The sequence below is a fragment of the Acinetobacter colistiniresistens genome (assembly GCF_000413935.1).
Taxonomy (GTDB): domain Bacteria; phylum Pseudomonadota; class Gammaproteobacteria; order Pseudomonadales; family Moraxellaceae; genus Acinetobacter; species Acinetobacter colistiniresistens.
Map to the genome: position 1 here is coordinate 177104 of NZ_KE340376.1, position 57671 is coordinate 234774.

The following is a 57671-nucleotide window of genomic DNA, read 5'->3' on the forward strand; positions in this document are numbered from 1 at the left end:
CTCAAGAACTTCGGTTTCAACCCGCTCAGACGCTGACTCAACGTCAACAGACTGTTCATCGACCAGCGTTTCGGTTTTGACAGACTCAGGCTGCTCCAGCAAAGTCTCGACTTGGCTCGACTCAACTCTTTCAAACTCTGGTGCTGTTTCAAACCCAGACTCAACAGAAGCAACATCCGATCGATCAGCGTGTTGCAATAATTGCACCACATGGGTCGATGGATAATCGGTGTGCTGATCACGAATGGTTTGAATACGATCCGCAATATCATCCTGTACCAAACGAATGATGGCAACCAGTTGTGGTGTCGCCTGAATCTGTTGGTTGATCAGCTTTTCATAAATGGTTTCTAATTCATGCGCAATCAAACCAATATGACGCGCTTGAATCATATTTGAACCCCCTTTTAAGGTGTGCAAATAACGCATCAGGTTTTTGAGGGCATTAATATCTTGATGATCCGTCGTCCACGTATTCAGATCCGCATCAATCCCGACCAGCAACTCATCTGCTTCTTCAAGAAAAATCTCTATCAGGTCAGGATCAAAGTCACGGTTGGCCTGATCAGACGGTAACTGCTGCTTATCCAGCGCGAGTTGCGCTGCAAATGCAGTAACATCAATCGTCGTCGTTATCGATTCAACCTTATGCGGCGTCGCAGTAATCGTAACTTCCGCATCCCCGCCTTCCATTTCGGCAGTTTTTAATTGCTCAGGCGCTGTTATTGCTACAGTTTCACGTTCAAGCTGCTCAGCAACAACTGTTGTTTTCGATAACTGCTCAAGCACGGCTAAAGTATGCGTTGCAGGGTAATCAACTTGCTGATCACGAATGGTTTGGATACGATCGGCAATCTCATCCTGTACTGAGCGAATCACAGTAATCAATTGTGGTGTTGCCTGAATCTGCTGGTGAATTAACTTTTCATAGAGGGTTTCTAATTCATGCGCAATCAAGCCAATATGACGCGCCTGAATCATATTTGCTCCCCCTTTTAGGGTATGCAAATAACGCATCAGATTCTTTAAAGCATTGATATTTTGATGATCGGTAGCCCAAGTGTTCAGGTCAGTATCAATTCCTCCAAGTAGCTCATCCGCTTCTTCAAGGAAAATCTCCACGAGATCAGGGTCAAAGTCACGGTTTGCTTCACTGGACTGAAGCTGTTGTTTATCGAGCGCAAATTGACTGACAAAATCCGCTGTTTCAATAACTGGACGGACTTTAGCATGAGCTTCAGGCGCGACTTCGTCTTCATCTGCCTGTATGCCCTCTACCACCGATATGTCATCCAAAGATTCAACATTCTGTTGTGTAAAGGAGCTCAACTCATTTAAAACACGTTCATGCACTTTGGTTAAAGTGACACGCTGTCCCGCCGCCAAAGTATCAAACAGTTGAATAAACTGTTGATGAACTTGGTGGTACAACTCAAAGGCATAATCCAAATGCAGTAAACTTGGCTTGAAAATCAGATCTTGATAGCTCGAACGCAACAGACTGGTATATTGATACATCCCAATGGTTGCATGATGATGCGTATGCTGTAGCAAAGTCTCGGTTTGTTGACTCAGCACTTGAAGATATTGAGGGAATTCCTGACGGGCACGACTCTCAAAATCAAACTCAACATCTAAAAGATCATTGATATTGAGTTCAAGCAACTCAGATACCAAGCCTTGTGGTCTTATTGCAGCGCCATTCTTTTCTTCAAGCTGGAAATCGTAACTGTCCCATGCAACATTAAAAGTCTGATAGATTTCGTCCAGCTTCTGCTGTGAAGCCTGTTGTTTTAATGTGTGCAAATAATCCCGTACGAACTGCGCATAATGCGTCAGCAAAGCCGTTTCATCCGAACTAGAATCCAGCTCTTCTTGTAATAAGGTTTTAAATAGATTCTCAACTTTTGAGCTCGCCTCAAAAACGTGGTTAACATGCGCCATGGCAGAACTGCCACGTAAAGTATGTAATGCACGAATCAAGGTATTATAATGATCGTTACTTGGGCGATCATTCTGCAAAAACAGGTCGATGGTGGCCAGATGTTCTTCGGCTTCTTCTTGGAAAATGGCCAAGGTTTCTTTAGCCAGTGCCTCATCTTCAAACGGTGCCGCCCATTCAAGTTCAGATACAGGCTCAAGCTGCTGCTGTTCGTGATCAGAGGCCGCTGTCTCTTCCGCCTGCTCAAGTCCAGTCATTTGCTCTTCACTGGTTAAATCAGTCGCAAGATGAAGTAATTCCGCTAAGGCTGGTTCAGGACTTTGCTGTTGTTGTAATTGCTGTCCCAACACGACCAAGGGTCTAAAGTCGATTAAATGCTGTTGAACCGCTTTAAAATCATGACAAAGTTTAAAACGATAAATATTGAACACGGTTTGTACATAACGTTGAATATCTGCATTCAAGCTAATCGTGCCTGCGATAACACGATTCAGCGTATCTTCAACTGTCCATGCCAACTCACCTGAGGATTTAGCTCCCACCATTCTTCCAGAACCTTTTAAGGTGTGGAAATGGCGGCGAATATCGCTCAGCACATTCTGCTGATGTGGTTGTTCCGCCCACTGAACGAGTAATGGTTCTAACTCAACAAAGATTTCATCTAATTCTTCAATAAAAATCTCAAGAATCTCTGCATCTTGTTCAAGATAACTGTCTTCAGGAAGCGTCATCGTTTCAACTAACGTTTTTAATATTTGTTTCATAGCTGCTTCTTTCGTTTTTATCCACCAATGTGGGTAAAAATTACGTCTATCTATCACACAAGATGTAGTTCCACTGCGCCATCACCTTGTTGAGATATCCAACCTCTTTAAAAATGGAAAGGCAGACACCCCCATCTGCCTTCCCAATTCGGTTTAGTCTGGTAACTTAAAGTCAGTTACAGACTCACGTAATGATTCAGCCATGTTTGCCAACTCAGATACTGAGCGCGCTGTATCAAACGTTGCTGTTGTGGTTTGTGAAGTAATTTCCTGCACGACATTCATCGTCGTGGCAATATGACTGGCAGAGGCAGACTGAAGTTTTGCTGCATCGGAAATGCTTGCAATTAGTTTTGCCAAGTCACCCGATACGGTTTGAATCTCATCCAGTGCAATCCCCGCATCTTTCGCCAAGTTCGCACCACGTACAACTTCCGATGTGGTTTGTTCCATCGAAATTACCGCTTCGTTGGTATCCGTCTGAATGGTTTTTACCAGGCTTTCAATCTGCTTGGTTGCTGAAGCAGAACGTTCTGCAAGACGTTGTACCTCATCGGCTACGACCGCGAAACCACGCCCCGCTTCACCCGCCATCGACGCCTGAATCGCAGCGTTTAATGCCAAGATGTTGGTTTGGTCGGCAATATCGTTAATCAGCGAGACAATGTTACCAATCTCTTGTGAAGATTCACCCAAACGCTTAATACGTTTTGACGTTTCTTGAATCTGTTCACGAATGTGATCCATACCTTCGATCGAACGGTTTACCACTTGCGCACCATTGGTTGCAATTTGTACCGAACGTTGTGCTACGTCAGCAGATTCAGAGGCGTTGGCAGATACTTGGTCAATTGACAGTGCCATTTCGTTCATTGCGGCGGATGCGCCTGCAATTTCTTGCGCCTGATGCTCAGATGCCTCTGCCAACTGGTTGGTAATGTTCTGAGTATCTTGGGTATAACGTGCAACTTCTTGCGATGTATCGGTAATTCGGGAAACAAGGTCTCGTAACTGATCAATCGCAAAGTTAATCGAGTCGGCAATCGCCCCCGTAAAATCTTCTGATACCGTTGCATATGAACGCAAGTCACCATCTGCCAAGTCTGCAATTTCATCAAGTAAACGCAAAATCGCATTTTGGTTACGGTCATATTCATCTTGTAAGCGTGTTACGCGCTCTTTATCGGTATTACTACGTAACATCAAGAGCTGTAATACAAAGAAAACCAGTGCCGCTAACGATAGAATTAAAACAATACCTGCAACCACATTAGCCCAACCACCTTCAGATTTATTTGATAAATCATTAAGTGAAGTGAGTAGCGCATCTGACTGAGAGAAAATTTGTGAAGATGCTTGGCGTACACGCATGATCTGGTTGGCGTTTTGAAGTACCGTTGCTGCTGCAGATTTCAATACAGCATCATAATCAGACTTAATACTATCGACAGACTCACGTAAAGCGGCTGAACTGATCCGGTCTACACCCAGTTCAGAACTACCATTCAGCTGGGCATTTAGATACACACCAAAGGTATCAATGTCGGCACCAAAGTCATTCGCCGAAACGTTTGAGTTATCTGTCCCGACCAGTACCGAGTTGATCGAACGTAAAATACGCTCGGCAATGAACACCTGGTTCTTGGTGATGATTACCTGACTACTCGGCATGTTCTCACGTACCATCTGATCGACCATCAAGTTATATTCAGCCTGAATCTCAGGAATGGTTTCACTGATCGAGATGTTGGTATCGTAAAGCTGGTTAATAACTTTTTGCTGCGATGCAATCAGGTCAATGTTTTTAGAGACATTGTCCCAAAGCCCACTGACCTTCTTGTATTCATCAGAACCTTTACCATACACGCTTTCAACAGTGCTCAGGTTTTCAGCAAATTGCTTTTCAGACTCAACCAACTTCTTCATTGCTTCTGGTGTACCAGATGCAGTAGCTTCCGTTGCTTGACGTGAAATGGTTTGTGATAACAAACGCAACTCACCCAAGCTACGGGTGAGTTGATTCGAACGAGGAACACTTACGAATAAGTAAATGAGGAGAATAACTGCAAGGGCCAAAGCAATTAAAGCGCGATAGATAATCGGTTTTGATTTCTCAGTTTCACCGAATAAGCGCGAAAACTGGTCAAGTTGCGTTCGAATATTATCTAAGAACGCACCGCCTTTTTTCAGCCCGGCACTATCGCCATTGCCGTTCTTTTTTTTAAGTTTAAAGCCCATATCAGCTTCTCCCCTGAATACGCGTTTATGTTCCGTAGCGTAGAATTAGTTTATAAATTTTATTGATGCATTCATATATTGAGGATTGCTTAACAACCGACTTAATAAAAACACATGCCATTGTTGATTATGTTGATGGAAATGACCTTGGCAATAATCTTTCAGCTTATTATCTAGGTCATTATTTTGAGAGAAAAAACTCTTCTTGTTAAAGTGTTGAATCCCCAAAACCTGATCGACGACCAACCCCACATAATGGTCTTGATGGCTAATACAAATCACTTTTTGCGTTGGTGAAAACTGACTCCGTTGCCCTGAAATAAAATGTGTTAAATCAGAAACTGAAAGCAGACGTCCACGAATATTGGCCAAACCTCTTACCCACGCCTGAGTATTTGGTACTGGTGTATATTTCGGAGGATAAATCACCTCCGAAATTTCCCCTAAAGGCGCAACAAAATATTGCCCTAACATCTCAAATGCGATACCAGACCAACGACTGACTTCATTTTGAGTTGAAGTGTATTGTTTATTGCCTCGCTTGGATAAACGAAGCAATTCGATAAATCCATTTGCTGCCATACCCTATCCCGTATTGAGTAATGAGAAGGCTCAACTTGAGCAAAAAATTAACTTAATAATTGTTTAATGACATCAATAAGTTGCTGTTCATCAATAGGCTTAGTCAAATAATCGCAAGCCCCTTGACGTTTACCCCATACACGGTCTGTGGCCTGATCTTTGGTACTGACGATCACAACAGGAATATGTTGCGTGTCTTTACCTTTACTGATTTGACGGGTTGCCTGAAAGCCATTCATCCCTGGCATTACCACATCCATCAGCACCAAATCTGGCAATTCAGCTTGAGCCATCGTGACTCCATCAGCACCATTGGTCGCTTCAATAACGTCATAACCGTGCTTTGTCAAAATCTCTCTAAAGCGAAATGTTTCTGTAGGTGAATCATCTACAATAAGTATGCGAGCCATTTTTTCCTCAATCTTAACTTTTATTATGCACTTACGTGGTTGCGAATCGCGTTTAACAACTCATCTTTACTAAATGGCTTGGTTAAATATTCATCCGACCCCACAACACGCCCTTTTGCCTGGTCAAACAAACCGTCTTTGCTTGATAGCATAATCACTGGAATATTTTGATAACTTAGGGAATTTTTAATCAATGCACAGGTTTGATAACCGTCTAAACGAGGCATCATAATGTCAACAAAAACGATATCAGGATTGGCTTCTGCAATTTTTGACAATGCTTCAAAGCCATCAACAGCGGTAATGACTTCACAACCTTCACGTTGCAATAACGTTTCAGCTGTACGACGAATCGTTTTTGAATCGTCAATCACCATCACCTTTAAATTTTGAAATTTATCTTCCATTTATTGTCCCGCCCCAATTACTCAATACAAATTATGGTTGGTTTAATTTGTTTTATACAGATTAGTTGATATTTTTAACATATCTTTACTTGCATTATCAATGAAGTTTTTTGAACCAACCTATCAGTTTCTCTAAACAATCGTAAACAGTTCACACTTTTGATTAAATTCCTAATTTTTTTGCTGAATAACTATTTTTAAATGTATAAATTAGCACTAATATACAACTGATTATTATTTAAAAATAAGTGATTTAATTAACTTTTTTTCGGGGAATGTAATGACTGGTTCGTTAAAGTGCGATTTTCGCACGGGTCACTTTACAACGATTACTCGTACTTACATTTGTTCGTTTTTTCTATTGCTTTTTGTCGGCCATTCTAATGTATTTGCAGCAGAACCCGCCAAAGCGGTCTGGTATCGCTACTATGACAAAAACGGCGTTGCCAATGTCAGCACTTCCGTGTCCCCCAACCACATTCGATATGGTTATGAAGCATTAGATCGCAATATGCAGGTGATCAAGCGGAATAGCCCCTATAACGCAGCGGCAGATGCCCAGCAATCCGCGCAACGGGAATCGGTGGCACGTCGTCGGGAACAGGACCTCAGACTGAAACGCGCCTATGGCAGTCCACAAATTGCGGCAACAAAACGCGATCAGATCTTGGCCAACCTGAAAAAGCAGCTGAACTACCAGCAAGAACAATTACAGCAATTGCAAAAGGATAAAATCGCTTTTAAACGTCAGGAAATGGAATACCACCGCAAAGGTGAAGTACTGCCAACACAGCTCAAAAGCAATCTGGAAAATAATGCACAAAATATTGAGAACATCAAAAAAACCGTGGAAAGCTTACGTAATGCCTATCACAAGACCGAAGTGGAATATAGCGATATTATCCAGCGTTTAAATGCACTCGGTCCGACTTGATCAATACGCCCTTTTACAATCTCGACATTAAATTTTAAACAATTCCAATATTTAAATACCCAGCCATACTTTATACTGCGCCAAATTGAATGATTCATGTCATAATGCCCATTGCTCAAAACTGAGCATATTATTTTGCTCGTTGTTGTAGCACCTTTTAAATAACACTTAACTTTAGGACAGTTTCCATGCGCGCAAGCCGCTTTTTATTTGCAACGTTAAGAGAAACCCCAAATGATGCTGAGGTCATTTCTCATCAGCTCATGTTACGTGCGGGGATGATTCGTAAACTCGCTTCTGGCTTATACTCTTGGTTGCCCATGGGAACGCGTGTTTTAAAGAAAGTAGATGCGATTGTACGTGAAGAAATGAATCGCTCTGGCGCATTGGAAGTGTTCATGCCGGTGACCCAGCCAGCAGCGCTTTGGGAAGAGTCTGGCCGTTTTGAACAATATGGCCCAGAACTTTTACGCTTTAAAGATCGTCATGACAATCCATTCGTGCTTGGACCAACCCACGAAGAAGTCATTACTGATTTGGCACGTAATGAACTGAAAAGCTATAAACAATTGCCATTGAATTTCTATCAAATTCAAACCAAATTCCGTGATGAAATTCGTCCACGTTTCGGTGTAATGCGTTCTCGCGAATTCATCATGAAAGATGCTTATTCTTTCCACATCGATCAAGCATCATTACAAGAAACCTATGATGTGATGTATGACACCTATAGCCGTATCTTCACCCGTCTGGGTCTGGATTTCCGTCCAGTACAAGCAGATACAGGTTCAATTGGTGGTTCTGCATCACACGAGTTTCATGTCCTTGCTGCCAGCGGTGAAGATGATATCGCCTTCTCTACTGAATCTGACTATGCAGCCAATGTTGAAATGGCTGAAGCGCTTTTGGTCGGTGAACGTGCTGCCGCAACTCAAGCCTACAGTTTGGTTGACACCCCAAATCAAAAAACCATTGCTGATGTCTGCCAGTTCTTAAATGCCGATGCAAAACAATCAGTCAAAGCATTATTGGTACAAGGTCCAACAGATGAAAAAGGCAATACACCTGTAGTTGCCCTGTTCTTACGTGGTGACCACGAACTCAATGATATTAAAGCTGAAAAGCATCCATTGATTGCCGCTCCTTTAACATTTGCAACTGAAGCACAATTGCAACAGCATGGCTTGACCGCAGGCTTCTGCGGCCCACAAGGCTTAGTTGAAAAAGGGCTCACCGTGATTGTAGACCGTGCTGCATCGGTATTGTCTGACTTCGTTGCCGGTGCAAATGAAGTCGACAAGCACGCAACTGGGGTAAACTGGGATCGTGATGCGACATTTACCGAAGTCTTTGACCTACGTAATGTGGTTGAAGGCGATCCATCTCCAGATGGTAAAGGCACAATTCAAATTAAACGCGGGATTGAAGTTGGTCATATTTTCCAGCTGGGTACCAAATACTCAGAAGCATTAAACTGTAAAGTGCTGGGTGAAGATAGCAAACCACTCACCGTGACCATGGGTTGCTATGGGATCGGCGTGACTCGTGTGATCGCATCCGCTATTGAGCAGAACTTTGATGATAAAGGGATTATCTGGCCTCAAGCCATTGCACCTTTTGAAGTTGCGATTGTGCCAATGAATGCCCATAAATCACCACGCACCCTCGAAGCTGCTGAAGCACTGTATGCAGAATTACAAGCACAGGGTTATGATGTCCTACTGGATGACCGTAACGAACGTCCGGGCGTAAAATTCTCTGATCTTGAATTGATGGGGATTCCACACCGTATCGTGATTGGTGAAAAAGGTCTCGATGCAGGTACCTTCGAATACAAAGGCCGTCGTGACGCTGAAGCAAGCAACCTCAATAAAGAAGAATTATTGGCGAAATTGATCCGCTAATCTGAATTCCAGAGATAAAAAAGCCGTTTCATTGAAACGGCTTTTTTATTGATTAAACAGTTAAATCTTTAATGGTTTCAGATGGGCCATTGGTTTTCACCGATTCAATTCCCTTATCACGCGACTGCTCACTGGAATACAGCTGACTGGTTCCAATCACCTGATGATTGGCTGCTTTCAAATTAAAATATGGTTTTTCATTCTTCGAGGTTAAGCGATCATATCGACCATCATCAGGACTATTTTTCTGTACTGATGCGATCCCATTCAATGCTGCTGCTTTGGTTTTATATAATTCACTATTTAAAATTGGCTCACCATTTCCTGCCTTGAGTACAAAACGATATTGCCCATCACTTGCTTTACTGACTTCGAACCACCCTGACATAAGAACCTCTATTTATTGGAGTTAATCATTGTTTGTTATCTCCACCAATATAGTTCAGCTATCTCACTTTAAAAAGATTGTTTTTTGTTCAATTTTGGTAATTAACCAAATACACCAAACTGTAAAATGAAGCCGAAGCCAGCTCCCCTTACTGCTGTTCTTTTAAATGTCGGCGTAGTATTTTTCCAATATTTGATTTAGGTAGCTCATGCACAAACTCAATATATTTTGGACATTTATAGGCAGTCAGATTGGCTCTTATATGGCTTAGAATTTCATCTTCCGTTAAAGATGGATCTTTACTGACAATAAAGATTTTCGGAACTTCACCTGATTTTTCATCTTTTATCCCAATCGCAGCCACCTCGAGCACTTTATAATATTGGGCCACAACCTCTTCAATTTCCCTTGGATAAACATTAAACCCAGAAACAACGATCATATCTTTCTTTCTATCAATCAGTTCAATATATCCCCGCTCATCCATTATGCCAATGTCACCTGAACGGAACAGTTGATCCCGAGTCATGACCTGTGCTGTTTCTTCTATTTTCTGCCAATAACCCTGCATCACTTGCGGGCCACGTATGGCCACTTCGCCAGGTTGGCCATAAGGCAGTTGATTGCCATGCTCATCAATAATCACCACATCAGTTAAAGGGACAGGGATACCCACCTTGCCACTAAAAGTAGTTTGCCCTTTCGGATTAAAAGTAGCTAATGGCCCTGTCTCAGAAAGACCATAGACCTCGCAAATAATATTGCCCGTTAACTGCTGCCATAAATCTGCTGTTGCCTGTAACGTCGGCATTCCACCACTCACAGCCAGTTTGAAGTCAGAAAAATCTATTTCCTTAAAATCAGGTTGATTGGCGAGGGTATTAAATATCGTGTTGACACCAGGAAATACATTTGGAGAGTAACGGCGCCAAGTGTCTAGAATGTAATTGATCTCGCGCGGATTCAATATGAGCACCACAGTCTGGCCTGAATAAAGGCTATATAAGATACTGAAAGAAAAAGCAAATATATGATAAAACGGCAGAAGGCATAAAATTCGACTACTGCCACCTTGAGACGATAACAATAAATTTGAAGAAAAAGCGGCATCCATCTGTAAGGTATTAATAAATAAATTGCCATGCGTTAGGATCGTGCCTTTTGAAAGGCCCGTCGTGCCACCTGTATATTGCAGTAAGGCAATATCATGCAGCTGGAGTTCTGGTCGTTGATAGTGCGTAGAACTCAACTCATTCATGATGCTTTTAAATTGGTATACCTTACCGATGAGTTCATGTTGAATCACTTTGTTTTCTTGCAGGTGTGGATATTTAAATACTGTTTCCTCCGTCAATAAATCCGAAATCGAGGTCTGGATAATCGTCTTGACCTTGGTTTGTGCTTCAATGTGCTGAAAAGTTGGAATCGCATCATCAATAATAATCAAGACCTCTGCGCCAGAATCATTGAGCTGATACTGAAGTTCACGGGTGGTATAATGAGGATTCACATTAACTGCAATATAACCCGCACGAAGAATGGCACAGGCAATGACTGGATATTGCAGTAAATTCGGGAGCATGATTGCAATACGGGTTTGCTGAGCTAAATTTAACTGTTGTAAATAACTGGCAAATCGAAGACTAAGCTGATCAAGTTCAGTAAAAGAAAGGATTTGATCATAAAAAATAAAAGCAGCAGCATTCCTGTATTGCTGAAAAGATTGCTCCAGCATCTCAAGTAAAGATTCATGCTGGGCAGGCAATTGTAATTGATGGGCAATATTATACTTCTGGTATTCATTATTCCAAGGGCGGTCAATTTTCATTTATTAGATCTATTTATTGGGTGAAATTTCAAGTATAAATTTTTCTACTGAAAAAAGTTGCTGGTTATGTAAAAAACTGTGAATCGCAGCATGCATCACAAAAATATAATTATTATTAATAACAAATCAATATCTTATATTTTAATCAAGATCACACCTTATTATTTCCCGACCTATTAACAGCTATTTTCTTGATCATAACAGCCCGATACTTTTAATTAAAATGATCAATTAAATAGCAGATGAGGAAAATAATTGCACCTCCAAACGAAATCTAAAAAGGAGCATCTACATACTCCTTTTTAGATCAGATGATTAAACTTTTTTCACGAATTCGGACTTAAGTTTCATCGCACCAACACCATCAATTTTACAATCAATGTTATGACCATCACTTGCATCAGGAACCAAGCGAATGCTTTTGACCTTTGTTCCAACCTTCACCACAGAAGATGAACCTTTAATTTTTAGATCTTTCACGACCGTTACACTATCACCGTCTGCCAAGACATTTCCGTTGGCATCTTTAATAATGTCCTGTACTTCTGAAGCAACAGCCTCCCCTTCCTTCCATTCATGTGAACATTCAGGACAAATCAATAAATCGCCATCTTGGTAAGTATATTCTGATTGGCATTGTGGGCAATTTGGAAAAGACATAAAAAAAACTCAAAAGGCTATTATGATGGATAGACGCTATTTTTTCAAAATTTCAGCCTTGAATCTCTTTCCCAAGTAGATAATTCTTCAGTACCAAAGCATGATTCAAGGCAGGGTCTTTGGCCGCATAAATCAGCGTTAAAGGTTGCTGTTTGGCCATCTCTCTCAGTTCTTGAACATGTGGATTATCACTTAACTCTTGATAATAGCCCTGCTGAAAACTCAGCCAATGCTCGGCCTGATGACAAAATGCCTGTCGCAATTCGGTTGAGGGCGCAATTTCCTTGAGCCATAAATCCAAATGTGCTCGTTCTTTGGAAATTCCTCGCGGCCATAAACGATCTACCAAGACACGTTTGCCATCGGAAATAGCGACAGGATCATAAATACGTTTAATCTGGATTTGCACACGCGCTCCCTTTCACTCACTTCTATTTAACTTTCCATCGCGATATCAATCACCTGCCCTTTTGCATCAAAGCTTACACAAATCACATAATTGGTGATTTCATCAGGCAAGGTAAAATCAAGCATGTCATGTGGTTCTAAGCCATCCTCCTCCCATTGATGATCTAAGACCAAGAACTCCAGCACCTGCAACGATGTTGGCGTTGATGTCCCAAAATGTTTTTGCCAATATGCAGGTTCAACCTCCTCAAGATGGTGTTGAATAAACAACTCCACACTGTCTTCGGCCTGTTGGTTTTCTAAAGCCTCCCGCATTGCGATACGTGCAAGCTGTTCACGGTGCTCAACCATCGCTTGTTCTGACATAGCATCCCCCGATGTCATTATCATCCACTGTACTTTTAAGCTCTTTCTGTTCTATTGCTGATCTGGTATCTCAGCCTGTACCAATAAGCCAAGCAAATACAATGATTCTTGCCAACCTAAATAACACGCTTCAACTGGAATCACATCGGGTATGCCTTCTTGGGTAATATGGATTTCCGTACCAACCAACACTTGTTTAAGTTGAACCGTGACTTGGATATCGCCAGGCAGGTTCGGGTCATCAAAACGATCGGTATAGCGCAAGCGTTCATTGGGAACCAGTTCGACATAGGTTCCACCAAAAGCATGCGAACGTCCCGTTGAAAAATTGGTAAATGACATTTTATAGCTCCCCCCCTCTTGCGGATCAAGATGATGGACTTTTGCAGTGAATCCATGCGGTGGTAACCATTTGACCAAGGCATCAGGATCTAAAAAGGCTTTAAAAACCCGAGCAGGTGGCGCATTCAACACGCGATGTAATTTTACTGTACCCGTCATTATTCTTCTCCAATCTTACTCTTCTTCTAATGGATCGATTTATCATAGCGATTTGTTGTACAAATGCTATGCCTTCAATCGCTCATTTGAGCACGATTATCGAGAATCTAAAGCTGCTTTTTTGTGAAAAATGGCGCAAAATAACAATCCATATTTTAGTGATCAGAACGCAGATTTAGGATTGATCTATGAGCCAGCTTGCTTTTACTGCTTTTAGCTTAAATGGTGTAGATGCACAGAAATTTTTACAAGGTCAGGTGACCATCCATGTCGAACGGATACCTGAAAATGAAAATCGCTATACCGCTATTTGTGATTTAAAAGGACGCATTCATTTTGGGTTATGGATTAAAAGACTAAGTTCCGAAAGCTTTGAACTCATTACGACCCAAGACCAAGCTGAGGAATTTGCTAAGCATATTAAAAAGTTTGGTGCTTTTTCTAAAATGAAATTAGAACCAATCGGTATGGTTTACCCAACAGTAAACGGCATTCAAACTGAGTTTTCTTCAGCAGAACGCGATATCAATATTTGGCAAGTTCAGGCAATTCAGTCCGGGCAAGCTTGGATCAGTCAAACGACAGAACACTTATTCCAACCACAAGAATTACGATTGCACCAACGCGATGGCGTACATTTTGATAAGGGCTGTTATCTTGGCCAAGAAATCGTGGCACGTCTTTGGTTTAAAGCCAAACCAAAACACTGGTTGCATTTAATTCAAGCCAAAGGTGATCTACCTGCCCCGGCAACTCAGCTCAGCAAAGATGTTGAAGTGGTGAATAGTATTGCGTTTGAACAAGGCTATTTAGCACTTGTGATTGCCAAACCCGCCGCTTTAACAGAACTCGGTGTAACTGTTTTAGAGCTGCCTGAAGCACTGAATGGTGATGTCGCTCGACCACAGTAATACTGTATTCTGCTCTTGATATCTCTATCAAAAAACCTCTGTTTCTAGAGGTTTTTTGATATGCAGCCTTATTTAAAATAAAGTTTTATCGCTGTTCTTGTCGAAAGTTTAAATCAACGTTATTGTTCCTATATTCTCAACACAATCGATTCCACATGAAAATAACGATCAAAACATGGTTATCCGCTATCACGCTTAGCCTTTTTGGCTTACAAACATTACATGCCGATAGCAAAGCACTCGAACAAAATTTCAAGAAAAACTAACCTGATATTCCAGTAACGTCTGTATCTGCCTCACCCTTACCAGGTATTTATGAAGTCTATGCGGCTGGCAAAATTATCTATACCGATGAAACAGCCAAATACCTGTTTTTCGGCAACCTTCTCGATGTCAAAAACAAGAAGAATCTAACAGAAGATCGTTTGTCTGAGTTAACAAAAATTGATGTTAAACAACTGCCACTTGATCAAGCAATCAAATATGTCAAAGGCAAGGGAGAGCGTATTCTTTATGTCTTTAGCGATCCTGACTGTCCTTATTGCCAAAAACTTGAACAACATATGACCTCAGTAGATAATGTCACCGTGTATTTATTCTTGTTTCCATTGAAGAGATTACATCCTCAGGCAGAAGCCGTTGCCAATAAAATCTGGTGCGCTAAGAATCAATATGAGGCTTGGGAGGATTATATGCTACACCGCAAGGCTCCCAAAAATACCACACAATGTGAAACACCAATCCAGAAGAACTTGGTATTGGGTCAAAAATTGCAAATTGATGGTACCCCAACTTTATTCTTACAAAATGGCACCAGACTCTCTGGTAGCCCACAAAACGCAGAACAAATTGAACAGCTTTTACAAGAAGCCAGCAGCAAAAAATAAAGTTAAATTTAGGAGCTTGTTGACTCTTTTGACACAAAAGACTCTCAAGCTCCCTGACTTAAATGCTCATTAGTCGATTGATCTATATATTTTTTAATAAAAACAAAATACCGCTACCTCTTTTTCCCACTCCGATTTATACAAAATCCTTATTTACATTTTTGCCCAAACTTTTATGATGAGGGCAGCATATTGAGTTCTGCTATGCAAAGGATGAAAGCAGATCAACATGAAAGGAAAATAAACATGAAAAAATTGCTCATCGCGAGTTTAATTACTGTTGTTAGTCATAGTGCTTTCGCAGCAGACACAAAAACATCGACCATTAAACCTGATCCTATATTTACAAAAGCAACCCAACTTTACGAAGCAAAGGACTATGCTGCTGCCTTTCAAGAAATGCAACGTTTAGCCACAACTGGCAATCAACAAGCGATCTATAATCTTGGCTATATGACTCAGCTAGGTCAAGGTACCGCAAAAGATGAGAAAAAAGCATTACAATATTATCAAGATGCATCAACTAAGGGCTATGGCCCAGCCAGCTTTAGTCTTGCGCAGGCCTACCACAAAGGCACGCTTGGCCTAGGTAAGAACCCACAAAAATATAAAGAATATTTAGAGAAAGCCTCGATTCAAGGCTCAGATGAAGCAACCGTTGAGTTTGCAGATCTCCTATTCCGCCAAGGAAAACCTGAATACGACCAACTTGCCATTCAGAAATTATTGCCTTTATTGAGAAAAGATTATTATCCTGCAAAAAATCTAAAAGCAGTGTACGACCTTGGTATTGGGGTGAAGAATAAGAATCCATTTATGCAACAGCAAGCGATTGAGAGCTTAAAGGATCTTGCCAAAAAGGATTATGCACCCTCTCTCATGATTCTGGGCAATATGCTTGCCAATGGCAGTATTATCGATCAGGATTTAGAGCAGGCAAAAAATATCTTTTCACGCTTAGCGGCAGTGGACTATCCAAATGCGAAAGAATCATTAGTCAAAGTTAACGAAGCCATTGCTGCGAAAAAAGCAGCACCAACTAAAAAATAAAAAACCAAAAGCAGCACTTACAAAGTGCTGCTTGTTTTCACTTAGAATTGTTTGCTGACTTTAATCCCAGCACTCCAATTACGCCCATCTGCGGGTTCAAAGAAGCGGTTGCTTCCTTCGTTAACAATCACCGAGCCTGCATAGTTTTTATCGAACAGGTTATCTACGCGTGCAAAACCATTCACTCCCCAGTCTGCATATTTCCAAGCATATCCAGTATACAATGACGCGACCGTGTAATTTGGTGCTGCATCACTATTAATATCATTGACATACACTTTATCCATATACTGCACATCTGCACCTGCATAAAAGCCCTGCTCAGGTTTCCAGGCTACACCAATAAAAGCTTGGCTCTTTGCGATTCCAGGAATTGCATTTCCCTCAGGAATTTCAGCAACTTTTCCAACCGCAGGAACTTTAGAATCAAAGGTCGCATCTAAATAGGCATAACTGGCATTGATGGCCAAATCTTTCCAAAGTGCTTTATTCCAAGCCAACTCAACACCTTTGCGTAAAGTCTTATCTGCATTCCTAAAAGTTGCACGGCCACCAATATTTTCAGCTGCAACAATGTCATCCTTGGTTTGAATGTAGAATGTAGCCAAATTAAAATCACCTAACACATTTGAAGATTTTAGCCCCACCTCATAGTTATCACTTTTTGACGGTCTTAAGTCTAGCGTGCTGCTGCCACCTTTTGCAGGATAAGCCATCTCAGTGAATGTTGGCGTTTCAAAACCTTTGGCATAACTTGCATAGAGTAAAGCTTCTGGAATAACTTGCCAACTTAGAGCCACTGAAGGTAATACTTCTTCATAGCTAGTTTTGCCACTATTATCCCCATTCAAACCAACAATATAATGATCTTTCGATTCGTAATGCACATTACTATAACGCACACCTGTATCTAGACGCATCGTTGGTAAAAAAGACCATGAAGCCTGTAAATAAGGATCGACATTCCACAAGGTATTACGCTCATCACGGCGCAGGGCTCCTTTTACCCCTTTATCCCCAGTCTCATTAAAGTTTTGATAGCCTTGTCGACCTTCATTCATCGCATCAATTGCCACACCTGCACTGAACTGGGTATTCGGTAGTAAGTCCTTCCCTGTCCAGCGGAAGTCTGCACCATAATAATCACGTTTAAAATCAATTACTCCACCAGCTTGATACGGTGTCGCTGGATTTTTTTGAACCATATCTGGAATCGATTGATATTGTGTTACTTGACGTTGCCCAATGTAGGCCATCGCATACAGTTCATTTTGGTCATTGATTGGTTTTGACCATGTAAGCCCTGTTTGGGTTTGATCAATCTTTTTACGTGCATTGTAATCCAAAACATTTTTTGCCACTTGTCTTGGATTCACTTCCCAATCTGCTCGTGTTAAGCCACCAGGATCATCAGCATCAATCTTGACGTAGTTAGTGATCCAGTTAATCTTACTACCATCATCCAAATTCCACGTCAGTTTTGCATTGCTTAAAACTTTGTTTGCCCCGCTATGGTCTCGAAAACCATCGGTATCAAAATAAGATGAGCTAATCACATAACTCGGTTCATTTTGATTTTTAGCACCACCTTGCAACACAATACCCGCACGATTCTTATTGTGGCTGCCTCCGGCATAACTCATTTCAATCGAGTCTTTACCCTGACCTTCTCTGGTTGTTGCCAGAATCGCCCCGCCCGATGAATTGCCATAAATCGAAGAAAATGGCCCTGTTAAGACTTCAATATGACTCAAACTGCTTAAATCAATATTTGAGGTTTGCCCCTGCCCGTCAGGCATCGTTGCCGGAATACCATCGGTATATAAACGAATGCCACGAACGCCAAAAGTAGAGCGCGCACCAAAACCACGCATTGACAGTTGCAAATCCTGTGCGTAGTTCTCACGATTACGTAATTGAAGACTCGGAATTCCCTTCACAACTTCAGTTAAATTCACTTGTGCTGATTGATCGTTTTTAGGCATATCCACCCTAAAAATCGAGGCTGGTGTTTGCATATATGTGGTGTCGGTGCGTGTTGCTTCAACTTTAATTGATGGCAATTGCACAGCTTGCTCAGCATCAGATTCAATCGCCCAGACAGCGCTACTACCCACCCCCATACACATTGCGATGCAACTGTATAAGAGATTAATTTTCGGAGAAGGCATGAAGATTCCTTATTTCTCAAAATTTCAAAAATGACTCTAAAATGTAAGAATTTGATTATTTTATATTGATCTTACCTATTTAACTTTTACAGCCATCATCAAGAACGTTACCGATCTGCATTGGCAAATAAAATTAAATACCGTCATAATTGTAAGTGAAACATTTACCCTCATTGTATTGTTGTTGAAACAACTTGAGCTCTATATGCCTGAACTTCCTGAAGTTGAAACCACCAAAACCAGCCTTCTCCCTCTTTTAGAGCAACGTGTTCAAGCAGTCACCGTATTGAATGCGAGTTTACGCTGGCCAATTCCCAACGATCTCGACAAACTGGTTGGACAACGTCTAACGCAACTGAAACGCCGCTCTAAATATATTCTGGCCGAATTTGAACAAGATCAAATGCTCTGGCATTTGGGTATGTCGGGCAGCTTCCGTTTGTGTCAACCCAATGAAGCGCTGAGAAAGCATGATCATCTGGTGATTGATTTTGAGGATTTGCAACTCCGCTATCACGACCCACGTCGCTTTGGCTGTATTTTGTGGTTAGATCAAGCCAATCAAAGCAAACTGATCGACACACTCGGTCCTGAGCCACTCAGTGAAGATTTTAACGCGACTTACTTACGTGAAAAACTGAGTAAAAAGAATGTCGGCATTAAAATTGCTTTGATGGATAACCATGTGGTGGTTGGTGTCGGCAATATTTATGCGACCGAAAGTTTATTCAACATCGGGGTTCACCCAGCCCAGCCAGCTTCAACGCTGAGCAAAGCACAGGTAGAAAAACTGGTCATTGAAGTTAAACGCATCTTAAAACAGGCGATTGACCTTGGTGGCTCTACCTTGCGTGACTATAGCAATGCCATGGGTGAAAATGGTTATTTTCAACAGACGCTTTTGGCCTATGGGCGTGCAGGCGAAATGTGTGTAAATTGCGAAACCACCCTGGAAAACTTGAAGCTCGGTCAACGTGCCAGCGTATTTTGCCCGCAATGCCAACCATTGAAGTTTAAAAAAGCTTAGGCTTATTCAAATATCCCCAAGGAGAACAAATCATGCAAACTGCGATTGTTCGACATATTCTCGTCAAAGATAAAGATTTAGCTGAGCAGCTAAAAAAGCGGATTCAGTCTGGTGCTGATTTCAGCAAAGTCGCCAAGCAATATTCAACCTGTAACTCAGCTAAACGCGGTGGTGAACTCGGCGAGGTGAAAAAAGGTCAGTTGGTGCCTGTCATCGATAAACTGGTCTTTAGCGCAGCAGAACGTATTTTACATGGTCCGATTAAAAGCCAGTTTGGTTTTCATTTGGTTGAAGTCAAATTCCGTATGGGCAGTTTGAGATAATCGGTCTACTTGAGCTTAAATTTAGATTTAAGCTCAACAGCCAGTTCCGAGAATAAACCTTTTAATCCTGCGGCCTCATCACATAGGTCCATGCCAATGTCATTTCACCATTAGACAACTGAACCTGAGTCTTTACACGTTGATATTGTATCCCTTCAAAATCATCCAGCATTTGCCAATGCTGTTTCAATTTCTCGGTACTAAACACATATCCCCCAACCAGTGGATCTGCTTCATTCAGAACGATGGCAGGCAAGCCTTCATCTGGCCCCCAATCTAGAATATGAATCGTGCCATGCACCGAAGCTTGCTGCCAGTCTCCACCGATTTCTCCCAAAATATGGGCATTTTCTCGATTTGGGCATAATGTACCATATACAAATAATCGGTTCATGTTGGTTGATCCCTCTCACAATATGCACAGCATCTTAAAATGAAAGCAGCATTTTTTCTATGAAAAATGACGATTTTTACATCACGATCCTGTTCCAATAAGCAATAAAAAACGGCACCTCAGATGCCGTTTCTTATTCGAGCTAACTTAGCCTTGTTTTTTTAATTCATCACGAATTTCACGTAACAATTGAACATCTTCAGGTGTTGCTTCTGGCTCTGGTGCAGCCTCTTCTTGTTTACGAATACGGTTCATCACTTTCACCAACAAGAACACAACCCATGCTAATAGCAAGAAGTTAATCAGGATCGTTAAGAAGCTACCATACGCAAAGACATTCAGTCCTGCATCCTGTGCCGCTTTCAACGTCGTCACATTGTTCGGGTTATCACCGAGGATAAGGAACCAGTTGGTGTAATCTACATTGCCACCCAAGATCCATGAAATCACCGGCATCACAATATCTTTCACCAATGAATCAATGATTTTACCGAAAGCGCCACCAATGATGACACCAATCGCTAAATCCATCATATTGCCTTTGATGGCAAATTCTTTAAATTCTTTAATAATACTCATCTATAACTCTCCAGAGTTGAATTTGATCGCAACCTGTTTTTGCATTGTTTATTACACAGGTGCCGTTATCCACATAATGCTGATAATTTAATATTTTTATCAAAAAAAGAAAGTTATTTCACACTTTAACAACACTTTTTATTTTCATAAAAATATGTCTTTAAGCATGTTCCTCCCATCAGATTTATGCAATAAAAAACCGCTAAATGAATTTAGCGGTTTTTTCATTTTTCAGTGAAGAAAAATTATTTATCACGATTACGTTTACGTTCGTTTTCAGTTAAGTAACGCTTACGGATACGAATCGATTTTGGTGTTACTTCAACCAACTCATCATCTTGAATGAATTCAAGCGCTTGTTCAAGCGTGTATTCCATTGCAGGTGTTAAAGTTAAAGCTTCATCAGTACCTGATGCACGAACGTTAGTTAACTGTTTCGCTTTGGTTGGGTTTACAACCATATCGTCAGAACGTGAGTTAATACCGATGATCATACCTTCATACACTTCTAACTGTGGTTTAGCGAATAAACGACCACGGTCTTGAAGCGTAAATAATGCATAGCCCAAGCAAGTCCCTTGAACCATAGAAATCAACACACCATTTTGACGTTTCGCAACAGTACCTGCTTTTGCTGGACCGTAATGCGAGAAGCTTGATGTCATGATCCCTGTACCAGAAGTCATAGTTAGGAATTCAGAACGGAAACCAATCAAGCCACGCGAAGGTACAGTTGCTTCAATACGGATACGGCCTTTACCGTCAACTTCCATATTGGTCATTTCGCCTTTACGGAAGCCCATTTGTTCCATTACAGAACCTTGATGCTGTTCTTCAACGTCAAAAGTGACATTTTCGTATGGCTCTTGTTTTTCGCCATCGATTTCTTTCATGATCACTTGTGGACGTGATACGCCCATTTCGAAGCCTTCACGACGCATGTTTTCAATTAAAACTGAAAGGTGAAGTTCACCACGACCTGAAACCTTGAAACGGTCTGGGCTGTCAGTATCTTCAACACGAAGTGCTACGTTGTGAATCAATTCACGGTCAAGACGTTCACGAATGTTACGTGAAGTTACGAATTTACCTTCTTTACCAGCAAACGGTGAGTTGTTTACTTGGAAAGTCATCGATACAGTCGGTTCATCTACAGACAATGCTGGTAATGCTTCAACATTTTTAGGATCACAAATCGTATCAGAAATGTTTAATGCATCAATACCCGTAATACAGATGATGTCACCAGCTGAAGCTGATTCAACATCAACACGCTCTAAACCATGGTAACCCATGATTTTTAAGATACGGCCGTTACGTGTATTGCCATCTTTATCGACAACAGTAACAGGTGTATTTAATTTTACAGAACCACGTTGAATACGACCAACACCGATAACACCTACGAAACTGTTATAGTCAAGTGATGAAATCTGCATTTGGAAAGGACCATCAACATCAACTGCTGGTGGTTCAACGATATCAACGATAGTTTGGAACAACGGTGTCATATCTTCCGCTAATTCTTCTGGTGAAGGACCAGCAACACCACGAAGACCAGAAGCATAGACAACTGGGAAGTCTAACTGTTCGTCAGTACCACCTAAGTTATCGAACAAATCAAAAACTTGATCAATAACCCAGTCTGGACGCGCGCTAGGCTTGTCAACTTTGTTGATAATCACGATTGGCTTCAAACCACGTGCGAACGCTTTTTGCGTTACGAAACGAGTTTGTGGCATTGGACCTTCTTGTGAGTCTACAAGAAGCAATACACAGTCAACCATCGACATTACACGTTCAACTTCACCACCGAAGTCGGCGTGTCCCGGGGTGTCAACAATGTTAATGCGGTATTCAGTGTTAGTACGTGCATCTAACCATTTAATTGCAGTGTTTTTTGCAAGAATGGTAATACCACGTTCAGACTCAAGCGCGTTAGAATCCATAACACGTTCAATCTCGCCTGCGCGATCACCAAGAGCACCTGATTGTTGTAAAAGTTTGTCGACTAAAGTCGTCTTACCATGATCGACGTGCGCAATAATGGCAATGTTACGGAGAGTTTTAATATCTGACATGTAAAATTCGATACGCTTTAAATTTGAGGGCAAATTATACAGAAAAATACTAAACTTTAGTAGTGACAGTTTATTGACAGTGCACTTTTTTTCTGACGAAGTGTCATTGAATCGTTGGTAAAGCGAGCTAACTCTATTAGAATATTGCTCTAATGCCTCTCGCTTTTTATACTCCCATGTCGAATTCACAACCTCAGCAGCAGCTTGATCTGGTCTATGGACTCAATGATCAACCGAAACCTTTTGTTGCATTTTTAGCCGCCCTACAGCATCTCTTGGCGATTTTAGTCCCGATTGTGACCCCTGGATTACTGATTTGTTTGGCACTTGGCGTCTCTCGCGAAGACACCAATATGATCCTTTCCATGTCACTGATCATCTCAGGAATTGCAACTTTTTTACAATGTAAAAAAGTTGGCCCTTTTGGTGCCGGATTGTTAATTGTTCAGGGTACCAGCTTTAATTTTATCGGACCAATCATCGGGATTGGTAGTGCTATGGTGGCTGCGGGCACCCCTGTTGAGCAAGTGATGGCCGCCATTTTTGGTGTCGTAATTGCAGGTTCATTTATTGAGATGGGTGTATCACGAATTTTACCTTGGGTTAAAAAGCTGATTACTCCTTTAGTCACAGGCATTGTGGTGCTGTTGATTGGCCTTACTTTGATTAAAGAAGGTTTGATCAGCATGGGCGGTGGTTATACCGCCATGCAAGACAATACTTTTGCCAATGCAGACAACTTGATCATGTCCTGTACTGTTCTTGGAATTATTATCTTACTGAATCGAATCCGCATTGTTTGGGTGAAAAGTTCAGCCATTTTAATTGCACTGGTGATTGGCTATATTCTTGCTGGTTTTATGGGACACCTGAACTTTGCTGTCCTCAATGATGCACCATTAATTCAAATTCCAACCCCAATGCATTTTGGATTAAGTTTCTCTTGGAGCTTATTCATTCCAATGGCATTCATTTATCTGGTCACTTCACTTGAAGCAATTGGCGACGTCACTGCGACCAGTAAAATCTCGAATCAACCAGTTGATGGTCCAGTTTGGATGCAACGTATTAAAGGCGGTGTACTAGTCAATGGTGCAAACTCATTCTTAGCAGGTATCTTCAATACTTTCCCAAGCTCAGTATTCGCACAAAACAATGGCGTAATTCAATTGACTGGCGTGGCAAGTCGTTATGTCGGAATCTGGATTGCTGTGCTGCTCGTGATTTTAGGCTTATTCCCTGCTGTAGCTGCTGTAATTCAAGCCGTGCCACAAGCGGTCCTTGGTGGTGCTGTGATGGTGATGTTTGGGGCTGTAGCCGCGTCTGGGATTAATATTCTTTCGAGTATTCATCTCGATCGTCGTGCCTTGCTGATTATTGCGATTTCACTTGCACTTGGTTTAGGTGTCGCTCAAGTTCCTCAAATTCTTGAACACCTGCCTGAGCTATTTAAAAATATTTTTAGCTCTGGTGTCGCAACTGGCGGTATTGCCGCTTTGATTTTAAACATTGTTTTACCCGATACACATAAGTAATCAACAAACAATCGCAAGTGCCCAGTTTCACGACTGGGCTTTGTTTTTGATGAGAGATCAAAATGGATCCACGTAGTGAAGTTGTCATCAGACAGCAAGATTATTTAAATGGCCAAGTCTTATTGATCAATGCACCCAATGATCAGCTCGCCAAAAACTTAGCAAACCAAGTTCAGACATCTGTCTGGACTTGGAATTATGCTGATCATCTAGGTTTTTTAAAAGCTGATATCAACTCACATTTTTCAGTTGAGTTTCCTCAAGCCAAGTTTGATCAAGTTGTTATTTTTGTTCCCAAATCAAAAGAATTATTAAACTATATTCTGCATGTTGTCGTGAGCCACCTAAAACGAGATCAACAGGTTTTTTTAGTTGGTGAAAAAAAAGGCGGTGTTGAGCGAGCAGCCAAGCAATTACAGCCTTATGGTAAAACATTAAAACTCGATAGCGCACGTCACTGTCAATTTTGGCAAATGAAAATTGAGAAAACTGAACAGTTAAAACCACTTGAAAACTGGTTAAAAAGCTATACAGTTCAAATAGATCAAGATCAATTAGAGATCTGTGCCCTACCGGGTGTGTTTAGTCAAAATCATTTAGATGTCGGAACAGCCGTATTAGTCCCTTACCTTAGCCAAGTAAAATCAGGTAAGATTGCCGACTTTGGTTGTGGTGCTGGAATTATTAGCGCTTATTTAGCCAAGCTAAATCCGAACCAACAAATTTTTGCACTTGATGTTGATGCATTTGCATTACGGTCAACTGAGCTGACTTTTCAGAAAAACAATCTGAGTCTCAATCAGTTAACACTCCAGCCTGTAACAGGTTTTGGAGATGCACCCAAAGAATTGGATGCGATCGTAAGCAATCCACCTTTTCATCAGGGGATTCATACCAATTACGATGCAAGTGAAGAGCTTTGCCAACTTGCGAGAGTACATCTGAAGAGTTCGGGTGAATTATGGATCGTGGCAAATCGTTTTCTGAACTATCCCCCACTCATTGAGCAAAGTTTCGGTCAATGTATGGTGAAAGCTGATCAACAAGGATTCAGGGTGTTATATGCCTGTGCAAAATAAACAGTTTAAGGAAATTTTATGAGCGATACATCTGCTCCTCAACACCTTCAGCGTAAGCTCGGGGCACGTCACCTGAACATGATTGCGATTGGTGGATCGATCGGCACAGGCTTATTCCTTGCTTCTGGTTCAACCATTGCCACTGCCGGTCCTGGCGGTGCCTTACTGGCCTACGCACTCATTGGTATCATGATCTACTTCTTGATGACCAGTTTGGGTGAATTAGCCACGCACAATCCAACATCGGGTGCATTCTTTACCTATGGCAGTCGCTACGTCGAAGACGGCTTTGGTTTTGCTTTGGGTTGGAACTATTGGTACAACTGGGCGATTACCGTTGCATTTGAATTGGTTGCGGTTCAATTCATCATGAAATTCTGGTTCCCCGATATTCCCGGGTTCTACTGGAGTGCAATCTTCCTTGCCATTATTTTTGGGATTAATGCCTTAACGGTGAAAGGTTTTGGTGAAAGTGAATTTTTATTCTCCTTGATCAAAGTCATTGCCATTATCGTGTTTATTGTCATTGGGATCTGGATGATTGCTAAAATCATGCTGACACCTAATGTATCGGTATTTCAGCACTGGACTTACAAAGAAGCGCCTTTTGTCGGTGGCTTACAAGCCCTGATTGGGGTTGCCATGATTGCCGGATTCTCCTTCCAAGGGACTGAGATGGTGGGGGTTGCAGCAGGTGAATCTAAAGATCCGAAGAAAACCATTCCTTTAGCGATTAAACAGATCTTCTGGCGTATTTTACTATTCTATATCCTGTGTATCTTTATTATCGGGACATTGGTCAGCTATGACGACCCACTGTTGTTAAAAGCAGCTCAAAGTGAAGATATTGCACTTTCACCATTTACATTACTGTATGAAAAAGCAGGCTTTGCTTTCGCAGCAAGTTTAATGAATGCGGTGATTCTCAGTGCAATCTTATCTGCGGGTAACTCTGGAATGTATTCTTCTACCCGTATGTTATTTGATATGGCCAAAGAAGGTCGCGCGCCAAAGTGGTTCTCGAAACTGGATGGTCGCGGCGTACCCATGAATGCCCTCTATGCAACGACTGCGGTTGCGGCGCTGTGCTTCTTAACCACGTTCATTGGCGAGAAACAGGTATTTAACTGGTTACTCAACATGTCAGGCATGTGTGGCTTCATTGTCTGGCTCGGGATTGCGATTTCGCACTATCGTTTCCGTAAAGGGTATATCGCGCAAGGTTATAAGGTTGAAGACCTTGCTTACCGCGCCAAGTTTTTCCCATTTGCACCATGGTTTGCATTTATTCTTTGTTCGATCATTATCTTAGGTCAGAACTATCAAGCCCTGCTCGGTGGAAAAATTGATTGGTTAGGTTTAATCTCAACCTATATCAGCATTCTGAACCGTACCGGGTTTGTCGGAGAGTCAATATTCTGAGAGACTATCCCGATGACAAAACCAAACTATACCCCCGAAATTAGAGAAAGAGCGGTTCAATTACTAATTGAATCTGAAAAAGATTATCCTTCTACTTGGGCAGCAATCACAGCTATTGCTCCTAAAATCGGTTGTACTCCTGAAACATTGCGTGTTTGGTATTTAAAGCATCTGGATCAACTAAATCCTGCCAAAGTACAACAGATATCTGACCAAGAAAAAATGAAGCAAATGGAACGTGAAATTAAAGAATTAAAACGTGCCAATGAAATTCTACGTAAAGCAGCCGCTTTTTTCGCCCAGGCGGAGCTCGACCGCCCACACAAATAATGGTGGATTTTATCCATAACAATAAAGATCGATATGGTGTTGAAGCGATTTGTAGAATTTTACCGATTGCACCTTCAACCTATTACCGAACTTTAGATCTCACTGACAATCCAGAACATCGAGCGAAACGAGATCTACATGATGAGTATCATGCTGAACAAATTAAACGAATTTGGAAAGAAAGTTCAGGTCGATATGGTGTACGTAAAGTTTGGCAAAAATTGAAACGTGAGGGTTATGTTATTGCACGTTGTACAGTTGCTCGATTGATGCAAAAGCTAGGTATACAAGGTGTTTGGCGTGGTAAGAATAAACAAACCACCCGTAACCGAGATGACCAAAAACGGGCAGATGATTTAGTGAAACGTAATTTTAATGCTGATCATCCAAACCAACTATGGGTGGGTGACTTTACGTATATTCAAACTCATTCAGGCTGGGTATATACCGCATTTGTTATTGATGTGTTCTCACGAGCAATTGTTGGATGGAAAGTATCTACACGGATGAATACAGATATGGTGCTTGATGCATTAGAGCAAGCATTGCATGATCGAGGCATGCCAAAGAATGTGATTCATCATTCCGACAGAGGTGTGCAATATCTTTCCATTCGCTATACCAATCGTTTAGAAGCAGCAAATTTACGAGCATCAGTCGGTACAACGGGTGATTCATACGATAATGCTCTGGCTGAAACGGTGAATGGCTTATACAAAACAGAGGTGATTGAATATTTAAAAGCAGATTGGCAAGGTTTAGCAGATGTACAACTTGCGACACTAAACTGGGTAGATTGGTTCAATAAAAAGCGTGTACACAGTGCACTGGGTTATGTATCGCCTTTTGAGTTTGAAGCAATGTACTATGATAAGATTAACCCGTTAGGTCAGGTGGCTTAACTTAAATAAAAAAGTCTCCGACAAACCCGGTACGGTTCATTCCATTATTTTTGGCAATTTGGCTCGGTTACAAGTGGAAACACAAGACTAAACTGATTGCATATAAAGATATGAATGTGAAAGAAGGCGAATAAAAACTTGACCCAAATGAAAATATGAGTAAAATCTCGCTCATATTTTCAACGGCACCACATAATAGGAGGACGACAGCATGCCATTACAACTAGGAACTACACCATAAGATTTGGCACTGTCGACTCACGGATAAGTGTTCAAATATTATGATCGCTTGTCCGAATGCTCTATTTAACCTAGCATTCGCTAGGTTTTTTTACGCCTATTCGGACCAACAATTAAAATACCCGAGACAAGAAAATGGGCATACAAAAAATACTCAATGCTGAGGCTGAATATGGCGTTCCAGTGAAAATTTTCACCAACGACATTGATAGCGAAAGTATTGAACAACTCAAAAAAATGGCACAACTTCAATTTGTTTATTCACATATTGCCGTGATGCCTGATGTACATGTCGGCAAAGGTGCGACTGTAGGTAGCGTGATTCCCACGAAAAGTGCCATCATCCCCGCAGCAGTAGGGGTTGATATCGGTTGTGGCATGAATGCGATTCGACTCAATCTTAAAGCGTCACAGCTGCCAGATCATCTAGCACCATTACGCCATGCGATTGAACGCAAAGTCCCTGTCGGCTTTGAATTACATAAACAAGTGAAAGCCAAAGCTTCTAGTATTATTCGGCTAGAAAAACGCTTACAACCCATCATCAAGAAACATCCAGGTCTGGTTCGAATGCTTAGAAAGTTTGATGCCACTTGGCAAAAACAACTGGGGACCCTAGGGGGCGGCAATCACTTTATTGAACTGTGTCTGGATGAAAATCAGGACGTCTGGGTCATGCTGCATTCTGGTAGCCGTGGTTTAGGCAATGTGATTGGTACATATTTTATTGAATTGGCAAAAAAAGAAGCGCAGCATCGTTTCGGTCACGTCCCTGACAAAGACTTAAGTTATTTTGCTGAAGGTTCAAATAGTTTTGACGATTATGTTGAAGCAGTTGAATGGGCACAAGAATATGCCTTTGAAAATAGGCGTGAAATGATGCGTCTAATCCTAGAAGCGATTCGCCCACTGCTACCACCTTTTCAAATGACCAAAGAAGCAATTAACTGTCACCACAATTATGTAAGTCAAGAAACCCACTTTGGTGAGAACCTATTGATTACACGTAAAGGCGCAATTCGGGCAGGCCAAGATGAATTGGGTATTATCCCGGGCTCAATGGGTGCTCGGTCTTATATTGTCAAAGGTAAGGCCAATCCTGAGTCCTTTTGCTCATGTTCACATGGTGCAGGCAGAAAAATGAGCCGTAGCAAGGCAAAACTGCTATTTAGCCAAGATGATTTGATTCAGCAAACCCAAGGGATTGAATGCCGAAAGGACAGCGCTGTGATTGATGAAATTCCAGCTGCCTATAAAGATATTGATCAAGTTATGGCAAACCAAGCTGATTTGATCGAAATTGTGCACACCCTCAAACAAATCTTATGCATTAAAGGTTAATGATATGAAACTCAAGGAAATGCCTAAAATCAAAGTGCGAAACCCAGTTGCACTCTCCCCTTTATTACAAAAAGGTGGCGTTCATGAAACAGAGAAACCACGAGCACAGCATCGTCGTGCAAGACAGGATGCCAAACAGCAACTAAAAAAACAGATGTGGTAACTCAAAATCACACCCCTCTAACGATGAAGGAGAACAAACAAAATGGTTCAATATTTAAATTACTCAAATAAAAAAAGCGACTCTGACGAGTCGCTTTTTTTCAGTTCATAAACTCAGATGATTGAGCTTATTGACCTGGTTGTACAAGAACAGTACGGCTACCAGAGATCGCAGCGAATACGCGACGGTTCATAGCACGACCTTCTTTAGTCTTGTTGTCAGCAATCGGTTGATCCCAAGCGAAACCTTGAGTTGTCAAACGAGATGCGCTTACGTTGTATTCGTTAACAAGTGCAGACTTAACAGAGTTAGCACGCGCTAAAGATAAACGTTCGTTCAACTTACGTGGACCAGTGTTATCTGTGTGACCTTCAATGCGAGCTGTCGCATTCGGGTACTCAGCTAACTTCTCTGCAACTTTAGCAATTTCAGACTTGTATTGTGGCTTGATGTCAGACTTGTTCGTATCGAAGAATACGCGAAGTTCCATGTTAAGGTCTTCAGTCAACTCTTGTGGTTGTGGAGCAACTGGAGTTGGTTCAACTGGAGTAACTTCTACTACTGCAGCAGCAGGTTTCAAGTGACCACCAAGAACTACGTTTAAGCCCGCAAGTGCAGTATAGTTCCAGAAGTCTTCATCGATGTTATAAGTACCACGAGCTTCTGTACGAAGAGACAAAGCATCGTTCAAGCGCCAGAAAGCACCAAAACCTGCATTACCCAAAGTACCTTCTTCTTTCAAGCCACGACCAGCGCGACCCAATTGAGCTGGAGTAGCATCATCAAATGTATATTTGTAATGACCAGCACCTAACAATACGTAAGGCTTGATTTTGCTGTCGTAGTTTTTAGTGATCAAATCAGAAGTAACATAGAAGTTACCGTTGATTTGTTGTTGCTTGTAACCAGCATTAGGAGTAGAACCGTCTACATCACCTTTAACTTGGTTGTATTCAGCTTCAAAACCTAACCATGGCGTTAATTCAACACCTAGTGCAGCACCAACAAATAAGTCATCCTTAATTTCAGGACCATTTGTTAAATGCTTAGGACCATTGTTGCTTTTAGAATCTTGGAATGTGTAACCAAGCATCAATGGTGTTACTGTAATACCCGCATTAGCAGCAGCTAAAGGAGCAGCAACAAGCATAGCAAGTGCAATACGACTCAATTTCATGGATATCCTCCAGAGATAACAATTGTTTGTTGTGTAAGCTTAGCCTATGATTTTTCGTCCTGAGAACACGAATGTCCAACAGTATTATTTTTTAAGCTATTCACTTCACTTTGAATCATACAAACACTTGATGAATTTTCCAAGTGCTTGATAACTTTAACCTCGTAAATTATTGACAAAATTTCTTACAATTTCCGTTGTAGTTCAGTAAATTTTCAATTCCCATTTAATATCGGGATGGATTATGGTTTTAAAGCTTGCGATTTAGTATTTCTTAATTAATTTATTAGTTATATTTTCACTATCAATCCTTATCAGGATTACAAAAATTCAACCCAAGTGTTTGTTAATCAAAAATTTAATAAAAACACAAAGAGATAATATGTTTAAATTTCATGGACTGACTCTAATCGAATTACTCATTACGCTTGGAATTTTAGCCATTTTAACCACCTTTGCAGCCCCCTATTTCCGTGAAATTATGATCTCAAATGAAGTAGTCCACCTTAAAAGAATCCTCACAATTCATATACAAAAAGCAAAAACGGATGCACAACTTCATCATAAAAATGTGATGCTGTGCCCAAGTTCGAATGCTACTCATTGTGATCATGACTGGAATAAAGGCTTTATTGGATTTATTGATAGCAATCGGAATAGACAACGAGATTTAGAGGAAACATTGTTATTTACAATTGCACTCAATCATAAATATGGTCATTTAAGCTATAGAGCATTTGGTAATACGCCCGATTCTATTATATTTCAATCCAGTAATGGTCTTCCTTTAGCATCAAACGGCAGTTTCACCTATTGCTCCGCCTCCCCAAACCATCATACGAAAATTCTTTTAAGCCGAATGGGTAATATACGTTTCGAAAAGTTATCGCATTGCTAAAAACTCTTCAGTCTAGCCTAAAATAGGTAAAACACTTTATTCAGATCCTTTTTTTACTATACTGCTTAAGTTTGGAACATTTTTATAAATTATAAGTGTGGAGACACATCATGACTGACATCGTAATCGTTAACGGCGCTCGTACAGCAATGGGCGGCTTCCAAGGTGCACTCTCAGGTGTAACAGCACCAGAACTAGGTGCAGTAACAATTAAAGAAGCAATTGCTCGTTCTGGTCTGCAACCAACTGATGTAGAAGAAGTAATCATGGGTTGTGTTCTACCTGCCGGTTTAAAACAAGGCCCTGCACGCCAAGCCATGCGTCAAGCAGGTTTACCGGATTCTACAGGTGCAGTCACCATTAACAAGCTTTGCGGTTCTGGCATGAAAGCCGTGATGCAAGCAACCGATATGATTAAGGCTGGCAGTGCTGAAATCGTAGTTGCGGGTGGTATGGAATCAATGACCAATGCACCCTATATATTACCTAAAGCACGTGCGGGTTATCGTATGGGTCATGGTGAAATTAAAGACCATATGTTCCTTGATGGCTTAGAAGATGCGGAAACAGGTCGTTTAATGGGCTCATTTGCACAAGATATGGCCAACAAACGTAGCTATACGCGTGAACAAATGGATGATTTTGCGATTCGATCTTTGCAACGCGCACAAAAGGCAATTACTGAAGGTTACTTTAAGGATGAAATCGTACCTGTCACCGTTTCAACTCGTAAAGGTGACGTGATTGTTGACCAAGATGAACAACCATTAAGTGCAAAAATCGATAAAATTCCATCACTTAAACCAGCTTTTGCAAAAGATGGGACCATTACCGCTGCAAACGCAAGTTCAATTTCTGATGGTGCTTCAGCGCTGGTACTAACGTCTAGCGATGTTGCTGCGCAACGTGGTTTACATCCATTGGCAAAAATCATTGCGACTGCATCAAACTCACAGCACCCATCTGAATTTACCATTGCTCCTGTAGGTGCAATTCAAAAAGTATTGAACAAAGCTGGTTGGGATGCGAAAGACGTCGATCTCTGGGAAATCAATGAAGCTTTTGCCATGGTTACCATGTGCCCAATCGATGATTTCAAATTAGATGCCGAAAAAGTCAATATTAATGGGGGTGCTTGTGCATTGGGTCACCCTGTTGGCTCTACAGGTTCTCGTATCATCCTGACATTGATTCACGCACTTAAACGTACAGGTGGTAAGAAAGGTGTTGCTGCGCTGTGTATCGGTGGTGGTGAAGCAACTGCGGTCGCAATTGAATTGATCTAAATAATTTTTCAATTTGTTCAAAAAATCCTGCTTAATGCAGGATTTTTTATGTTTAGGATTACAAAAAATAATGCATCAATTGCTAAAATCCCGATAAGTTATGCATTGTATAAAAAAACAACAAGGAGTCCCACATGCAACTCAATCATTATCTAAATTTTAAAGGACAAACAGAACAAGCATTTAACTTTTATAAATCTGTTTTTGGCGGTGAATTTGCCATGCTTAGTCGTTATGGCGATATGCCACCGACTGAGGGTATTAGCCTCTCAGAAGCTGATAAAAATTTAATTTTACACGTGTCCTTGCCCATCAATGAGTTCACCGTATTGATGGCATCTGATACCAATGATCAGTTCTGTGCACCCAATAGTGTCTTTACCCAAGGTACAAATCACTATATTTCCATCAATCTCGATCCAGATGAGTTGGATGAAGCACAGCGGCTGTTTGATACTTTATCTGCGAATGGCCAAATCGAAATGCCACTCGAAAAGACCTTCTGGGGTGCGCTCTATGGTGCTTTTACCGATCAGTTCGGGATCAAGTGGATGATCAATTGCCAGTTAGATGAATAATCTGCATCAAATAAAAAAGCTGAACTATAGTTCAGCTTTTTTTTCTTTCAATCTCTTTACGCGCCAGTTTGATAACTTGCTTGTGGCACAGCTGTCGATGCTTGATAAGGGTTGGTAAAGTCCTGAAGCCCTGCAGCCGCTTCCTGAATATCCTTACCCTCTTTCACGACAAAAGCATCGAAGCCAGAACGTTTTAAATAGTTTAAAACGTCCTTAAAGATATCACCGACCGCACGCAATTCACCTTGATAACCTTGGCGACGCAATAAAGCAGCAAATGAATAGCCACGGCCATCATTGAAACCAGCAAACTCAATAAAGATCGCATCCAGCTCATTTAATGGAAATTGGTGTGTTTCAGGTGAATCATCAACTGTAATGTACAACGCCTTCTTGCCTTGTACATGTGCCAATTGATCCAACTGTGCCGTTGTAACCACCACATCACCTTGTGGAACAACGCCCTCTTCAGCAATAATTTGGTAGCTATTGTCAGCAATCGTGCCATCTTTAAACAGCACTTGTAGCGTTGTATTAAGCATAAGCACGCTCCTTAAATGGTTGAATGCCGACACGGCGGTAAGTATCAATAAAGCGCTCACCTTCATTACGTAAGTCAAGGTAGGTATTCAAGATTTCATCAATCACATCAGGTACAGCATCAGCAGCAAAAGATGGGCCTAGGATATCACCCAATGATGCATCATGATCAGCATGTCCACCCAGTGTGATTTGATAGAACTCAGCCCCTTTTTTGTCCACACCGAGAATACCAATGTTGCCGACATGGTGATGACCACAAGCATTCATACAACCAGAAATGTTTAGATCCAGCTCACCTAAATTATAGATTGTGTCTAAATCTTCAAAACGACGGCTGATCGCTTCCGAGATCGGAATCGATTTGGCATTGGCCAATGAACAGAAGTCGCCGCCTGGACAGCAAATAATATCGGTAATAAAGCCAATATGTGCACGCGCCATGTTGTGATGTTCAAGCGTTTGCCACAATTCAAATAAATCTTTTTGTGGTACATCCACCAGCGAAATATTTTGTTCATGGGTGGTACGGAACTCACCAAAGGTATACTTATCGGCTAAATCTGCGATTAAGTTCATTTCTTCAGTGGTGACATCACCAGGAGCAACGCCAGCACGCTTCAAGGAAATCGTCACAATACGATAGCCTTTGACTTTATGTGCATTGGTATTAACGTTGAACCATTGTTTGAATTTTGGATGTTCAGCAAACAAAGCTGTGAAATCTTGATCTTCTAAATCTTGATAAGCAAATGGAGTGAACTCTTCATCCAATTTTTTCAAGATTTCAGGTTGAATCTTTAATGTTTCGCGTGTGTGCTCAAACTCAGCTTCCACTTTTTGTGCAAACACTTCTGGTGTTAAGGCTTTCACCAAAATTTTGATACGCGCTTTGTATTTGTTATCACGACGGCCATGCAAGTTATACACACGTAAAGTTGCTTCCAAATAAGCAATCAAATCTTCACGTGGCAAGAATTCACGGATCACACTACCAATGATCGGGGTACGCCCCAAACCACCGCCCACCATAATTTTGTAGCCCATTTCGCCTGCATCATTACGCACCAGATAAACACCGATGTCATGGAATGCTGTGGCAGCACGGTCTTTTTCTGCTAAAGCCGAAACCGCGATTTTGAACTTACGTGGCAAAAAGGCAAATTCAGGATGGAAGGTACTCCACTGACGAATCAATTCACAGGTCGGACGTGGATCCGCAATTTCACCCGCAACCACACCTGCAAACTGGTCAGTCGTAGTATTACGGATACAGTTACCTGAGGTTTGTACGGCATGCATTTGTACCGTTGCCAGTTCAGCAAGGATATCCGGTACATTTTCTAATGCAGGCCAGTTCAACTGAATATTTTGACGAGTTGAAACGTGTGCATAGCCACGGTCATATTCAGTCGCAATTTCAGCAATTTTTCTGAGTTGTTTGGTATTCATCAAGCCATACGGCACAGCGATACGGAGCATGGGCGCATAACGTTGCACATACAGACCATTTTGCAAACGTAATGGACGATATTCGTCTTCTGTTAATTTTCCTGCTAAATAGCGTTCTGTCTGATCGCGAAACTGAGCAACACGTTGGTTAATCAGCTGTTGATCGAAATCCGTATATAAATACATGGCGTATGGCTAGTCATTCATTATAAAGGCGACTAGCATAGCGAGCTTTCATTCATCAACAAAATGCTTTTTTTGCATATTTAATAACGGTTTTATTGATAAGCCTATCTAATTGCCACAAAAAGAAAAAGCCTAGACGAATCTAGGCTTTTGCGGATAATTTCTAAATGAAATTAGTTCTTATCTGGCAATGCATAAGCCACGAGATAATCACCCATTTTGGTGCCGAATGAACCATGTCCACCCGCCATAATCACCACATACTGTTTGCCATTGGCTTCATAAGTCATTGGTGTTGCTTGTCCACCCGCAGGTAAACGTGCTTCCCATAACTTGTCACCATTTGAAACATTAAAGGCACGAATGTAATTGTCTTGTGTTGCACCAACAAACATGACATTACCCGCAGTCGAAATCGAACCACCTAAACCAGGTACACCAATTTTCACTGGTGGTAATTGGAATAATGTTGGCAAGCTATCACGGATGGTACCAATACGTTTTTTCCAGACCACTTCATGGGTTTTTAAATCCACGCCAGCAACAAAGCCCCAGCCTGGTTGTTTACATGGCAAACCTAATGGAGAAAGGAACGGGCTAATATCCACACCATATGGCGTGCCATACATCGGTTGCATACCATGCTCCGTACCAGCACCACGTGCAACGGCTTGGCGATTTGGATCTGCTGGAATTAAGCGACTCACGAACGGCAAACCAATCGGGTTCATAACTGCAACCTGACGATCCGCATTTACAGACATACCCCCCCACTCAAATACCCCCAAGTTACCAGGGAATACTAAAGTTCCGTTTTCAGAAGGTGGCGTATAAATACCGTCATAGTTCAAACTCTTAAATTTCACACGACACATCAACTGGTCAAACATGGTGGCACCCCACATGTCTTTATCCGTCAATTTGTCTTTTGGTGCTAAATCGAAGTCAGAGAACGGTTGAGTTTTTGAGTAGAACTCACCTTTGGTTTGAGGACCCCATTTCACCGTTTGTGGAACAGGTTTCTCTGTAATCGGTACAATCGGCTGACCATTACGACGATCTAAAACAAAGGCATTCCCTGTTTTGGTCAATACATAAATCGCAGGGACTGTTTGACCTGATTTATCTTGAATATCGGCCAATGAAGGTTGTGATGGTACATCCATATCCCACAAATCATGATGTGTGGTTTGGAAGTGCCAGACCAACTTACCTGTCGTTGCATTAATCGCCAGCATTGAGTTGGCATAACGCTCTTTCAACTCAGTACGGTCACCCCCCCAGATATCTGGTGTACCGACGCCTGTTGGTACATAGACGATATCCAGTTTTGAGTCATAGGCAAGCGGCGCCCAAGCATTAGGTGAGTTATGTACAAAAGTTGTGCCTTGACCAGGCATTGCATTTGGATCAGCTGCACCTGTATCAAATACCCATAACAACTTACCCGTGTTGACATCATAACCACGGATTACACCTGAAGGCTCTTTATTCGAATGGTTATCCGTTACAGAACCCGCAATCACCACCGTTGTACCAGAAACCACACCCGGAGAAGTTGGGTTATAACCACCCGGATAGGCGTATGGCATGAATTCCTGTAAGTTTACTTCACCGTTTTGACCAAAGTCAGAACATGCCTTACCTGTATCTGCATTCACAGCAACTAAACGTCCATCATTCACAGGTACAAATACTTTACGCGGACACTCAGTTGAACTCGACTTTTTCGCCTGTAAACTGGTTGCAAATTCAGTGGTATTGGCCGCATCGTAGTACATCACACCACGACAAGTTAAATGCTGGAAGGTTTTATCTGTTTTGAGTTTTGGATCAAAACGCCATTTTTCCTTACCTGTCGCAGGATCAATTGAAATTAAATGTTGATGTGGCGTACACATAAACATGTTATTGCCAATCTTAATTGGCGTTACTTGGTTAGTGGTTTCACCTGAGTCATTTTCAGTGCGGAAATCACCGGTACGCAATGTCCAAGCCACTTTTAGATCTTTGACGTTTTTATCATTGATCTGTGTCAGTGGAGAATAACGCTCACCGCCCTGACTGCGGCCATACGCAGGCCAATCTTCAGGTGCAATCCCATCCACCGCTTTCGCTTGTGCGGGTTGTGGTGTTTGAATCACCCCATTAATTTCTTGTGGGTCATTGAAGATCGAATACACCATCACCACAATCGCAATCGCCAAAGTCGATGAGAGCGCTACTTTACTTGAAGTGAGATTATCAATACCACGCGTTACCGCAGGAACCAGTAACCACAGCCCCAAAATACCGAGGATATCAAGACGTGGTGCAAGTGCCCAGAAATCCGTTCCGACTTCCCAAACACCCCAAACCACACTCCCTAACATCAATGCGGCATAGACCCATAACGGCCCTGACGCTCGTTTATAGAGTTGTACCGCTACAATCAGTAACAGCACGCCTGCAATCACATAATAAAAAGACCCGCCAATTGCTGCGAGCCAGATACCACCAATCAGCAAGAACAATGCAATGAGGGAGATTATCACCACCGTCAATGTTCTAAGCCCAGATTTTGAAGCAGATTGATTCATAAGATCACCTTGCATCTTTTATATTTTGGATCCATAAAAAGCAAAAAAGGTCTCTTTTTATGGTCGAGTTCAAATCACAACAACTTTGCAGATATCACCCATGTCTGGACTCAAGCTGCAAAGTTGCCCGAGTATCGAAATTAGAAAATGGTTTGGAACTTAATCCCGCCAACCCAAGTCTTATCACCATCTTTCAATGCACCCACATGATGGACATATTGAATATTTGGACGAATGGTCAACCAGTTGGTCGCATGAATGCCGTAATACAACTCGGTGTTATATTCATCATCCAGTAAACCATTATTTTTATCGTTGGCATGAATGCGTGCGACGCCCAAAGCAAGTTCATCTTTAGGACGCTGATCAAATGGGCCTTTATAGATTAAACCAACATTTTGCATGTCTTTAACCGAATTGGTTTTAGAGTCGTGAACTGTAATATTCACAAAGCCCGTTAAACCACGATCAGACTGACCATCATGGCGAGTAAGCTGCTGCTTCGCTGTAAACCAGCCACCCTGTTTATGTCCAGTTCTGGCAGGATTTTCAATTTCAGCAGCATCAGCAGTACTATAGTAATAACCAAAACGATACTCGCCCGGTAAAGACTGCGCACTCAGTTTTGGGGTCCAGACCACTTCTGCTGGAATAATCGCGCCACGTGAACCATCTGTGCTCAGGTTAAAACCTTTGCCACGTTGCAAGTTTTCAGGGTTATATTCATATGCCCCGATTTGTGCGTATAGGTCTGGTTGCAAGTTGTATTTGACACGCAATGCCCATTGGCTTACTGGCCAGTTATACCATTGGTCACCAACCCAGTTACCCACCTGAGAACCACATAAGGCCAAGTTCTGGAAATCACAGTCAAAGCTATTGAAATCTTCACCTTCGCCAAAACGACCAACTTTGACATCCAAAGCCTGATCTAAAAATTTCTTTTTGATCCACAGGTCCGTTAGACGCCATGTTTGCCCACGCCCCCAGACTTCTTGCGCAGAACTAAGATGTCCTTGTAAGGCATCTGCAGTTTGAGACAACGACTGGCCATCACGATAGGTCACCGTGATTTGGGCTTCAGTATCTTGCCAACCTAAAATTTTATTCAGGTCGAAATGTGTACCCAAAGCCAATTGTCCAGTGAACTCACTGCCATGGCTTGAGTGTTGTTTAGAATCTAAAACCCCTGCAAATTCACCAGTGTAATCAGCAGAAAATTTGTAACCCTGTTCTTGCAACGCAGTGCGTTGACCGTTCCAATCACCAAACAGCCATTGACCATTTGGATCAAATGCGGAAGAAGCTGCTTGAGTATGTTGTGTGAAAAGACTCAATGAGAGAACGGATAAACAGGAAACAATCATAGATTTAGAGATTGTCATGTTTACGTAACCTTTTATGTTATTGTGTATAAAAGGTTACTCTTATTTTTAAATTACAACTTATTCAAAATGTTAACAATCTGTACAATATTTTAACAATCAGTGATTAGTCGCACATATTTTCTACCATTTACCCTCACCCAAACCCTGACCAATAAAAGCATACTTCATTTGTGAACGAGAAAATTTGATTGGGCAGGCCAACTGAGGCTCAGTTTGTGCTGCATTTTCCGATAATGGGACTTCTACCACCCAACCCCGTTGCTGCGCGATGGGCGAGACCAATGCCTCATCCAGACTGAGTACAGGTTCAACACAGATATCCAGACGTTGGAACAAATGTTGCCATGCAGCAAAATCTTGGGTTTGAAACTTTTCCTGCAAGGCTTGTTTCACCGCTTGTCGATCTTCTGGATCAAAGGATGTCCCTTTGGCAAGCAGTACAGGTAACTCTAAAGCTGTAGCCAGACCCGCCATAAATTGTGGCTCTAAACTCCCCACCGAGAAGCAACGTCCATCTTTGGTTTGGTAATAATCATAGAAGCTTGCACCATTCAGCATGCCAGCTTCAGGCGCTTGTGGCGTTTGTCCAGCCAGACTAGCTGAAGCGGCCATACTATTCAGACTCGCTACACAATCCGTCATGGAAATATCAAGATATTGCCCAAGACCACTGCGTTGCCGCTCAACCACAGCAGCAAGAATACCAATCACCGCATGCAAAGAGCCGCCCGCCACATCTGCAATTTGAATCCCCAGTGGTGGTGGACCACTATCCTGACGACCGCTATGCCCCGACACGCCTGCTAGTGCTAAATAGTTAATATCATGTCCTGCCCGATCTTTATATGTTCCCGTCTGACCATAGCCTGTAATGGAACAGTAGATTAAACGCGGATTAATCTCAGCTAAAGTCTCATAATCCAAGCCTAAACGGCGCATTACATCAGGACGAAATTGCTCCAGCACAATATCAAACTCAGAGATTTTATTTTTGATCAGTTCAATATTAGCGGCATCTTTCAGATCGAGTGCAATCGACTGTTTATTTCGATTCAGATAACTATGTGCAGTGGCCTGACCGTTAGCATAAGGTGGCATAATCCTTACCAGATCGGGACGCGTCGGTGATTCCACATGGATAACTTCTGCACCCATGTCCGCAAGGTACATACTGGCAAATGGTCCTGGTAACAAAGTCGAAAAGTCGAGGACTTTCAATCCCTTTAGTGCAGATGGCATAATATTTTTTACTCAATTTGTTTAAATTTTCTTTTATACTAGGTGTGGATAAACACAAAAACAATGTCATGTTCAGCCATTTACCTTGATAGTTTCGGCAATTTAACATGTATACAAGGCGCAATTATTTTTCTTGTCAATTGCCATAGGGCTTGTTAATTGATCATATATATGTTGCGTTGTTGGCAAAAATTTTATCAGACGAGGCATGAAACGACAGGAATGATAATTCATTTCCGAGTTTTATAACGATGTATGAGGAAATTTTTGTTACAACCCTACGGGACAAAGGCATTTTTTGATGCTACTGCGTTATGTCATGCTCATTTAGAAGTACTAAATTTCACAAGCCACGCCTTGTACCATCTAAAAAATGTCTATTGTCGCAGCTATATCTGATCAACTAACAAGCCCTTTTTATTTTAGACGGTTATTTAGGTCAATTATCGTGAATAGTAAAGAAACTGAAGGATTCAATATGAGCCGTGATACGATCAGCATCCACTTCGTGAATGCGGCTTTAACAGGTGTTAAACGCCTAGGCATGGACGTTGAAACATTACTTTCACATGTCGGCATAGAAGCAGAACTACTCCGCCAACCGAAGGCTAGAATCTCTCCAGAGCAATACACCCGTTTTATAAAAATGCTATGGATGGTCACCCAAGACGAACATGTCGGTTTTGATATACAACCACGTCGTTTAGGTACTTTTGCCATCATGTGCCAATTGATTATCCATTCTAAAACGCTTGGGCAGGCACTGGAACTCTCCTCTCAATTTTACAAACTGTTTGGAGATGAGTGGGCTGTCAGCTTAGAGCGTGATAAACATGAAGCACGTTTGGTGCCACACATTCCCAAAGCTTTAGACCCAGATCACTTTATTACTGAAAGTATGTTGATGATCTGGCATGGTCTTGCGTCATGGTTAATTGAACGTCGTCTACCTTTGGAGCGCGTGCATTTTGGTTATGAGCGTCCAAATCATGCCGATGAATATGATGCCTTGTTCTTTGCACCTGTGATGCAATTCGATGCACCACGCACCGAAATTACCTTTGCTGCCGATTATCTTGATCTCCCGATTCGTCAAGATGAAAAGACTTTAGAAGAATTCCTGAAAGCAGCACCTGCACAATTATTAGTGAAGTTCAAAAATACCAACTCATTGACTTCACGTATTCGCGATGTATTGAAGAGTCAAATTGGTGAAGAAATGCCAACGCTCAACGATGTGGCAGCAATGTTGTATTTATCACCACAAACCTTACGTCGTCGCTTGGCTGCCGAAGGTAAAAGCTATCAGGGTGTTAAAGATGCCTTGCGTCGTGATGCGGCGATTCACCTGTTACTTACGCCAAATCTCACCCTTGAAGATGTGGCACAACAAGTGGGCTTTAGTGAAACCAGTACTTTCCACCGTGCCTTTAAGAAATGGACAGGTGTGACACCAGGTTTATATCGTCAGTTACACGGTCATCACAACTAATCGTTTCAATGCAGTGTTTAACGTTATGTCGTTGAACACTGCATTTTAAATATGCTAATAATCAAGCAGACCTCTACAATTTGCTTGAATAACAATGATCATTAAAAAAGCTGACTTTTCTCACCCACAAGTTCAAAATTTGATTTATATCCATTTGCATGGCCTACATCAAAATACCCCACTTGAACATAGTTTTGCATTAGACCTCAGCAGTCTGCAAAAAGATTCAATTAGCGTCTATACCTTATGGAACGATAATGAATTACTGGGCTGTGGTGCAATCCAAGAATTGACACCCGATCATGCAGAAATCAAATCTATGCGGACGCATCCTGCCTATTTGCGCCAAGGTGTGGCAGCACAATTGCTTGAGTTTTTACTAAAACTTGCTCAAGAGCGTCAATATCAAAAAGTCAGTTTAGAAACGGGAAAAGACGTTCACTTTGATGCAGCAATCAAACTTTATAAGAAGTTTGGTTTTGTTGAAGGTGCAGCTTTCGCAGAATATACCGAATCAGCCTACAACCAATTCTTTCATTTAGATTTATCGAATGAGTCCATAAACTCAAGCTTGAAATGATCTACGCATTGAATAGCCATTGCTCAATGCCTTTTGGATAAACAGGATATTGAGTGAGTGCGATTTGTTCTCGACTCAGCCACTGTGCGATATAGGTATGTCCATTGGTTTCGCAACCCTGTATCTCATGTCGCTGATACATATGCGAGTCTACAAATTCAGCATCATATACAAACACAATTTCATGGCCTTGCTGCCCATCAAAGCTAAATATATTTTCTATGACGCAGATAAGTTTAGGCTGGGTCAATTGCTGCTGAATTTCCTCTTCGACTTCTCGTTCTATCGCCTCTACAGAAGTTTCCCCAAACTCAATCCCACCACCAATGGGTCTGAAAAAATATTCATCCTTATTGGGATCATACGCTTTTGCAAGTAACACCTTGTCATTATGACGAAATAGACATAAAGCTTTGGCACGGATAAATGTCATTGTTTCGCCTCAATCTGCTGTAAAAATGCAGCAGCCTGCTGAGGTGAAGTCAGATGAATGAACCGAATATGCTGATAGTCTGGATGTTGCATCATGGCTAAATATCGTTGCTTATTTTGCGGATATTTCTGCAACATCCAAAGAAAAATCGATTTTTTGGAAAACATCATTTTCCAACTTTCTCTGTTGTTCGAATCTTCCCACAATCGTTTTCGACTCAAAGCCCGCCACAAAGTTCGTTTTGTCAGTCGATATAAATTGATCGAAAATGAATAATCCAACCAGATCACCGTATCGACCTTAGACCAAATCATATCGACACTACGCGTATACAGATTATCAATCACCCAACCTGCCTGAGCCGCGTCCATACTCGATTTGAGCTTACAAAAAAATTCATCATGGGGCGATTCTTGCCAATCATCCAGCCAAAGTAAATTATCCAGTTCGATGTAGTGTAATTGTTGTTTTTGCGCCAACTGTCGAGCAAACGTAGACTTCCCCGAACCTGTGGTACCAATAATATTAATAAATTTCATTTTTTTATGCGCATTATAAAAATGGCAGGTGAGTTTATACAACTTGCATCGGCTTGTGAATCCGCAGATGCAAGTTGTAAATCAACTACTTATCTCTCGCAGCTTGGATCAGTTTTGCTGCATTGTTCCCTGTCACCTGCCAAGTGAGACAACGCACACTGCCGCCCATTGGACAAACACTTTCCGCATTCACAGGAATGATTTTCTTACTGGTATTTTGCTGGATGATCGTAAGTGCTTTTTGGTCATGTGGCATATTAAAGGTTGGCACATAAATATTATTATGCGTGACTGTGGCATTTAAGTTCACTCCACAGGCCGATTCAAAACCTTCCCACTGACCTTTCGGATTGGTCTTATATTCAACAGGCACTTCCACAATTTTTGCAGTTGGAAAAGAAGCTTTTAACTCCTTCATTACTGTTGTTCTAAATGATGGCGTTTTTGAATAGTCATTCACAAGCAAGGTATTTTTATCCACCCAACTGACCATACCATCTGAATGTGCCAGCACTTCTTCATCAGGTTCCAGAATCGCAACTTCAGTTGCACCCAGCGTGGCTTTTAACTCTTGTTTGGCCTCGTTATAGCTAAGCTCATTATCTTCCATAAAACGTGTGGTAGTAATGATACGACCCGCATAGTCATCAACCAGATTACCTCCATCAATCATCAAATCAGTTTTGGCTCTTTGAATGTGATAACGATCAGCAAACTGACTAAAACTTTTTTGCACATCTTTACTTTGTTTCTTGGTCATCGAGGCCCAAGTATAGGTAAATTGCACGGGCTGCATTGGATTAACCGTAGTGAAGTCGCGCATCCAAATATCACGGACATCATCCATCAGTAAAATATCTTCAGGCACTTTGCCTGTGAAATACGGCTTAGTGTCTTTATCGACCACAATCACCACATTGTCATTGCCCAAAATCGATTTTGCATAATCAATCTGGAAATCGACAATCCGTTGAAACGCAGATTTGTAATAAGGATCGTGCACAGAAGGTGCAGACAATACCAACAACATTTTATCATCAGCAACTTGATTGGAATAAGTTTGACTCATCTTGTTTTTACCCTGCTTTGCTGTGCTGTTTTCAACATCCCGTCCAGATGTATCGCATCCAAAAAGTGATAAGATCAATGCCATCGCTGCATAGTGACGCTTGGTTTTTATCATGTGCTTTCGCTCATCATTTCTATCTCTCATTTCAAGCACTAGTCTAATCGAAGACACTATCAAACATATCAAAAGACACCAAAATTAACGATTGTCTGAATTTCTCATCCCATTGGCGAAAAACATCAAACTTGTCAATGTTTATCATCATTGCACTGACACTTAAATTGAGTACACTCGATAAACAACAATTTTAAGGTGATACAAGGAAAAGCTATGAGCGAGGCCTACATTATTGATGCCATTCGCACGCCACGCGGAAAAGGAAAAAAAGATGGCTCACTGCATGAAGTCAAACCTATTACTTTACTCACATCCTTATTGAATGAATTACAACAACGCCACCAACTGGATACCTCAAAAGTCGATGACATCGTTTTAGGTTGTGTCACGCCGATCGCCGATCAAGGGGGCGATATTGCCAAAACCGCTGCGATTGCCGCAGGGTGGAATGATGATGTGGCCGGCGTACAAATCAACCGTTTCTGCGCATCTGGTTTGGAAGCCGTCAATTTGGCAGCACAAAAAGTCCGCTCAGGTTGGGAAGATGTCGTGGTTGCTGGCGGTGTGGAATCGATGTCACGTATCCCAATGGGTTCTGATGGTGGTCCTTGGGCACTTGATCCTGAAACCAACTTAAAATCGTCTTTTGTACCACAAGGCGTTGGTGCAGACCTCATTGCCACCTTAGATGGTTATAGCCGTGAAGATGTAGACGCTTTTGCCGTCGGTTCGCAGCAAAAAGCGGCTGCGGCTCAAGCCAAAGGCTACTTCGATAAATCTGTGGTGCCTGTTAAAGATCATTCAGGTGTGCTGATCTTAGAAAAAGATGAATTTATTAAAGGCAATACCACGGTTGAAGGCTTGGCAAAACTCAATGCCAGCTTTGAAATGATGGGACAAATGGGCTTTGATTCAGTTGCCTTACAGAAGTATCCTGAAGCACAAAAAATTAACCATGTGCATCATGCAGGTAACTCCTCAGGCATCGTTGATGGTGCTGCGGTGGTGTTATTGGCTTCTGAAAAAGCCGTCAAAGAACAAGGTTTAAAACCACGTGCCAAAGTACTGGCAACGGCCTTGGTGGGTACAGACCCAACCATCATGCTGACAGGTCCTGCCCCTGCTGCACGTAAAGCTTTGGCCAAAGCAGGCTTAAGCATTGATGACATCGATCTGTTTGAAGTCAACGAAGCCTTTGCAGCAGTCGTAATGCGCTTTATCAATGAACTCAAGGTTCCAGCCGAGAAAGTCAATGTCAATGGCGGTGCTATTGCCATGGGTCATCCATTGGGTGCGACTGGTGCGATGATTTTAGGCACTTTGCTGGATGAGTTAGAGCGTCAAGGTAAAAAACGTGGCTTGGCTACATTGTGTGTCGGTGGTGGAATGGGGATTGCCACCATTATTGAGTTGGTGTGAGGAGAACAACATGAGCGCTATTAAATACGAAAAAAACGCGGACAATATTGTAATTCTTACTCTTGATTCATCGGGTCAATCTGCCAATACCATGAATGCAGAATTCCGTGATTCACTCAATGACGTCAGCCAAAAGCTTAAAACAGAAACCGATCTAAAAGGCATTATTTTCCGTTCTGCCAAGAAAACCTTCTTTGCAGGCGGCGACTTGGATGAATTGATTCAAGTACAACCTGAACATGCTACTGAATTCTTCAAAATGATTGAAGAGCTCAAAGGTGACTTACGTGCGATTGAAACTTTAGGTGTGCCTGTTGTTGCTGCATTAAATGGTACGGCACTGGGTGGTGGTTGGGAAATCGCATTAGGCTGTCATTACCGTATTGCCATCAATGATCCAAAAACCAAATTTGGTTTGCCTGAAGTGACCTTAGGTTTACTGCCAGGCGGTGGCGGTATCGTGCGTATGGTGCGTTTGTTGGGCTTACAAAATGCATTTCCATTCTTGATGGAAGGTAAGCAGTTTGGCGTGGATAAAGCGAAATCACTGGGTCTGGTACATGACACTGCTGAAAATGAGCAAGAGCTATTGGACAAAGCCATTGCTTGGGTCAAAGCCAATCCGAAATCGCAACAACCTTTTGATGTGAAAGGCTACAAAATTCCAGGGGGCGATCCGAAAACGCCTGCGGTTGCACAAGTGCTTGCGATTGCCCCTGCAATGCTGCGTGACAAAACCAAAGGTTGCTATCCTGCGCCTGAAGCAATCATGGCGGCTGCGGTTGAAGGTGCGCAAGTAGATGTTGACACCGCTTTACGGATCGAATCACGTTACTTTACTCAACTCACAGTCGGTCAGATTTCTAAAAATATGATCGGTACTTTCTGGCATGGTCTGAATGCAATCAAATCAGGCGCAAGCCGCCCTGCTGAAGTTGCAAAATGGCAAGCGACCAAAGTCGGTGTGTTAGGTGCAGGGATGATGGGCGCAGGTATTGCCTATTCAACCGCAATCAAAGGCATCCCTGTGATCCTGAAAGATGTCTCTGTTGAAAATGCAGAGAAAGGTAAAGCGTACTCGCAAAAACTTCTCGATAAGCGTGTTTCTCAAGGTCGTATGACCGCAGAAAAACGTGACCAAGTCTTAGCACTGATTACAGCAACAGCTGATGCAGCTGACTTGCAAGGTTGTGACTTAATCATCGAAGCGGTGTTTGAAAATCAGGAACTGAAAGCCAAAGTGACCCAAGAAGCTGAGCAATATTTGGCAGAAGGTGGAATCTTTGCATCGAATACCTCTACCCTGCCCATCACAGGTTTGGCGACGGCGAGTAAAGATGCTCAAAAGTTCATTGGATTACATTTCTTTAGTCCAGTCGATAAAATGCAACTGGTTGAAATTATCAAAGGTAAACAGACCTCTGCCGAAACTTTGGCGAAGGCTTATGACTTTGTTCAGCAAATTGCCAAAACTCCAATTGTTGTGAATGACAGCCGTGGCTTCTTTACCAGTCGCGTGTTTGGTACTTTTATCCAAGAAGGGATGCGTTTACTCGCAGAAGGTGTACACCCAGCGAAGATTGAAATGGCAGCATTGAAAGCAGGTATGCCGGTTGGTCCACTGGCGATTCAGGATGAAGTCTCTCTAACCTTGACTGAACATGTTGCAGCAGAAACCCGTAAAGCCCTGCAAGCGGAAGGCAAAGATTTACCGAAAACCCCGGTGGACGAAGTCGTTCATACCATGATTCACGAGCTAAACCGTAAAGGCAAAGCGGCAGGTGCAGGTTTCTATGACTATCCTGAAAATGGAAAAAAACATTTATGGAATGGGCTTAGTCGCTGGCAGAAAGACAACAACATTTCTGAACAAGACATGATTGACCGTTTCCTGTTTGTACAGGCACTGGATACGTTACGTTGCTATGAAGAAGGCGTATTAGAATCTGTGATTGATGCCAATGTCGGTTCGATTTTTGGAATTGGCTTTGCCCCTTGGACAGGTGGTGCGATTCAATTCCTGAATCAAAATGGCATTGAAAAATCATTGCAGCGTGCCGAGCAACTGGCTACTCAATATGGTGAACGTTTCACGCCACCAAAGTTATTGAGAGAAAAAGCACAGCAAAAGGCTGTGATTCAATAATCTCGATTGAGCCAAGCCGATTAAGGCCCGTATGGAACTCCTTGTCTGTACGGGCTTTTTTATAGGTTCGACAAAATCACAGCAAAACATCTGAGTAATGCATCACAATTTATGCTATAACTTTAGCAATTCTGCTTTATTTTTTTGCATCATTTGGAAATTTCTTATGTCTGAAAAACTCTGCCCAGAAACTTCGCCTTGGGGCTGGAAAGCATTAATTATCACCACAATTCTTAGTTTTTTGTTTATGGTGATTTTCTACTTGGCTATTAACAATGAACCAGATTATATGCCAATGAACCAGAAGAAAGCGGCAACCCCTGCTGAAATGTCACAATCCTCAATGTCGACAGAAACTGGCTCAACTGAAGCACATCAACACAATCACTAAAGTGTTATTGTCGAATATGATAAATCCGTGTAAAACATGGGTTTATCATGGTACTCGAGATTTTCAATGCTTCAACAAAATCGTCAGGCACTGGTCGTTGAAGGCGGTGGCATGCGTGGCGCATTCACCAGTGGTGTCTTAGATGCATTTTTACAGCAACAATTTAACCCTTTTGATCTCTGCGTTGGTGTCTCTTCAGGTTCGACCAATGTCGCCAATTATCTTGCTGCACAGCAAGGCCGTACGCTAAATCTCTACCTCGACCACTCGCTTCGTTCTGAATTTATCCAATATGGTCGCTTTTTCAAAGGTGGTGACTTACTGGATTTAAAATGGATGTGGGACATCGTTGAAAAAGAACATCCGCTCAATCAAGCCCATCTATTTGCCAATCATCCTGAATTTTATATGGTGCTGACCCATGCCATTAGCGGCGAAGCCACCTATATCAAAGCCTCAAAAGACAACATTCTTGATGGCTTAAGAGCCTCGAGCTCGATTCCAGTATTAACACGTCAAGCCGTTGAAGTGTTTGGTGAGCCCTACTTTGATGGGGGTGTTGCCGATGCCTTGCCCGTACATTGGGCAGCGCAACAGCAAGATGTCTCTAAACTCATGGTACTCAGAACTCGCCCCAAAAATTATTATAAGGCCAGCAGTAAAGGTGACCAATTGCTTGCCAAATACCTGTTTAAGCAGCAACGCGGTTTTGCACATAGTCTTTTGACTCGCACCCAACGTTATAACGATGCTGTCGAATTTACCCGCTCAACCTCTGATCAGAAAATTCTAGAAGTGTGTCCCCCTGATTTAAAAAACATGGCAGGTCGTCTTTCCAAGGATAAGACCAAAATTCGCTATAGTTATGATGTCGGTCTGGAAACAGGCTTTAAGGCGATTGAAGACTGGAACACACTTTAATCATCTCTAGATCAAGTCAACAACACTTTGAATGGCCACACATCATGCTGATGCTAAAAATGATGAGATGACAGAAATCTCATCCGTGCACACCATTCAAAGTGTTGACTCACTCAACACAATCAAGAAGTGTATATTTCCACTTGGCAAATCAGCCGCAAAAGGCGCAAAATCTAGTTTTGTTTTTGTTATTTTTGGAATTTATTATGAATAACCAACCATCCCCAAAAAAAGATTCAAATGAAGAAACAGTATTGGGATGGAAATTTGTCATCATTGTCGGGGTACTCAGTACCATCTTTTTAAGCTTTTTCTATTTGGCCATGACCCAAGAGCCTAATTATATGCCAGGCGCACAACGTAAGGCACAACAGCAAAAAGAGCTTGCTCAGGAAGCGGCGCCTGCAAGCTCAGAAGTGGCAGCACAATCTAAGCAGTAGTCAGTAAAATCGATGGATGCCAATCTTCGGGAGTCAAACCTGTCCTGTGATTGGCATGACCATCTCAATATGTGGAATACCACATTCATCATACTCATCTCCTTTCACAGTAAAACCAAGCTGCTGATAAAATGACATTGCATGCACCTGCGAAGACAGATGCAAAAAAGCACGACCCTGCTGCTGCGCATAGGCAATAATATCAAGCATGATCCTTTGTCCAAGACCTTGTCCACGATAGGTTTTCAGTACGGCAACCCGCCCAACACTGTTATTGGGCAATACCCGTGCTGTTGCAATCGGCTGCTCTTGGTCATAAATAACAAAATGCTGTGAAATTGCGTCCTGATCATCCCATTCATCAACGTCAGGAATTCCCTGCTCTTCAATAAAAACCAATGCCCGAATCAATTTTGCATCATGCTGTAATTGATCCCAACTTCCCTGTTTAACTTTATACATGTTCTTCTCAGACTTGATTAACACTTACAACCAATATTCTCGATTGGCATTTGATCCTGTAATAATAATTCCAGACTTTGTTTTTCAATCCCATACATGGCTTTTAAAGCTTGGATTTGCTGCATGATTTTTGGATCAGGCTGTTGCAGATCTTTACGTTTGGTCGCCAAAATCATTTTATTCTTACTGGTATGCTCCAAAGACACAAACTCGAATACCTTGGTTTCATAGCCATAGGCTTTTAGCAATAAAGCGCGCAAAGTATCGGTCAGCATTTCAGCCTGTTGCCCTGCATGAATGCCAAATTGTAGCATCGGCTGTAATACTTCTGGACTGCGTAATTGTGGACGCAGTTCCTTATGGCAACACGGCGCACACATAATCATCGACGCATTCAGACGAATACCGGTATGAATGGCAAAGTCAGTGGCAATATCACAAGCATGTAAGGCGATCATCACATCCAGTTTTTCAGGTTGATAACTCCGCACATCCCCTTCAAAAAAATCAAGATGGTTAAAATCGACTTGATCAACTACATTCTTGCAAAACTCAACCAAGTTTGAACGTAGCTCAACGCCCGTGATTAACGGTGTTTTCTGTTGCGCTTGCAGATAATCATATAAGGCAAAGGTCAAATAGCCCTTACCTGAACCAAAATCGACAATATTCAACTCTTGCTGAGCGGCATCAATCTGCTCATAGGCATGTGAAAAGATTTCAATAAATTTATTAATCTGTTTCCACTTACGCGCCATGCTTGGAACGATTTGCCCTTTTTCATCGGTAATCCCCAAATGTTTTAAAAATGGGCTTTGTTGTTGCACATAACGTTGCTTTTCACGATCATGCTGCTGTTCAACTTTGATGGTTGACGCTTGTTTTTTCTGAGTATTCAACATGGCTTTCTTTTTATTTTTCTTGAGTTGAATATCTTGATCAGAAGTGAATAAATTGGCTTGCTTAGACAGGTTCAATAGCTCAGCAATTTTTTCTAAACCTTCATCAATCGCATAGTTTTTGGTCATGTCTTGTGTGGTGTAATGATATAAGCAAGACAAGGCGGCCTGCCCCTGTAGTTCAATCACACGGAAAGTCATCTTTTCTAATTGCGCCATTTCGCCTTTGTACTGACTCAAAATCAGACGATCAAAGCTTTTATTTTCAATAGATTGCTGGATATCCAAGAAAAACTGCTGTTCTTGTTCAAAAGAAAATTTCGGCGCAAACATAATGAAAACCTGACAAATAGAAACTAAATTTTAAAGCGTCTTACTTTAAAAGGGAAATTGCATTACGATACAGTTGTATTTTTATGCAACCAGATCGCTTGATGAACACAAACACATTGCTGGACTATGACCCCAAAGAAGAACTGATTAATGCCTATAGTCATGGGGCTGGCGCAGTATTGGCTTTAATTGCCTCAATCTTTTTGATCATCAAAGGCTATGGCCTGCCTTTGGGACAATGGATCAGTTTATGGGTCTATGGCTTTAGTCTGGTACTGTTACTAAGTAGTTCCATGCTGTATCACTTTGCCCAAGACGAACGCAAACGCTATTGGTATAAGAAACTGGATCATACCGCGATTTACTATCTGATTGCAGGCACCTATACCCCTTTTCTCAGTATCGCCATTCCGACTGCCAAAGCACATTATTTACTGATTGCCTTATGGACCATTGCCCTGATCGGGACACTGTTCAAACTGGTGTTCATTCATCGCTTCCAAAAGCTTTCTTTAGCCGCCTATTTAGTCATGGGATGGCTCGCTGTTCTAGTCATGGATGATATGCAACGTTACCTGTCTAAAGAAGCGGTACAACTGCTCATCGCTGGGGGATTGGCTTATACCATCGGCACATTGTTTTATGCCTTAAAAAAGGTAAGATATACCCACGCAATTTGGCATGTTTTTGTGCTATTAGGGGCAGGATTACACTTTTTGGCAATCTATTGTTATGTATTATAAGTCCATATATAGCATTAAGTTTTCGAAGTAAAACTGCACATTCAAAAGGAATTTTTCAAGACAGTCATTATTCTGTTTCTTGAATGAATAACATGAAGGTCTTGTATGTCGTCGAGCACTACGACGGCCACCCCAGAAGTGGCCAGTAATTCAAAAGTACGGGTATTATTTGCCAGCCTTGTCGGTACCACGATTGAGTTTTTTGACTTTTATATCTATGCCACAGCTGCTGTTCTGATTTTTCCACATTTATTTTTCCCTGAAAGTAGCGATGGTGCTGCAGTACTCAAATCACTGGCAACCTTTGCCATCGCCTTTATTGCTCGTCCCATTGGTGCAGCACTCTTTGGACATCTTGGTGATCGGATCGGACGTAAAGCCACACTGGTTGCAGCCTTGTTAACTATGGGAATTTCTACCGTGTGTATCGGTCTACTTCCGACCTATGCACAAATTGGCCTCGCTGCCCCATTGTTGCTTGCCTTATGCCGTTTAGGCCAAGGTTTAGGCTTAGGTGGTGAATGGAGTGGTGCCGTACTCCTTGCTACTGAGAACGCACCAGAGGGCAAGCGTGCTTGGTATGGTATGTTCCCGCAGTTAGGTGCGCCGATTGGTTTCATCCTTGCAACAGGTTCATTTCTGTTACTGAATGCCTTTATGTCTGAACAAGCGTTCATGGCTTGGGGCTGGCGTATCCCATTTATTGCCAGTGCAGTATTGGTCTTGATCGGTTTATACATTCGCCTAAAACTGCATGAAACCCCAGCCTTTCAAAAAGTATTAAACAAGCAAAAAGAAGTGAATGTCCCTTTTAAAGAAGTCATGACCAAACACTTGCCAATGCTGATTCTTGGCACCATTGCTGCGATTTGTACTTTCGTAGTGTTCTATCTGACCACTGTGTTCGCACTGAATTGGGGAACCACTAAACTTGGTTATGCTCGTGGTGACTTCCTCGTGTTACAACTGGTAGCAACCCTATGTTTTGCCGCCTTTATTCCACTGTCGGCAATTTTGGCAGAGAAGTTTGGTCGTAAAAATACTTCGATTGCTGTGTGTATTCTTTCCGCACTATTCGGATTGTGCTTTGCTCCGCTATTAGGTTCAGGTAGTCCAATTCTGGTGTTCTTGTTCCTGTGTATTGGTCTTTCCATTATGGGCCTAACCTATGGGCCAATTGGTACGGTTCTGTCTGAGATTTTTCCAATTTCCGTCCGTTATACAGGTTCTGCATTAACCTTTAACCTGGCTGGTATCTTTGGTGCATCCTTTGCGCCTTATATTGCCACCAAGCTTGCAGAGAGTTATGGTCTTGGCGCTGTAGGTCTCTATCTCAGTGTCGCTTCAATTCTCTCCCTGATCGCATTTTTAATGATCCGGGAAACCAAACATGATGACGTAAATAATCAAATTTAAAGTCTTTATTCAGATGGTCTACACAATATCAATTTAGACCATCTGAAATCCCATTCAAATCATCATTTTTTATCTTATAAAGTTACATTTAGGATAGCATTCATCCAAATATTTTTTGTGCTAAAATAACCGCCTTCATTTTTTTTAGACGATTGTGTTATGTACGCAGTGATTATCGTTGCCGTATTTTTAATCAGCTTTTTATATACTTATCTACGTGGTAAAGAGCGCTTAAAAGCATCTCGACAATTATTTGACCATTCAACATTTTTAGCACCAATCAACATGTTTATGACTGGCTTTTCTAAATTACCGAACCAGCCTTTCTTTGATGTGGTGCAATTTCCAGAACTCAAACCATTACAAGACAACTGGCAAGTGATTCGTGAAGAAGCGATTCAACTCCAAAACCAAATCAAAGCCTCTGAAAAAAACAATGATGCAGGGTTTAACACCTTCTTTAAACGAGGTTGGAAACGCTTTTATCTGAAATGGTATCAAGACAGCCACCCTTCTGCGCAACAACTTTGCCCAAAAACAGTTGCTTTGTTAGAAAGTATCCCTTCCGTCAAAGCTGCGATGTTTACTGAACTACCTTCTGGCAGTTACTTAGGTAAACACCGTGATCCCTATGCAGGTTCTGTCCGTTATCACCTTGGTCTAGTCACACCGAATAGCGATGATTGTTTTATTGAAGTCGATCAAGAGCGATATAGCTGGAGAGATGGCGAAGCCACCGTGTTTGATGAAACCTATGTGCACTGGGCCGAAAACAAAACTGATGAAACCCGTATTATCTTGTTCTGTGACATTGAGCGTCCAATGAAATGGGGCTGGGCACAGAAGTTCAATCATTGGTTTGGCCGCAATGTCATGTCTGCTGCAAGCTCGCCCAATGATGATCAAGACAAGACTGGTTTTATTAACCGTATTTTTAAATATGGTTATGCAGTACATCATTATGGCCGAGGTCTAAAAGAGCGTAACCGTCCGCTGTACTATGTGTCTAAATGGTTGCTATTTGCCATCCTGATTGGCCTGATCTTGCTGCCAAGCCTTCTATAAGCTGCTAAGTTTTCCATAAAAAAAGAGATGCATTAGCATCTCTTTTTTTATGGAAAACAAACTGATGTTAGTTTGCTTTTGCTGTTTGTGTACTTGTTTGGGCCGCCGCAGCATTCGCCGCTTGAACAGCTGCTTCACCAATCAGAGCAATTTTCGCCTTCTCTTGGCTTTGTGCTGACAATGCAGGGTTTGATGCCACAATACGGTTAATATTTGCTGAATTTGCAGGTGCAATAGCAGCTGTTTGCATTACGATTGGACGGTTCTCAGTGTCACCTAAGGTATAGCGAATGCCAGTACGTGGACTAATAACCGTAGTCACTTCACGCTTGACTTGTGCTTCTGCGGTATTACTACCCTTTGCTGCCAGTACTTTATCCACTGTTGTGGTTTGTGGCGCATCATCTGCAAATGCAAAACCCGATACTGCAGCACTTGCCAAAATTAAAAGTTGTAATGGTTTTTTCATTGTCTTCCCGCTTTTAATGCGAACTCAATCAAGATATCTAAGTGCAATTATGAAACTACAAAGCGTGCCTAGACTCAAGTAAATTCTCGTAAAAAAGCAAAGCTTCATGCTCTGCTTTCTTATTTTAGCTCAACCTATGTCGCTGCCTAGATTTTGCCGTGACACTGTTTGTATTTTAAACCAGAACCACATGGGCAAGGCGCATTGCGGCTCTCTGGCACAGGGAATTCATTCGTATTGGCAAATCCTTCCGTTTCCTCAGAAACAGTCACTTCACCCGTTAAACCATCGACATCATCATGTTCAAATGACAGACGCATTGATTCCGCCTGACGTTGTTGCTGTGCCTCAAGCTCTGCCAATTCTTCTGCCGTCGGGACATGAACACGCGAGAGATCAGTCACAACATCGGACTTGATCACACCCAACATATTCACAAACAAATTGAACGCTTCTTTCTTGTATTCTTGCTCAGGATTTTTCTGTGCGTAGCCACGTAAATGAATCCCTTGGCGTAGATAGTCCATCGCAGCTAAATGATCTTTCCAATGACGATCCAGTGAGTTCAACATAAAGTGACGTTCAAGCATTGCTGCCGATTCATCCCCCATTTGCTCACGGCGTTGGCGATAGCGATTAATGACTTCATCAGAAATACGAGCCACTAAGCCTTCTTCATCTAAACGACGATCTTGGTCTAACCATTGCTGTACAGGAAGTTCGATGCCTAAATCACTATGTAGGGCATTTTCCAAGCCTTCAATATCCCATTGGTCATGAATCGACTCTGGTGGAATAAAGTTTGCGATCAGACCTTTCACCACTTCCTGATGCATTTCTTCAATATAGTCTTGAAGTGTGCTTTCAGCTAAAACTTCATCACGTTGTGAATAAATGATCTTACGCTGTTCGTTGTTTACGTCATCGTACTTCAACAAGTTCTTACGAATATCAAAGTTACGTGCTTCAACTTTACGCTGTGCATTTTCGATTGAACGACTGACCATTTTATGTTCAATGGCTTCACTTTCTTGCAAGCCCATTGCACGCATCATGGCAACCACACGATCACCTGCGAAGATACGCATCAAGTCATCTTCAAGTGATAGATAGAAGCGTGATACACCTGGGTCACCTTGACGACCAGCACGACCACGCAACTGGTTATCAATACGACGTGATTCATGACGCTCAGAACCAATAATATGTAAACCACCCGAGCTTAAAACGTCTTCGTGATCTTTTTCCCACTGAGCCTGTAAGCGTGCTTCATCTTCAGAGGTTGCATTTTCAATTTTGGCAAGCTTGGCTTTCCAGTTACCACCCAGCAAAATGTCCGTACCACGACCTGCCATGTTGGTGGCAATTGTTACCGCATTCGGGCTACCCGCTTGTGCAATAATATCTGCTTCACGTTCATGTTGTTTTGCGTTCAAGACTTCGTGATGAATACCAGCTTGTAGCAACTTAGAAGACAAGATTTCACTGGCTTCAATGGTTGCTGTACCAATCAAGATCGGCGCAACACCCTGCTGACGAATATTGGTAATTTCTTCAATAATCGCAGTGTATTTACCATTACGGTTTAGATAGATTAAATCGTTATGATCGACACGAACCATTGGACGGTGTGTTGGAATAATCACA

Annotated in this window: 53 protein-coding genes, 4 pseudogenes and 1 other annotated feature (2 of these 58 running past the window's edge); of the genes and pseudogenes, 28 read left to right on the forward strand and 29 right to left on the reverse strand. The window is 41.9% G+C overall.

The genetic code is table 11. From position 1 onward, the window contains the following. The 6 genes and pseudogenes from F907_RS16600 to pilG form a co-directional block, all read right to left on the reverse strand. A protein-coding gene (locus F907_RS16600; RefSeq protein WP_430622294.1) for a hybrid sensor histidine kinase/response regulator crosses the window boundary here: on the reverse strand, positions 1-2091 show its start. It extends 2379 nt beyond the left edge of the window; 2091 of the gene's 4470 nt are visible here — the first part of the coding sequence; its start codon is at positions 2089-2091; the stop codon falls past the left edge of the window. A gap of 83 nt (positions 2092-2174) precedes the next feature. Next, a pseudogene (locus F907_RS19415) lies at positions 2175-2706 on the reverse strand (Hpt domain-containing protein); the annotation flags it as partial. 153 nt (positions 2707-2859) lie between these two features. Then, positions 2860-4944 (reverse strand): methyl-accepting chemotaxis protein, encoded by a 2085-nt coding sequence (locus F907_RS16595; RefSeq protein WP_016651121.1) that lies wholly within the window; start codon positions 4942-4944, stop codon positions 2860-2862. Between the two features lie 45 nt (positions 4945-4989). Continuing rightward, entirely contained in the window at positions 4990-5526 is a 537-nt protein-coding gene (locus F907_RS16590; protein WP_005244057.1) for a chemotaxis protein CheW, read from the reverse strand. A gap of 47 nt (positions 5527-5573) precedes the next feature. Continuing rightward, complete coding sequence (locus F907_RS16585) at positions 5574-5936, reverse strand: response regulator (protein ID WP_004652355.1); 363 nt, start codon at positions 5934-5936, stop codon at positions 5574-5576. 23 nt (positions 5937-5959) lie between these two features. Beyond that, on the reverse strand, positions 5960-6343 hold the full coding sequence (gene pilG / locus F907_RS16580) for a twitching motility response regulator PilG (RefSeq protein WP_005244059.1): 384 nt from the start codon (positions 6341-6343) through the stop codon (positions 5960-5962). A 280-nt stretch (positions 6344-6623) separates the two neighbouring features. Between pilG and F907_RS16575 the strand changes: the two genes are divergently transcribed. Together F907_RS16575 and F907_RS16570 are read left to right on the forward strand one after the other, a co-directional pair. Continuing rightward, positions 6624-7277 (forward strand): hypothetical protein, encoded by a 654-nt coding sequence (locus F907_RS16575; protein WP_016651122.1) that lies wholly within the window; start codon positions 6624-6626, stop codon positions 7275-7277. Positions 7278-7465: 188 nt separating this feature from the next. Beyond that, positions 7466-9181, forward strand: a complete 1716-nt coding sequence (locus F907_RS16570; protein WP_016651123.1) for a proline--tRNA ligase — start codon at positions 7466-7468, stop codon at positions 9179-9181. A gap of 52 nt (positions 9182-9233) precedes the next feature. Here F907_RS16570 and F907_RS16565 read toward each other — a convergent pair whose 3' ends face one another. The 6 genes from F907_RS16565 to F907_RS16540 all read right to left on the reverse strand — a co-directional run bounded on the left by F907_RS16565 (position 9234) and on the right by F907_RS16540 (position 13332). Continuing rightward, the gene (locus F907_RS16565) at positions 9234-9569 is read right to left on the reverse strand and encodes a YegP family protein (protein ID WP_005269410.1); all 336 of its coding nucleotides are present in this window, start codon (positions 9567-9569) and stop codon (positions 9234-9236) included. A gap of 148 nt (positions 9570-9717) precedes the next feature. Continuing rightward, complete coding sequence (locus F907_RS16560) at positions 9718-11391, reverse strand: AMP-binding protein (protein WP_032861690.1); 1674 nt, start codon at positions 11389-11391, stop codon at positions 9718-9720. Between the two features lie 321 nt (positions 11392-11712). After that, the gene (locus F907_RS16555) at positions 11713-12057 is read right to left on the reverse strand and encodes a zinc ribbon domain-containing protein YjdM (RefSeq protein ID WP_016651125.1); all 345 of its coding nucleotides are present in this window, start codon (positions 12055-12057) and stop codon (positions 11713-11715) included. A gap of 52 nt (positions 12058-12109) precedes the next feature. Further along, a complete protein-coding gene (locus F907_RS16550; protein ID WP_016651126.1) occupies positions 12110-12466 on the reverse strand; it encodes a DUF488 domain-containing protein in 357 nt (118 codons plus the stop codon). A gap of 26 nt (positions 12467-12492) precedes the next feature. Then, on the reverse strand, positions 12493-12855 hold the full coding sequence (locus F907_RS16545) for a DUF2004 domain-containing protein (RefSeq protein ID WP_050570454.1): 363 nt from the start codon (positions 12853-12855) through the stop codon (positions 12493-12495). Between the two features lie 27 nt (positions 12856-12882). Next, positions 12883-13332: an SRPBCC family protein gene (locus tag F907_RS16540; protein ID WP_005269398.1), complete on the reverse strand. Its 450-nt coding sequence runs from the start codon at positions 13330-13332 to the stop codon at positions 12883-12885. Positions 13333-13520: 188 nt separating this feature from the next. On the opposite strand from F907_RS16540, the gene ygfZ reads away from it, so the two are divergent. The 3 genes and pseudogenes from ygfZ to F907_RS16530 all read left to right on the forward strand — a co-directional run bounded on the left by ygfZ (position 13521) and on the right by F907_RS16530 (position 16180). Then, complete coding sequence (ygfZ, locus tag F907_RS16535) at positions 13521-14243, forward strand: CAF17-like 4Fe-4S cluster assembly/insertion protein YgfZ (protein WP_016651128.1); 723 nt, start codon at positions 13521-13523, stop codon at positions 14241-14243. 155 nt (positions 14244-14398) lie between these two features. Then, positions 14399-15130, forward strand: a pseudogene (locus tag F907_RS0117805) (DsbC family protein). Between the two features lie 246 nt (positions 15131-15376). Further along, positions 15377-16180, forward strand: a complete 804-nt coding sequence (locus F907_RS16530; protein WP_016651130.1) for a tetratricopeptide repeat protein — start codon at positions 15377-15379, stop codon at positions 16178-16180. Between the two features lie 41 nt (positions 16181-16221). Here the strand turns inward: F907_RS16530 and F907_RS16525 are convergent, their stop codons facing one another. Further along, positions 16222-18351: a TonB-dependent receptor gene (locus F907_RS16525; RefSeq protein ID WP_016651131.1), complete on the reverse strand. Its 2130-nt coding sequence runs from the start codon at positions 18349-18351 to the stop codon at positions 16222-16224. 205 nt (positions 18352-18556) lie between these two features. Between F907_RS16525 and mutM the strand changes: the two genes are divergently transcribed. Beyond that, positions 18557-19378 carry a bifunctional DNA-formamidopyrimidine glycosylase/DNA-(apurinic or apyrimidinic site) lyase gene (gene mutM / locus F907_RS16520; RefSeq protein WP_016651132.1) on the forward strand — a complete coding sequence of 274 codons (822 nt, stop codon included), beginning with the start codon at positions 18557-18559 and terminating at the stop codon, positions 19376-19378. 32 nt (positions 19379-19410) lie between these two features. Next, complete coding sequence (locus tag F907_RS16515; RefSeq protein WP_005269379.1) at positions 19411-19701, forward strand: peptidylprolyl isomerase; 291 nt, start codon at positions 19411-19413, stop codon at positions 19699-19701. A 61-nt stretch (positions 19702-19762) separates the two neighbouring features. On the opposite strand, the gene F907_RS16510 is transcribed toward F907_RS16515, so the two are convergent. The 3 genes from F907_RS16510 to typA form a co-directional block, all read right to left on the reverse strand. Beyond that, a complete protein-coding gene (locus F907_RS16510; protein WP_016651133.1) occupies positions 19763-20095 on the reverse strand; it encodes a gamma-glutamylcyclotransferase family protein in 333 nt (110 codons plus the stop codon). Positions 20096-20242: 147 nt separating this feature from the next. Beyond that, positions 20243-20674, reverse strand: a complete 432-nt coding sequence (mscL, locus tag F907_RS16505; RefSeq protein ID WP_005244106.1) for a large conductance mechanosensitive channel protein MscL — start codon at positions 20672-20674, stop codon at positions 20243-20245. 245 nt (positions 20675-20919) lie between these two features. After that, entirely contained in the window at positions 20920-22755 is a 1836-nt protein-coding gene (gene typA / locus F907_RS16500; RefSeq protein WP_005269377.1) for a translational GTPase TypA, read from the reverse strand. 176 nt (positions 22756-22931) lie between these two features. Between typA and F907_RS16495 the strand changes: the two genes are divergently transcribed. From F907_RS16495 to F907_RS18990, 7 genes and pseudogenes are all read left to right on the forward strand, one after another. Continuing rightward, complete coding sequence (locus tag F907_RS16495; protein ID WP_032861654.1) at positions 22932-24290, forward strand: uracil-xanthine permease family protein; 1359 nt, start codon at positions 22932-22934, stop codon at positions 24288-24290. Between the two features lie 62 nt (positions 24291-24352). Next, entirely contained in the window at positions 24353-25369 is a 1017-nt protein-coding gene (locus F907_RS16490) for a methyltransferase (protein ID WP_016651135.1), read from the forward strand. Positions 25370-25387: 18 nt separating this feature from the next. After that, positions 25388-26752: pseudogene (locus F907_RS16485) on the forward strand (amino acid permease); the annotation flags it as partial. 51 nt (positions 26753-26803) lie between these two features. Further along, positions 26804-28023 (forward strand): IS3-like element ISAba19 family transposase gene (locus F907_RS16475; RefSeq protein WP_087486619.1). Its coding sequence is split into 2 segments (ribosomal slippage): positions 26804-27080 and positions 27080-28023, totalling 1221 coding nucleotides; the frame shifts between segments, so codons are not numbered across the junction. After that, positions 27079-27195, forward strand: a sequence feature (AL1L pseudoknot). Its footprint overlaps the gene before it by 117 nt. A 38-nt stretch (positions 28024-28061) precedes the next feature. Continuing rightward, positions 28062-28157, forward strand: a pseudogene (locus F907_RS19420) (hypothetical protein); the annotation flags it as partial. 241 nt (positions 28158-28398) lie between these two features. Beyond that, entirely contained in the window at positions 28399-29604 is a 1206-nt protein-coding gene (locus tag F907_RS16470) for an RtcB family protein (RefSeq protein WP_016651137.1), read from the forward strand. A gap of 4 nt (positions 29605-29608) precedes the next feature. After that, the gene (locus F907_RS18990; RefSeq protein WP_005269371.1) at positions 29609-29767 is read left to right on the forward strand and encodes a hypothetical protein; all 159 of its coding nucleotides are present in this window, start codon (positions 29609-29611) and stop codon (positions 29765-29767) included. Between the two features lie 127 nt (positions 29768-29894). Here the strand turns inward: F907_RS18990 and omp38 are convergent, their stop codons facing one another. Then, on the reverse strand, positions 29895-30944 hold the full coding sequence (gene omp38 / locus F907_RS16465; protein WP_016651138.1) for an outer membrane protein Omp38: 1050 nt from the start codon (positions 30942-30944) through the stop codon (positions 29895-29897). 382 nt (positions 30945-31326) lie between these two features. On the opposite strand from omp38, the gene F907_RS16460 reads away from it, so the two are divergent. The 3 genes from F907_RS16460 (at position 31327) to F907_RS16450 (ending at position 33706) form a co-directional block, all read left to right on the forward strand. After that, complete coding sequence (locus F907_RS16460; protein ID WP_016651139.1) at positions 31327-31842, forward strand: GspH/FimT family protein; 516 nt, start codon at positions 31327-31329, stop codon at positions 31840-31842. 110 nt (positions 31843-31952) lie between these two features. Next, a complete protein-coding gene (locus F907_RS16455) occupies positions 31953-33128 on the forward strand; it encodes a thiolase family protein (RefSeq protein ID WP_016651140.1) in 1176 nt (391 codons plus the stop codon). Positions 33129-33262: 134 nt separating this feature from the next. Further along, a complete protein-coding gene (locus F907_RS16450) occupies positions 33263-33706 on the forward strand; it encodes a VOC family protein (RefSeq protein ID WP_016651141.1) in 444 nt (147 codons plus the stop codon). A 56-nt stretch (positions 33707-33762) separates the two neighbouring features. Here the strand turns inward: F907_RS16450 and F907_RS16445 are convergent, their stop codons facing one another. The 5 genes from F907_RS16445 to F907_RS16425 form a co-directional block, all read right to left on the reverse strand. Next, the gene (locus F907_RS16445) at positions 33763-34248 is read right to left on the reverse strand and encodes a DUF934 domain-containing protein (RefSeq protein WP_016651142.1); all 486 of its coding nucleotides are present in this window, start codon (positions 34246-34248) and stop codon (positions 33763-33765) included. Next, on the reverse strand, positions 34241-35884 hold the full coding sequence (locus tag F907_RS16440) for a nitrite/sulfite reductase (protein ID WP_016651143.1): 1644 nt from the start codon (positions 35882-35884) through the stop codon (positions 34241-34243). The genes F907_RS16445 and F907_RS16440 overlap by 8 nt, the downstream gene beginning before the upstream one ends. A 173-nt stretch (positions 35885-36057) precedes the next feature. Then, on the reverse strand, positions 36058-38463 hold the full coding sequence (locus F907_RS16435) for a glucose/quinate/shikimate family membrane-bound PQQ-dependent dehydrogenase (protein WP_016651144.1): 2406 nt from the start codon (positions 38461-38463) through the stop codon (positions 36058-36060). A gap of 140 nt (positions 38464-38603) precedes the next feature. Then, positions 38604-39827 (reverse strand): carbohydrate porin, encoded by a 1224-nt coding sequence (locus tag F907_RS16430; protein ID WP_171067791.1) that lies wholly within the window; start codon positions 39825-39827, stop codon positions 38604-38606. Between the two features lie 144 nt (positions 39828-39971). Then, positions 39972-41090, reverse strand: coding sequence for a CaiB/BaiF CoA transferase family protein (locus F907_RS16425; protein ID WP_016651145.1), 1119 nt, complete (start codon positions 41088-41090; stop codon positions 39972-39974). 478 nt (positions 41091-41568) lie between these two features. Between F907_RS16425 and F907_RS16420 the strand changes: the two genes are divergently transcribed. Then, positions 41569-42582 carry an AraC family transcriptional regulator gene (locus F907_RS16420; RefSeq protein WP_005244141.1) on the forward strand — a complete coding sequence of 338 codons (1014 nt, stop codon included), beginning with the start codon at positions 41569-41571 and terminating at the stop codon, positions 42580-42582. Positions 42583-42676: 94 nt separating this feature from the next. Continuing rightward, positions 42677-43162: a GNAT family N-acetyltransferase gene (locus tag F907_RS16415; protein WP_016651146.1), complete on the forward strand. Its 486-nt coding sequence runs from the start codon at positions 42677-42679 to the stop codon at positions 43160-43162. Between the two features lies 1 nt (position 43163). Here the strand turns inward: F907_RS16415 and F907_RS16410 are convergent, their stop codons facing one another. The 3 genes from F907_RS16410 to F907_RS16400 all read right to left on the reverse strand — a co-directional run bounded on the left by F907_RS16410 (position 43164) and on the right by F907_RS16400 (position 45317). Further along, positions 43164-43595 (reverse strand): NUDIX hydrolase, encoded by a 432-nt coding sequence (locus F907_RS16410; RefSeq protein WP_016651147.1) that lies wholly within the window; start codon positions 43593-43595, stop codon positions 43164-43166. Then, entirely contained in the window at positions 43592-44134 is a 543-nt protein-coding gene (locus F907_RS16405) for a shikimate kinase (protein WP_016651148.1), read from the reverse strand. Before F907_RS16405 ends, F907_RS16410 begins: the two co-directional genes overlap by 4 nt. Positions 44135-44219: 85 nt before the next feature. Beyond that, complete coding sequence (locus tag F907_RS16400) at positions 44220-45317, reverse strand: agmatine deiminase family protein (protein WP_016651149.1); 1098 nt, start codon at positions 45315-45317, stop codon at positions 44220-44222. Positions 45318-45533: 216 nt separating this feature from the next. Here F907_RS16400 and F907_RS16395 point away from each other — a divergent pair, with 216 nt between their 5' ends. From F907_RS16395 to F907_RS16375, 6 genes are all read left to right on the forward strand, one after another. Continuing rightward, positions 45534-46739 carry an acetyl-CoA C-acetyltransferase gene (locus F907_RS16395; RefSeq protein ID WP_016651150.1) on the forward strand — a complete coding sequence of 402 codons (1206 nt, stop codon included), beginning with the start codon at positions 45534-45536 and terminating at the stop codon, positions 46737-46739. A 10-nt stretch (positions 46740-46749) separates the two neighbouring features. Then, positions 46750-48885 (forward strand): 3-hydroxyacyl-CoA dehydrogenase NAD-binding domain-containing protein, encoded by a 2136-nt coding sequence (locus F907_RS16390; RefSeq protein WP_016651151.1) that lies wholly within the window; start codon positions 46750-46752, stop codon positions 48883-48885. A 166-nt stretch (positions 48886-49051) separates the two neighbouring features. Further along, positions 49052-49276 carry a hypothetical protein gene (locus F907_RS16385; RefSeq protein WP_005244151.1) on the forward strand — a complete coding sequence of 75 codons (225 nt, stop codon included), beginning with the start codon at positions 49052-49054 and terminating at the stop codon, positions 49274-49276. 66 nt (positions 49277-49342) lie between these two features. After that, on the forward strand, positions 49343-50197 hold the full coding sequence (locus F907_RS16380; protein ID WP_016651152.1) for a patatin-like phospholipase family protein: 855 nt from the start codon (positions 49343-49345) through the stop codon (positions 50195-50197). A 31-nt stretch (positions 50198-50228) separates the two neighbouring features. Further along, positions 50229-50411, forward strand: coding sequence for a hypothetical protein (locus F907_RS19095; RefSeq protein ID WP_032861662.1), 183 nt, complete (start codon positions 50229-50231; stop codon positions 50409-50411). Beyond that, positions 50404-50637 carry a hypothetical protein gene (locus F907_RS16375; RefSeq protein ID WP_016651153.1) on the forward strand — a complete coding sequence of 78 codons (234 nt, stop codon included), beginning with the start codon at positions 50404-50406 and terminating at the stop codon, positions 50635-50637. Before F907_RS19095 ends, F907_RS16375 begins: the two co-directional genes overlap by 8 nt. Positions 50638-50670: 33 nt before the next feature. On the opposite strand, the gene F907_RS16370 is transcribed toward F907_RS16375, so the two are convergent. Both F907_RS16370 and F907_RS16365 read right to left on the reverse strand, forming a co-directional pair. After that, complete coding sequence (locus F907_RS16370; RefSeq protein ID WP_016651154.1) at positions 50671-51099, reverse strand: GNAT family N-acetyltransferase; 429 nt, start codon at positions 51097-51099, stop codon at positions 50671-50673. Between the two features lie 17 nt (positions 51100-51116). Next, positions 51117-52331, reverse strand: a complete 1215-nt coding sequence (locus F907_RS16365) for a class I SAM-dependent methyltransferase (RefSeq protein ID WP_016651155.1) — start codon at positions 52329-52331, stop codon at positions 51117-51119. A 101-nt stretch (positions 52332-52432) separates the two neighbouring features. Between F907_RS16365 and trhA the strand changes: the two genes are divergently transcribed. The 3 genes from trhA to lpxO all read left to right on the forward strand — a co-directional run bounded on the left by trhA (position 52433) and on the right by lpxO (position 55555). Beyond that, positions 52433-53074, forward strand: a complete 642-nt coding sequence (trhA, locus tag F907_RS16360; protein ID WP_032861695.1) for a PAQR family membrane homeostasis protein TrhA — start codon at positions 52433-52435, stop codon at positions 53072-53074. A 105-nt stretch (positions 53075-53179) separates the two neighbouring features. After that, the gene (locus tag F907_RS16355) at positions 53180-54490 is read left to right on the forward strand and encodes an MFS transporter (RefSeq protein WP_016651157.1); all 1311 of its coding nucleotides are present in this window, start codon (positions 53180-53182) and stop codon (positions 54488-54490) included. A 159-nt stretch (positions 54491-54649) separates the two neighbouring features. Then, entirely contained in the window at positions 54650-55555 is a 906-nt protein-coding gene (gene lpxO / locus F907_RS16350) for a lipid A hydroxylase LpxO (RefSeq protein WP_016651158.1), read from the forward strand. 67 nt (positions 55556-55622) lie between these two features. On the opposite strand, the gene F907_RS16345 is transcribed toward lpxO, so the two are convergent. Together F907_RS16345 and secA are read right to left on the reverse strand one after the other, a co-directional pair. Beyond that, positions 55623-56024, reverse strand: coding sequence for a hypothetical protein (locus tag F907_RS16345; RefSeq protein ID WP_016651159.1), 402 nt, complete (start codon positions 56022-56024; stop codon positions 55623-55625). 146 nt (positions 56025-56170) lie between these two features. Further along, positions 56171-57671, reverse strand: the 3' portion of a protein-coding gene (secA, locus tag F907_RS16340; protein ID WP_016651160.1) for a preprotein translocase subunit SecA. 1235 nt of this gene lie beyond the right edge of the window; 1501 of the gene's 2736 nt are visible here — the last part of the coding sequence; its start codon lies off the right edge, out of view; it ends in the stop codon at positions 56171-56173.

What these genes read in the sequence shown, in the direction of transcription:
- typA (WP_005269377.1), bottom strand. Translation starts at nt 22,755, where the DNA reads ATGTCAGATATTAAAACTCTCCGTAACATTGCCATTATTGCGCACGTC.
- ygfZ (WP_016651128.1), top strand. Translation starts at nt 13,521, where the DNA reads ATGAGCCAGCTTGCTTTTACTGCTTTTAGCTTAAATGGTGTAGATGCA.
- F907_RS16495 (WP_032861654.1), top strand. Translation starts at nt 22,932, where the DNA reads ATGTCGAATTCACAACCTCAGCAGCAGCTTGATCTGGTCTATGGACTC.
- pilG (WP_005244059.1), bottom strand. Translation starts at nt 6,343, where the DNA reads ATGGAAGATAAATTTCAAAATTTAAAGGTGATGGTGATTGACGATTCA.
- F907_RS16405 (WP_016651148.1), bottom strand. Translation starts at nt 44,134, where the DNA reads ATGAAATTTATTAATATTATTGGTACCACAGGTTCGGGGAAGTCTACG.
- F907_RS16440 (WP_016651143.1), bottom strand. Translation starts at nt 35,884, where the DNA reads ATGTATTTATATACGGATTTCGATCAACAGCTGATTAACCAACGTGTT.
- F907_RS16515 (WP_005269379.1), top strand. Translation starts at nt 19,411, where the DNA reads ATGCAAACTGCGATTGTTCGACATATTCTCGTCAAAGATAAAGATTTA.
- F907_RS16525 (WP_016651131.1), bottom strand. Translation starts at nt 18,351, where the DNA reads ATGCCTTCTCCGAAAATTAATCTCTTATACAGTTGCATCGCAATGTGT.
- F907_RS16450 (WP_016651141.1), top strand. Translation starts at nt 33,263, where the DNA reads ATGCAACTCAATCATTATCTAAATTTTAAAGGACAAACAGAACAAGCA.
- F907_RS16390 (WP_016651151.1), top strand. Translation starts at nt 46,750, where the DNA reads ATGAGCGCTATTAAATACGAAAAAAACGCGGACAATATTGTAATTCTT.
- F907_RS16490 (WP_016651135.1), top strand. Translation starts at nt 24,353, where the DNA reads ATGGATCCACGTAGTGAAGTTGTCATCAGACAGCAAGATTATTTAAAT.
- mutM (WP_016651132.1), top strand. Translation starts at nt 18,557, where the DNA reads ATGCCTGAACTTCCTGAAGTTGAAACCACCAAAACCAGCCTTCTCCCT.
- F907_RS16570 (WP_016651123.1), top strand. Translation starts at nt 7,466, where the DNA reads ATGCGCGCAAGCCGCTTTTTATTTGCAACGTTAAGAGAAACCCCAAAT.
- omp38 (WP_016651138.1), bottom strand. Translation starts at nt 30,944, where the DNA reads ATGAAATTGAGTCGTATTGCACTTGCTATGCTTGTTGCTGCTCCTTTA.
- F907_RS16455 (WP_016651140.1), top strand. Translation starts at nt 31,953, where the DNA reads ATGACTGACATCGTAATCGTTAACGGCGCTCGTACAGCAATGGGCGGC.
- mscL (WP_005244106.1), bottom strand. Translation starts at nt 20,674, where the DNA reads ATGAGTATTATTAAAGAATTTAAAGAATTTGCCATCAAAGGCAATATG.
- F907_RS16595 (WP_016651121.1), bottom strand. Translation starts at nt 4,944, where the DNA reads ATGGGCTTTAAACTTAAAAAAAAGAACGGCAATGGCGATAGTGCCGGG.
- F907_RS16540 (WP_005269398.1), bottom strand. Translation starts at nt 13,332, where the DNA reads ATGACGGGTACAGTAAAATTACATCGCGTGTTGAATGCGCCACCTGCT.
- F907_RS16420 (WP_005244141.1), top strand. Translation starts at nt 41,569, where the DNA reads ATGAGCCGTGATACGATCAGCATCCACTTCGTGAATGCGGCTTTAACA.
- lpxO (WP_016651158.1), top strand. Translation starts at nt 54,650, where the DNA reads ATGTACGCAGTGATTATCGTTGCCGTATTTTTAATCAGCTTTTTATAT.
- F907_RS16410 (WP_016651147.1), bottom strand. Translation starts at nt 43,595, where the DNA reads ATGACATTTATCCGTGCCAAAGCTTTATGTCTATTTCGTCATAATGAC.
- F907_RS16565 (WP_005269410.1), bottom strand. Translation starts at nt 9,569, where the DNA reads ATGTCAGGGTGGTTCGAAGTCAGTAAAGCAAGTGATGGGCAATATCGT.
- F907_RS16575 (WP_016651122.1), top strand. Translation starts at nt 6,624, where the DNA reads ATGACTGGTTCGTTAAAGTGCGATTTTCGCACGGGTCACTTTACAACG.
- F907_RS16590 (WP_005244057.1), bottom strand. Translation starts at nt 5,526, where the DNA reads ATGGCAGCAAATGGATTTATCGAATTGCTTCGTTTATCCAAGCGAGGC.
- F907_RS16470 (WP_016651137.1), top strand. Translation starts at nt 28,399, where the DNA reads ATGGGCATACAAAAAATACTCAATGCTGAGGCTGAATATGGCGTTCCA.
- F907_RS16585 (WP_004652355.1), bottom strand. Translation starts at nt 5,936, where the DNA reads ATGGCTCGCATACTTATTGTAGATGATTCACCTACAGAAACATTTCGC.
- F907_RS16445 (WP_016651142.1), bottom strand. Translation starts at nt 34,248, where the DNA reads ATGCTTAATACAACGCTACAAGTGCTGTTTAAAGATGGCACGATTGCT.
- F907_RS16345 (WP_016651159.1), bottom strand. Translation starts at nt 56,024, where the DNA reads ATGAAAAAACCATTACAACTTTTAATTTTGGCAAGTGCTGCAGTATCG.
- F907_RS19095 (WP_032861662.1), top strand. Translation starts at nt 50,229, where the DNA reads ATGGCCACACATCATGCTGATGCTAAAAATGATGAGATGACAGAAATC.
- F907_RS16555 (WP_016651125.1), bottom strand. Translation starts at nt 12,057, where the DNA reads ATGTCTTTTCCAAATTGCCCACAATGCCAATCAGAATATACTTACCAA.
- F907_RS16425 (WP_016651145.1), bottom strand. Translation starts at nt 41,090, where the DNA reads ATGCCATCTGCACTAAAGGGATTGAAAGTCCTCGACTTTTCGACTTTG.
- F907_RS16530 (WP_016651130.1), top strand. Translation starts at nt 15,377, where the DNA reads ATGAAAAAATTGCTCATCGCGAGTTTAATTACTGTTGTTAGTCATAGT.
- F907_RS16510 (WP_016651133.1), bottom strand. Translation starts at nt 20,095, where the DNA reads ATGAACCGATTATTTGTATATGGTACATTATGCCCAAATCGAGAAAAT.
- F907_RS16460 (WP_016651139.1), top strand. Translation starts at nt 31,327, where the DNA reads ATGTTTAAATTTCATGGACTGACTCTAATCGAATTACTCATTACGCTT.
- F907_RS16400 (WP_016651149.1), bottom strand. Translation starts at nt 45,317, where the DNA reads ATGATAAAAACCAAGCGTCACTATGCAGCGATGGCATTGATCTTATCA.
- F907_RS16355 (WP_016651157.1), top strand. Translation starts at nt 53,180, where the DNA reads ATGTCGTCGAGCACTACGACGGCCACCCCAGAAGTGGCCAGTAATTCA.
- trhA (WP_032861695.1), top strand. Translation starts at nt 52,433, where the DNA reads ATGAACACAAACACATTGCTGGACTATGACCCCAAAGAAGAACTGATT.
- F907_RS16545 (WP_050570454.1), bottom strand. Translation starts at nt 12,855, where the DNA reads ATGATAATGACATCGGGGGATGCTATGTCAGAACAAGCGATGGTTGAG.
- F907_RS16395 (WP_016651150.1), top strand. Translation starts at nt 45,534, where the DNA reads ATGAGCGAGGCCTACATTATTGATGCCATTCGCACGCCACGCGGAAAA.
- F907_RS16365 (WP_016651155.1), bottom strand. Translation starts at nt 52,331, where the DNA reads ATGTTTGCGCCGAAATTTTCTTTTGAACAAGAACAGCAGTTTTTCTTG.
- F907_RS16415 (WP_016651146.1), top strand. Translation starts at nt 42,677, where the DNA reads ATGATCATTAAAAAAGCTGACTTTTCTCACCCACAAGTTCAAAATTTG.
- F907_RS16370 (WP_016651154.1), bottom strand. Translation starts at nt 51,099, where the DNA reads ATGTATAAAGTTAAACAGGGAAGTTGGGATCAATTACAGCATGATGCA.
- F907_RS16385 (WP_005244151.1), top strand. Translation starts at nt 49,052, where the DNA reads ATGTCTGAAAAACTCTGCCCAGAAACTTCGCCTTGGGGCTGGAAAGCA.
- F907_RS16375 (WP_016651153.1), top strand. Translation starts at nt 50,404, where the DNA reads ATGAATAACCAACCATCCCCAAAAAAAGATTCAAATGAAGAAACAGTA.
- F907_RS16435 (WP_016651144.1), bottom strand. Translation starts at nt 38,463, where the DNA reads ATGAATCAATCTGCTTCAAAATCTGGGCTTAGAACATTGACGGTGGTG.
- F907_RS18990 (WP_005269371.1), top strand. Translation starts at nt 29,609, where the DNA reads ATGAAACTCAAGGAAATGCCTAAAATCAAAGTGCGAAACCCAGTTGCA.
- F907_RS16380 (WP_016651152.1), top strand. Translation starts at nt 49,343, where the DNA reads ATGCTTCAACAAAATCGTCAGGCACTGGTCGTTGAAGGCGGTGGCATG.